The following is a 57195-nucleotide window of genomic DNA, read 5'->3' on the forward strand; positions in this document are numbered from 1 at the left end:
CGGCCGAGTCCTGCTCGGCCGCGCCCCGCCCGTCCCGCTCTCAAGCTCCCGGCGGCGTACGGGGACGCCCGCGCGGCGGGATCGGACCCGCCCCGCCGGGCAGCCGGCCCGCCTCGGCCAGCGCCCTCCGCAGGAGGAACTCGATCTGCGCGTTCGCGCTGCGAAGCTCCTCGCCCGCCCAGCGGGTGAGGGCGTCGTGGACCTGGGGGTCGAGCCGCAGCAGCACCTGCTTGCGGGCCTGCCGGCCCGCCGCCCGGGCCCCGGCCCGGGGTTCGGGCTCGGGCGCGGGGCCGGACGGGGGCGGCGCGCCGGGCGGGGTCACTGGTAGAGGGTGCCCGTGTTGAGCACCGGCTGCGCGGCGCGGTCACCGCAGAGGACCACCATGAGGTTGGAGACCATGGCGGCCTTGCGCTCCGAGTCCAGTTCCACGATCTCCTCCTCCGCCAGGCGGGTCAGGGCCAGCTCGACCATACCGACCGCGCCCTCGACGATCTGCTTGCGCGCCGCCACGACCGCGCCGGCCTGCTGGCGCTGGAGCATCGCGGAGGCGATCTCGGGGGCGTACGCGAGGTGGGTGAAGCGGGACTCGATGATGTGGACGCCGGCCGCTTCCACCCGCGTGCTCAGCTCGACGGCCAGCTTCTCGGTGATCTCCTCGGCGTTGCCGCGGAGCGACAGGCCGCCCTCCTCGTGGGCGTCGTACGGGTACTCGATCGCGATGTGCCGTACGGCCGCCTCGGTCTGCGTCTCGACGAACTCGGTGAAGTCCTCGACCTCGAAGGAGGCCCGCGCGGTGTCCTCGACCTTCCACACCACGACCGCCGCGAGCTCGATCGGGTTGCCGTACGCGTCGTTGACCTTCAGGACGGCCGTCTCGTGGTTGCGGACCCTCGTGGAGATCTTCTCCCGGGTGGTCAGCGGGTTGACCCAGTGCAGCCCGTCCGTGCGGAGCGTCCCCCGGTAGCGGCCGAAGAGCTGGACCACCCGGGCCTCGCCCGGCGCCACCATGTTCAGTCCCGTCGTCGCGACGAACGCCGCGGTGGCCAGGAGGCAGCCGGCCGTGATCAGGAGCGTCACGAGGGCGGCTCCCGACGCCATCGCTCCGACCACGATCAGGCCCGCCCCCGCCGCGATGCCCGCCAGACCGAGCAGCAGGGCGATGCCGCCGCCGGTGCTGCGTGCCGGGAATTCCCGTACCCCATCCACCGTGGTGACCGAGTTCGTCATCTTTTGCCCCGTTTCCCTGAGTCGCGGCCGATCGGGCCGTCTAGCAAAGTGATATCACTTTTTTGCGTAGATGGCACGGGTCGGCAACTCTTAGGCGTTCACGTGCGTCGGTTCCACTGGTGTGGGTGCTGATTCTCACGTCCGAATTGACCGTTATTGGCCTTGGTTGGCCAACCTTTGTCACAGCCTGCGGTGTTAGCTTTCTGAGCTGACGTCGGGGGGTAATCGAGCGGAGCGGGAGCGATGGGCCGAGCAGAAGCGCGTAAGGCGCAGCAGCAGCGCGGTGCGCGGCGGGCGCCGACCGGACGCACCAAGGGCGAGGGGAGCGGCGCCAAGCGCAGCGGCATACGCCGGTTCTTCACCTGGAAGACGATCCTCGGGACCTTCCTCGGGGGGATCCTGGTCCTCATGGCCGCGGCGGTCATCCTCTACTTCTCCGTGGACGAGCCCACCGACCCGAACCTGCAGGCCACCCAGCAGAGCAACACGTACAAGTGGGCCGACGGCTCGATCATGGCCCAGGTCGGCAAGACGAACCGCTCGAACGTGCCGATCGACAAGATCCCGCCCGAGGTCCGCACCGCGTTCATCGCCATCGAGAACAAGTCCTTCTACCAGGACCAGGGCATCGACCTGATGGGTGTGGCCCGCGGCCTGTACAACACGGTCCGCGGCAAGGGCACCGCCGGCGGCTCGACCATCACCCAGCAGTACGTGAAGAACTACTACCTGACGCAGGACCAGTCCCCGACCCGCAAGGTCCGTGAGCTGGTGATCGCCCTCAAGGTCGACCAGCGCATGGAGAAGGACGACATCCTCGAGGGGTACCTGAACACCAACTTCTACGGACGCAACGCGTACGGGATCCAGTCCGCGGCCCAGGCCTTCTACGGCGTCGACGCGGACAAGCTGACCCTGGAGCAGGGCGCGTACCTCGCCGCCGTCATCCAGGCACCCAGCCAGTACGACTGGGCCACCGCCGGCCCGAACGGCAAGTCGCTGGTCATGATCCGCTTCAACGCCGTCCTCGACAACATGGTCGAGATGGGCGAGCTGGACGCGGCCAAGCGCAAGGAACTGAAGTTCCAGGAGCCCATCAAGCCCAAGCCCACCCCGGGCATGGACGGCCAGAAGGGCTACCTGGTCCAGGCCGCCAACGAAGAGATGAACCGGCAGGACGTCACCGACGCCGAGATCGCGGCCGGCGGCTGGGAGATCACGCTCAACGTCGACAAGAAGAAGCAGGAAGCGCTGGAGAAGGCCGTCCAGGACGAGCTGGAGTCCAAGCTCGACCGCAAGGACACCAAGAACCGCCCCCAGGACCAGAGCGTCCAGGCCGGCGCCACCTCGGTGGACCCCAAGACCGGCGCGATCGTCGCCATGTACGGCGGCCAGGGCCTGGCGGAGAAGTCCGCGAGCAACGCCCTGCGCACCGACTACCAGCCGGGCTCGACCTTCAAGCCGATCGTGCTCGCCGCCGCCCTGGAGACCGGAGCGACCACCCAGGACGGCAAGCCGATCAACCCGAACACGCTCTACGACGGCACCAGCAAGCGCCAGGTGGTCGGCAGCAAGATCCCGTTCAACCCGCAGAACCAGGACGACAAGGACTTCGGCAAGGAGATCTCCGTCCAGGAGGCCACCAACTACTCGGTGAACTCCGTCTACGCGCAGATGATCGTGGACGTGAAGCCGCCCGCCGTGAAGAAGACGGCGCTCGCGCTCGGCATGAAGGACCGCAAGGGCTGGCCCGAGGACAAGCCGGCCATGTCGCTGGGCACCATGAGCGCCAACACCGTCGAGATGGCCGCCGTCTACGCCACCTTCGACCACCACGGCAAGAAGGTCACGCCGACCATCATCAAGAGCGCCGAGCACCGGGACCGCGAGTACACGCCGGCCCCCGCCGTCGGCGCGCAGGCCATCAGCCGCCAGACCGCCGACACCGTGACCAAGGTGCTCACGGGCGTGGTCGACGAAGGCTCCGGCAACAAGGTCCAGAGCAGCGCTTACCAGGCCGCCGGCAAAACCGGTACCACCGAGTCCAACGTCGCGGGCTGGTTCACCGGGTACACGCCCGAACTGGTCACCGTCGTCGCGATGTTCGGCGAGGAGCCGGGCACGCACAAGCAGGTCACCCTGACCGGCACCGCCGGCGGAGGCCGGGCCGGCGGCTCCAGCTTCCCCGCGGAGATCTGGAAGGCGTACACGCTGGCCGTGCTGAAGGGCACGGACACCGACAAGTTCGACCTGTCGGAGGCCGAGATGGGCGTCCCGGTGGCGCCGTCCCGCACCAGCTCGCCGGCGCCGTCGACGAGCCCGTCCTCCAACCCGCCGGCGAGCAGCAGCCCGCCGCCGAGCAGCCCGGACCCGACGAAGAGCACCACCCGGTCGCCGGACCCGAGCAACACCCCGCCGAAGTCGCCGTCGCCGACGCCCACGCCGACGCCGACCCCGACGCCGACCAAGAGCGGCCCCAAGCCGCCGGACCCGCCGCTGTTCCCGCAGCCGGAGGACCGCTGACCTCCGGGTGAGACGACGGACGCCGCCCCGCAGCCTTCGGGCTGCGGGGCGGCGTCCGTCGTGCGGGGGCTCCGCTCCGTCGCGGCTGCCCGGTCAGCGCCGCTCGAGCGGCAGCGGGAGCTCGAACCAGACCACCTTGCCGCTGCTCAGCCGGGTGGCGCCCCAGCGGCGGGCCATCCGGTTCACCAGGAACAGGCCGCGGCCGCCCTCGTCGGTGTCCCGGGCCCGGCGCTGGCGCGGCAGCTGCGGGGAGTCGTCGCCGACCTCGCAGCGCAGCACGTCCGTCCGCAGCAGACGCAGGGTCACCGGCCGTTCCGCGTACCGGACGGCATTGGTGACCACCTCACTCACCAGGAGCTCCAGGGAGTCCTGGAGCTCCTCCAGGCCCCACCGGGTCAGGGCGCGGCGGGCGAACCGCCGGGCCCGGCCCGGAGCGGTCTCCTCCGGGTCCAGGAACCAGTACGCGACGTCGCTGGGCGCGATCCCGTCGAAGCGGGCCGCGAGCAGCGCGATGTCGTCGTCCCGGTCGCCCGGGCCGAGCATGTCCAGCACGTCGTCGCACAGGGCCTCCAGCGGCGGCGGATGGTCCAGCCCGGTCAGCTGCGCCGTGGTGGCCAGGCGCTCGCGGAGCTGCTCGATGCCGGTCCACACGTCCCGCAGCCGCGACTCCACCAGTCCGTCGGTGTACAGCAGCAGGGTGGCCCCGGCGGGCGCGTCCAGCTCCACCGCTTCGAAGTCCACGCCGCCCACCCCGATGGGGGCGCCGGGCGGCACCCGCAGCACCTCGGCCCGGCCGCCCAGGTGCAGCAGCACCGGCGGCGGGTGCCCGGCGTTGGCGATGGTGATCCGGTGCGAGACCGGGTCGTAGACCGCGTACAGGCAGGTGGCCATCCGGTCGGAGCCCAGCCGCTGGGCCTGCTCGTCCAGGTGGTGCAGGACCTCGGCCGGCGGCAGGTCCAGCTGGGCCAGGGTCTGCGCGGTGGTGCGCAGCTGCCCCATGATGGCGGCGGAGGTCATCGAGTGGCCCATGACGTCGCCGACGACGAGCGCGACCCGGCTGCCGGGCAGCGGTATCGCGTCGTACCAGTCGCCGCCGACCCGCGCCGTCTCGGCCGCGGGCAGGTAGCGGGAGGCGAGCCGCACCCCGGTGGGCTGCGGCAGGCTGTCGGGCAGCATGGTGCGCTGGAGCTCGTCGGCGATGTACGCCTCGCGGCCGTACAGCACGGCCTTGTCGATGCCGAGCGCCGTGTGGGTGGCCAGCTGGGCGGCGACCAGGAGGTCGTTCTGCTCGAAGGCGGGCCGTTCGGGGCTGCGCAGGAAGACGGCCGCGCCGATCACCCGGCGGCGGCCCCGCAGCGGAGCGAGGACGGCCCGGTTGCCGCGCGGCAGCGGGTGGTCCAGGCCCAGCAGCTCGGGCAGGGCGGCCTTCGCGGCGGCGGAGGACCCGAACACGGGCCGTACGCCGCGCAGCACCTCGGCGAGGGCGCCGCCGGTCTTGATCTCGCACAGCTCGGCAGCGGGCAGGTCGCCCTGCGGGCCGACGAGCGGCAGCTGGCTGAAGTCGAGCTCGCCGGTGGCCCCCGCGGCCCCGGCGAGGTCCATCCCCGCGCCGATGGTGCTGCCGATGTCGGTGAGGTCGTCGATCGGCCGGAGCCGGTCGGTGCGCCGGAGCCTTAACACGACGGGGCCGACGGGACGCTCGTCCCCGACCGGGAGCGGGTCGCGGAGGTAGACGAGGATCGCGTCGGAGAAGGTCGGCACGGTGGCCCGGCACAGGCCGAGCACGATCTCGTCGAGGTCGATGCCGCGGGCGATCCGCCGGGTGGCGGCGCCGACGAAGCGCAGCCGGTCCCCCTCGCGGCGGGCCACGGTGTCACCGGCCGGCGTGCCGCGGGCGGGCTCGGCGGCCTCCGCGGCCTCCGGTCCGGCGGCCGCGCTGCGGGCGGCGTCGACGTCGCGCCGCGCGGCCTCGTCCCCGGCCGCTCCGCCCGCCGGACCGGAGGCGGCGGCATCCGAGGTGCCGGAGCCGGCCGCCCCTATCGCGGCGCCGGCGTCGAGCGGGCCGCCGTCACCCTCGCTCCGGGTGCGGGCCGCCGGGATCTCCGGGCGGGTGGCCTCGACGGCCGGGACGGGTGCCTTGCCGTGGCCGGGCTCGTCCGTACCCGCACCGGCGGCGGCCGCGGCGGCCGCGGCATGGTCGAGCTCGCGGTGCGAGCGGTGCGCCGCGCCGGAGGCGAAGGGCAGGCCGGAACCGCCCGGGGCCGTGGCCGCGGTGGCCGCGGCAGGCTGCGGGCCCTCCTGGGAGGTGGGGTACTCCGTCACGCGTGGAATTCCGTCCGTTTGCGCTCGATGTGCGCTGCACTCAACTCGGTCAGTCGCGGTATACCCGCTCAGCGGCCGGGGCACCATCACCCCGCCAATCCTCCCCCAAACTCCGTCCGGGGGGAGCCCCGCCCACATTCCGTCCGCGGGGACTGCGCCCCTCGTCAGCTCTGGCCCTGCGTTGACCTCCGGTCAAGTTCCGCGTACGGCACGGCACTTACGGATGTACTGCCCGAGCGCACCGCTCCGCGCGCGCGGTCTTGCGGAGGACGATCCTACGTTTGAACCCCCGGGGCGCATCAAGGGTCTCATGAGGTCATATGCGCCGGGGTGCGGTCCCAGTCCTCGGGCAGGACCGGAACCCCCCAGGCCGGATCCGGCCGCCAGTCCTGCCAGCCGTCGGCGAACGGAGCCCCCCACCGCGTGATCACCTCGACGGCCGCGCGCCCGGCGTCCCGGACCCGCCGCGCCTGCTCGCGGTCCATCAGGCCCGAACGCTGCGCCTGGGCGAACTCGTCCTCGTCCAGCCACTTCCAGCTGCGGTCCGGGTAGACGGCGATGTCCAGGAAATGGTCCTCGGAGTCCACCCCGCCGGACCAGCGGGACAGCGGCTCCTCCAGGTTCACGTACCAGTTCTTGAACCGCCAGCCGTTCCCCCAGAACAGCCACACCGACCAGGGGTCCCCGGGCCGGGCCAGCTTCAGCACGCCCCCGCCGAACCAGCGCGAGCGCACGGTGGTGCGCGGCGCGGTGTAGCGGGTGACGAGCGGCTCCTCGTGGACGGGGGTGCCGTCGGCGAGGACCGGTTTGACGCACTCGGTGCCGGGCGCCATCCACACGGCGAGCAGCTCGTCGGTGTCCTGCACCACGGTCACCGGGCGGCAGATGTGCACCGGGCCCTTCAGCCCCGGGGCGTGGTCGCGGTAGCGCCACAGGATCTGCTCCCCGGGAGCCCAGCGCGCGTCCTGCGGGCCGTCGTGCTCGGCGCCGCCCCCGGGCCGGAAGGTACCTGTCATGCGCAGATCTTAGGGCTGGGGCCCCCGCGCCCGCTGCGGTGCAGGTCACGGAGGGGGCCGGGGACGGTAATCGACCGAATCCGGCCCCTCCGGAGGTCCGGTCAGGGGTGCGTCATCCGCAGGACGTCCAGGGCCTCGTCGAGCTGCTCCAGGGTGAGGTCGCCGCGGTCCACGTAGCCGGACTCCAGCACGACCTCCCTGATCGTCTTGCGCTCGGCGAGGGCCTTCTTGGCGACCTTGGCGGCCTCCTCGTAGCCGATCCAGCGGTTCAGCGGGGTCACCACCGAGGGCGAGGACTCCGCGTACTCCCTGGCCCGCGCCACGTTGGCGGTGATTCCGTCGACCGTGCGGTCCGCCAGCAGGCGGCTCGCGCTGCCGAGCAGCCGGATCGACTCGAGGAGGTTCCTGGCCATCACCGGGAGCATCACGTTCAGCTCGAAGTTGCCCGAGGCGCCGGCCACGGTGACCGCCGCGTCGTTCCCCATCACCTGGGCACAGACCATCAGGACCGCTTCCGGGACGACCGGATTGACCTTCCCCGGCATGATCGAGGAGCCCGGCTGCAGATCCGGGAGATTGATTTCGGCCAATCCCGTGCGCGGTCCGGAGGCCATCCAGCGGAGATCGTTGGAAATCTTCGTGAGCGAGACGGCGACCGTGCGGAGCATCCCCGAGGTCTCCACCAGTGCGTCCCGCGCCCCCTGGGCCTCGAAGTGGTTGCGGGCCTCGGTCAGCGGCAGGCCGGTGGCGGCGGCCACCTCCGCGATCACCGCTGCGGAGAAGCCGGGCGGGGTGTTGATCCCGGTGCCGACCGCGGTACCGCCGAGGGGGAGTTCGGCGAGGCGCGGCAGGGCAGCGCGCAGCCGTTCGACGCCGTAGCCGATCTGGACGGCGTACCCGCCGAACTCCTGGCCCAGGGTGACCGGGGTGGCGTCCATCAGGTGGGTCCGGCCGGCCTTGACGACCTGCGCGAACTCGGCGGCCTTGTGCTCCATCGCCGCGGCCAGGTGCTCCAGGGCCGGGATCAGTTCGCCGGTGACGGCCGCGGTGGCGGCGATGTGGATGGAGGAGGGGAACACGTCGTTGGAGCTCTGCGAGGCGTTGACGTGGTCGTTGGGGTGGACATCGCGGCCCAGGCGCTCGGTGGCCAGGGTGGCGATCACCTCGTTGGCGTTCATGTTGGACGAGGTTCCGGAGCCGGTCTGGAAGACGTCCACCGGGAAGTGCTCGTCCCAGCGGCCGTCCGCGACCTCGTTCGCGGCGGAGACGATTGCGTCGGCGACGTCCTGGTCCACCACGCCGAGCCGCGCGTTCACCGCGGCCGCGGCGGCCTTGATCCGGGCGAGGGCCTCGATGTGGGCGCGCTCCAGACGCAGCCCCGAGATGGGGAAGTTCTCCACCGCCCGCTGCGTCTGGGCCCGCCATTTGGCGTCCCGCGGCACCTGTACGTCACCCATGGAGTCGTGCTCGGTCCGGAACGCATCGGCCTGCTGATCTTCTGTCATGTTCGTGGCCTCCTCAAAAAGTTGAGCAATTGTCTTGTTCGGAGTGTTCCCATCTCCCCTACCGACCAGTAAATACCGGGGGTAACACCGGCATTCGGGGAGGCGTTCATGGCACGCGCACAGATGAAACCCAGGCTCAGATCTACCCTCGCCGCCATCGCGGCGGCCGCGGCCGCCCTCGGGGGCGTCACCGCCATCACCCCCATGGCCCAGGCGGCCCCCACCGCGGGGGCGGCCCCCCGGGCCACCCCCCTCCCACCCGAGCTGGAGGCCGTACGCGCCGCGGAGGCCACCAGGATCTACGGGGACCCGGCGGTCCGGCCGATGGGCGAGCGCAGGACCGGGCTCATCTCCCTCGGCGACAGCGAGATCTCGGGCGAGGGCATCGGCACCTACGACCCCGCCACCAACACCCCGGCCAACCAGTGCCACCGCTCGCCCGACGCGGCGATCCACCGCACCGGCATCCCGGCCGACCTCACCTTCAACGTGGCCTGCTCCGGCGGGTACACCGGCAACATCAGGATCGGTGGCAGCAAGCAGTACGCCGACGAGCTGGTGCAGAGCGACAGCCTGGCCGTCAAGGCACGCAATACGAAGATCAAGATGGTGCTGCTCGTCGCCGGCGCCAACGACGACCTCCAGTTCGGCCCGGTCATGACCGACTGCGTCACCCGGTGGGTGCTCAGCCAGGGTACCTGCGAGCCCAAGTACGCGCCGGGCTGGCAGGCGCGCGTCGACGGACTGCGGCCCAAGGTCGAGTCCACCGTCGCCGACCTCAAGACCGTCATGCGCGACGCCGGCTACGCCGACTCCGACTACAAGCTGGTCGTGATGGGCTACCCCAGCCCCATCGGCCCCGACTTCGGCGACAACCCGAACTTCCCCGGCAAGCTCCCCGGAGGCTGCGCCGGCTACGACTCCGACGCCACCTGGGGCCGCAACCACGCGGTGCCCGCCTTCGAGAAGGGGATGCGCGAGGCCGCCCGCAACTCCGGCGCCGTCTACCTGGACAACTCGCGGCTCTTCCACGGGCACGAGGTGTGCATGGAGGACACCTGGGCCCGGGGCCTCTACCTGGACCTCGGCGACCACTTCCCGTGGGACGAGAACACCGCCCGGCAGTCCTTCCACCCCAACTACCGCGGTCACGGCGCCTTCGCGTCCTGCCTGACCCAGCTGTACGGCTCGGGCCTGCGCGAGGCCTCCTGCGCCGACCCCGCGAGCACCGGCACCCCGGTCCTCCAAGCCGGCGCCTGGGACGACAAGTTCAAGCCCCTGAAGAACGAGGCGAACGGCAACTGCCTCGACGCGAAGGCGGCTTCCAGCGCCAACGGCACGCCCGTCACGGGCTGGGACTGCCACGGCGGCCGCAACCAGGGTTGGTGGTACGACACCGCCCGTAAGTCCGTCCACGTCGAACTGACCCAGGACCGCTGCCTCGACGTGCCCGGCGCGGCCTACGGCAACGGCACCGCCCTGGTCCTCTGGAACTGCCACGGCGGCGCGAACCAGCAGTTCGTCCGTGACGGCGCCACCCTCCGCCCCGCGGCTGCCCCCGGCACCTGCCTGACGGTCTCCGCGGCCCGTGAACCGCTGCGCCTGCAGACCTGCAACGGTTCCGCGGCCCAGCGCTTCGTGTAGGACACCGCCCCGCTCCACCGAAGACCCCCCACACCCGGCCGGCGCATCCCGGCCGGGTGTTCACATGTCCGCGAGCAGCTTGCGCACCTCCCGCGGCCGGTTGGTGATGATCGTGTCCACCCCGAGCCGGACGCACAGCTCCACGTCCTCGGGGTCGTCCACGGTCCACACCCGCACCGACAGCCCCCTGGCCCTCAGCCGCGCCACCAGCGCCGGGTCCTGCCGGACCAGGTCGATGCCGGGGCCCGCATGGGTCGCGTACGGGGGCCGCGGCGGGCGGATCCTGCGCTCGACGAGGTACACGGCCGGCAGCCCGGGCGCGAGCCGGTGCAGCCGGGTCAGCGCGGTCCGCGAGAAGCTCATCACCTCGACGAGGCCCGAGGCCCCGTCCGCCAGCCCGTACGCCCGGAGCATTCGCACCAGCTCGGCCTCCAGCCGGCCGCCCGCGCGCGTCGGGTGCTTGGTCTCCACGGCGAGGCCGACCGGCCGGGGTGCGGCCAGTGCCTCCCGCAGCAGGTCCTCGAAGAGCAGGACCCGTGCCCCGGCGTGCTCCTCGCCCTTCCACGCCCCGAAGTCGAGGGCGCGGAGTTCCGCGTACGTCATCCCGGAGACGGCGCCCCGCCCGTCGGAGGTCCGCTCGACCCGCCGGTCGTGCACGCAGACCAGCTGGTGGTCCGCGGTGAGCCGTACGTCGCATTCGAGCGCGTCGGCCCCGTCCGCGACGGCCTGCCGGTACGCGGCCAGCGTGTGCTCGGGGTGCTCGTGGGAGGCCCCGCGGTGGGCGACCACGCGCGTCGCGCGGGCGGTGCGGGGGGAGGACGTGACAGCCATGCGGGAGATCCTTGCGAACCGGGATGAACGGGCGGGCGCGTGCCCGTGTCCCCGACGTTAACCGCAGGGCGGCGCCCGCCCGGACAGGTCGGCGCCGCCGCCGTGCCGCTACGGCTTCGGGCGCGGTGCTAGCGGGGCCGGGGTGACCTCGAACCCGGCCCGGGTCACCGCCTGCCCACCGAGCCGGCGTTCGGCCTGGTGACCACGGCGCTGACCGTCGCGGTCCTGCCGCCCGTGACCGGGCAGTCCACCTCAGCCTCGGACGTGCCGGTGACGTCGTGCTCGGGCGAGCAGTGGTACACGGTCACCTCGCCCCGGGCGTGGCGTCGGCATGCCGCTCTTCCCCTCGGGGTCCGGCATCGTGAACTCCCGGTGCGAGGTCTGCTGTTCGGTACGGGAACAGCCTCGCCGGGACCCCACCGGTGATCCGTCTGCCGACCGGCCGACAGGGAGGGAGCCTCTCCGCCGAACGGGGGAGGAGCCCGCGCCCGCGTCCGGCCCTTCGATGCGCTCCACCGGCCGATGCCGGATTCCTCGACCGTGACGGTGACACAGCGGTCCTCGTGGCCGGCCTCGCGCACGGGGAGGTACTCCCGGCGGTTGCGTGCCCGGAGCCGCTACCGGTCGCCGCCGTGCCTCCTGCGCAGGGCGCGCCCCCGGTGGGCGGCTCCCCCCGGGGACAGCGGGGCCACGGTGATCTGGCCCCGCTCCGGGGACTTCCCCTGCCGGCCGGCCGGGGCCCGCGTTACAGGCCCGGGCCGCGTACCGGGATGTGGGTGAACGTCGGTTCCGGGGCCGGGTTCTGGAAGAAGTCGTTGCCCTTGTCGTCCACGACGATGAAGGCCGGGAAGTTCTCGACCTCGATCTTCCAGACCGCCTCCATGCCGAGCTCCTCGTACTCCAGGACCTCGACCTTCTTGATGCAGTCCTGGGCGAGCCGCGCCGCCGGGCCGCCGATCGAGCCCAGGTAGAAGCCGCCGTGCGTGCCGCACGCGTTCGTCACCTGCTGCGAGCGGTTGCCCTTGGCCAGCATGACCTTGGAGCCGCCCGCCGCCTGGAACTGCTCGACGTAGCTGTCCATGCGCCCGGCCGTGGTCGGGCCGAAGGAACCGGAGGCGTAGCCCTCGGGGGTCTTCGCGGGGCCGGCGTAGTAGACCGGGTGGTCCTTCAGGTACTGCGGCATCGGTGCGCCCGAGTCCAGCAGTTCCTTGATCTTGGCGTGCGCGATGTCGCGCGCCACGACCAGCGGACCGGTCAGGGACAGGCGGGTCTTCACCGGGTGCTTGGTGAGGGTCGCCAGGATGTCGTCCATCGGCTGGTTCAGGTCGATGGAGACCACGTCGGCGGAGTCGTTCAGGTGCTCGTCGGTGGTGTCCGGCAGGAATCGCGCCGGGTCCGTCTCCAGCTGCTCCAGGAAGACGCCCTCGGCGGTGATCTTCGCGGTCGCCTGGCGGTCGGCCGAGCAGGACACGGCGATCGCGACGGGCAGCGAGGCGCCGTGGCGAGGGAGGCGGACGACGCGGACGTCGTGGCAGAAGTACTTGCCGCCGAACTGCGCGCCGATGCCGATCTTCTGCGTGAGTTCGAAGACCTGCTGCTCCAGCGCCTCGTCGCGGAAGCCGTGGCCCAGCGGCGAGCCTTCGCGCGGCAGTTCGTCCAGGTAGTGCGCCGAGGCGTACTTCGCGGTCTTGAGCGCGTGCTCGGCGGAGGTGCCGCCGACGACGATCGCCAGGTGGTAGGGCGGGCAGGCCGCCGTACCGAGCGAGCGGATCTTCTCCTCCAGGAACTTCATCATGGAGGCCTCGTTGAGGACCGCCTTCGTCTCCTGGTAGAGGAAGGACTTGTTGGCCGAGCCGCCGCCCTTGGCCATGAAGAGGAACTTGTACGCGCCGCCGTCGGTCGCGTACAGCTCGATCTGCGCGGGCAGGTTCGAGCCGGTGTTCTTCTCCTCCCACATGGTGATCGGGGCCATCTGCGAGTAGCGCAGGTTCAGCCGCGTGTAGGCGTCGTAGATGCCGCGCGAGAGGGCCGCCTCGTCGCCGCCTTCGGTGAGCACGTTCTGGCCGCGCTTGCCCATCACGATGGCCGTGCCGGTGTCCTGGCACATCGGGAGCACGCCGGCCGCCGCGATGTTCGCGTTCTTCAGCAGGTCCAGGGCCACGAACTTGTCGTTCGAGGAGGCCTCGGGGTCGTCGATGATGCGGCGCAGCTGCGCGAGGTGTGCCGGGCGCAGGAAGTGCTGGATGTCGTGGACGGCCTCTTCGGCGAGCTTGCGCAGCGCCTCCGGCTCGACCTTGAGGAACGTACGGCCGTCCGCCTCGAAGGTGGACACGCCCTCGGCGGTCACCAGCCGGTACGGGGTGGTGTCCTCGCCCAGGGGCAGCAGGTCGGTGTACGCAAACTCTGGCATGACGGCAGTCATTCCTCACTCGGCAGACAGCACTGACGACCAATTGGCAGCGCAGTCCACCAGCGTAGGACCTCCCGACGGGGCCGTGTCTGTGAGGTAAGGCTCATTCGGCAGTATCGCGATCTATCGTGTCTCGCTATGCTGGTGGCGTGGACCTGGAAAAGCACCCCGCCGCCCCTGCCCCCGCCGAGCTGCGCGCCTCCGACGCCGACCGGGACCGGATCGCGGAGATCCTGGCCGACGCCCTCGCCGAAGGCCGGCTGGACGCGGACGAGCACTCCGAGCGCCTCGACTCGCTCTACGCCGTCAAGACGGTGGGCGAACTGGAGGTGCTCGTACGGGATCTGCCCGTGCCCGGCACGGACCACACCCCCGCGGCCCACCCGGTGCCCGCCGCGGCCGCCCCGGCCGCCACCGAGACCGTCGTGGCGGTGTGCAGCAGCTCCGCCCGCAGGGGCCGCTGGCGGCCCGGCCCGCACACCCGGGCGGTCTCGGTCATGGGCGACATCACCATCGACCTGACCGAGGCGGTCTTCGCCCAGCAGGTCACCGAGATCAACGTGGTCAGCGTGCTCGGGAACGTCGAGATCCTGGTCCCGGAGAACGTCGCCCTGCGCGGATACGGCAGCGGCTTCCTCGGCAATTTCGAGGTGCGCGGCCAGGGCCGCGCGGAGACCGACCCGCAGGCGCCCGTCGTGATCGTCCGCGGCTTCTCCCTGCTCGGCAACATCGAGGCGCGGCCCAAGCTCGGCGCCCGCCTGGTGGACCTGGCGCGCAAGCTGCGCAAGCGGACGGACGGCTGACCCGGGGCACGGCGTGGTCCGTCCGCTGAGGGGGTGCGCGGGCGTCGCGTTTCGGACGATCCTCCGGCCCTCGGCGGCACCCAGTGCATAGGGGCGCGCACAGCGGGTAGGGACAGGTGCATCGTCTCTCGCTCGCGTATCCGTCGTCAGGAGTAGACCGTGCCGCATCCGCCGCATCAGTCCCTGCAGGTTGCCGCCGTCCAGAGCTTCCAGGGGCGCCAGGCCGCCGTGCCGAAGCCGCGGGTGCCGGCCAGGGTGGAGGACGGCCCGTGGCACGCGGAGGCGGTGTGCCGCCGCGACGAGGCGGGACTCTTCTTCGCCCCCTCCAAGGAGCCGACCGCGGCCCGGCTGTCCCGCGAGGAGGCCGCCAAGCGCGTCTGCGCCCGCTGCCCCGTGATGGTCGCCTGCCGTGAGCACGCCCTGCTCCAGCCCGAGCCGTACGGGGTCTGGGGCGGGCTGACGGCCGCCGAGCGCCGTGTGGTCCTGGCGCGGATGCGCCGCCGGGCTGCGGAGCTGCGCCAGACGCCCGGCGCCGGACCGATCGCCGCCGCGGGCTGAGCCCGCACCCCCGCCCGTACCCCGCCCGCATCTCCCGACCCCTGATCCCCGTACGCCCGCACGCCGTACCAGCCGTGCCCGGACCTCCGGGCGCGGGTGCGCGAGAGGGGCGGTCCCCCGCACGGGGCCGCCCCTCTCGCGTGCGGCGCCGACTGGGGCGCCGCCCGTTCCTACTGCGCGCGGTCGAAGTCGATCGCGCTGTACGCGCGCAGCTTCGACAGGCGGTGCGTGGAGTCGATCTGCCGGATCGTGCCCGACTTCGAGCGCATGACCAGCGAGGACGTGGTCGCGGTCTCCGAGCGGTAGTGGACGCCGCGCAGCAGCTCGCCGTCCGTGATGCCGGTGGCGACGAAGAAGACGTTCTCGCCGGACACCAGGTCGTTGGTGTGCAGGACCCGGTCCAGGTCGTGGCCCGCGTCGATGGCCTTCTGGCGCTCGGCCTCGTCCTTCGGCCACAGCTTGCCCTGGATGGTGCCGCCGAGGCACTTGATGGCGCAGGCCGAGATGATGCCCTCGGGGGTGCCGCCGATGCCGAGGAGCAGGTCCACGCCGGTGCCCTCGCGCACCGCCATGACCGAGCCCGCGACGTCGCCGTCCGAGATGAACTTGATCCGCGCGCCGGTCTCGCGGATCTCCTTGACGATGCCCTCGTGCCGCGGGCGGTCGAGGATGACCACGGTGACGTCTTCGACGGCCATGTTCTTGGCCTTGGCGACCCGGCGGATGTTCACCGAGACGGGGGCGTTGATGTCGACGAAGTCGGCGGCCTCCGGGCCGGTGACCAGCTTCTCCATGTAGAAGACCGCGGACGGGTCGAACATGGTGCCGCGGTCGGCGGCGGCCAGGACGGCGATCGCGTTCGGCATGCCCTTGGCGTTCAGGGTGGTGCCGTCGATCGGGTCCACGGCGATGTCGACCTCGGCGCCGGTGCCGTCGCCGACCCGCTCGCCGTTGAACAGCATCGGGGCTTCGTCCTTCTCGCCCTCGCCGATGACGACGACGCCGTTCATCGAGACGGTGGAGATCAGGGTCCGCATCGCGTTGACCGCGGCGCCGTCGGCGCCGAGCTTGTCGCCGCGCCCGACCCACCGGCCCGCGGCCATGGCGGCGGCCTCGGTCACTCGGACGAGTTCCAGGGCGAGATTGCGGTCGGGGGCCTCCGGAGAGACTTCGAGCTGGGGCGGCAGGTTGTGCTCGGTCATCGGAGCGCACCTTTCTGTACGACGACGGCCGGGATGTGAGGGTGCTGGAACTCTATCGGTAGGTCGACATATTGAGCAGAGCGGGTCACGTATGAGCGGAATATCGGTCAGCGGTTTGGCCTGAGCGGACATCTTGCCCTCGTCCGGGCGGGCTGCCGGGGGGACCCCGGCGGTGATCGCTCCCGGTGATGCGGGACGATGGTGCCGTGGCGAACATGAGGGGCAAGCAGACGGTTCTGGACATGATCCGCTCGCTGGCGGTGATCGGGCTCGTCGTGGCGGGTATCTACATCTTCATCCCGCACGACGAGAAGGCCGACCCGACGCGTCCGGTCGACTACCGGGTGGAGTCGAGCACGGCCCGGCGCGCGGCGCCGTATCCCGTCGCCGTGCCCGTGGGGCTCGCGCCGGAGTGGCGGGCGACCTCGGTCTCGTACGACCGCAAGGACGCCGACGGCTGGCACCTGGGCTTCCTCGACCCGGAGAAGGAGTACGCCGCGGTGGAGCAGTCCAGCGACCCCTCGGCCAAGACCATCGCCAAGCTCACCCGCAAGGCGGAGGCCACCGGCCAGACGCAGCAGGTCGGCGACCGGACCTGGGAGCGCTGGGAGGGCGAGAAGTACGACGCCCTGGTGCGCCGGGAGCAGGGCTACGTCACGGTGGTCACCGGCACCGCACCCTTCGAGCAGCTCGGCGTGCTCGCGGCGTCCCTGGAGTTCAAGCAGGGCGCGTAGCGGCGGCGGTACGTACGCAGACGGAAGGCCGCGCACCCCGGTCCGGGGGTGCGCGGCCTTCCGTCTGCCCACGTACGGCCTCGCGCCGCCCGCCGGGCTCAGACGGTGGTGACGACCTGGTCGAAGGCCAGGCGCGGCGAGCGGTCGAACCAGGCGTCCTCGCCGGGCTTGCCGATGTTGACGACCATCAGCGGGGTGTGGTCGGCGTCCAGGAACTCCTTCTGGATGCCGGCGAAGTCGGCGCCGGTCATCGGGCCCGCGGCCAGGCCGGCGGCGCGGACGCCGACGATGAAGTAGGCGGCCTGCAGGGCGGCGTTCAGCTGTGCGGACTGCTCGCGGACCGGGCGCTCGGAGAAGAAGGCGTCCTTCGCCTGGGGGAAGTGCGGCAGCAGCGCCGGCAGTTCCTCGTGGAACTCGTTGTCCGCGGAGAGGATCGCGACCAGCGGAGCGGCGGCGGTCTTGGCCTGGTTGCCGGCGGCCATGTGCTGCACGAGGCGCTCGCGGGCCTCGGGGGACCGGACCAGGGTGATGCGCAGCGGGGTCGCGTTGAAGGCGGTGGGGCCGTACTTCACCAGCTCGTAGATGGCCTGGACCTGCTCCTCGGTCACCGGCTCGTCGGAGAACGAGTTGGCGGTGCGGGCCTCGCGGAACAGCAGGTCCTGGGTCGCGGAGTCAAGAACGAGAGACATCGGGAAAGCCTTCTTCCATGCGTGTGGTGAAGCGATGTCCCCGACTGTACGGCGAAAGTAGATGAATTTTCAACTAAATGGCCGGGGCGGGTGACCGGACTCACTCCCGGCCGCCCCGGCCGGGACACCCCGGCCCCGTCTCACCCCGGTACGGCCCGGCTCGTCCCCGGCCGCCCCGGCTCACTCCCGGCCGGACTCCGCCTCACCGTCACGGGCCGCCAGCGCCGAGTCCAGCCGGGCCCGGGCCCCCTCCAGCCAGTGCCGGCAGACCTTGGCCAGCTCCTCGCCGCGCTCCCAGAGCGCGAGGGAGTCCTCCAGGGAGGTACCGCCCGCCTCCAGCTTGCGGACCACCTCGATGAGCTCGTCCCTGGCCTGCTCGTACCCCAGCGCCGTATCCGTCTCAGCCATTCCCGTTTCCCACCTCATGTGTGCAGTGCGGCGAACATGTTGCGTGCGTGTACCGGCTTCCCGGCATCATCCGGAACCGTCGTCCCCGCCGCCGGAGGACTCCGCGGCCTCCTCGGCGCGGACCTCCACGGAGAAGGCGCCCTGCGCCACCCGTGCGTGCAGCACCTCGCCCGCCGCGACCTCCTCCGACGAGCGCACCACGTGCCCGTCGGCCCGCTGGAGCACCGCGTAACCCCGCTCCAGCGTCGCCGCGGGGGACAGCGCCACCACCCGGGCCAGGGTGTGCCTCAGCTCCGAATCCGCCCGGTCCAGAAGGTGCCCCAGTGTCCTGCGGCTGCGGGCCAGCAGCGCCTCCAGCTCGTCCTCCCGGGTCTCCACCATCCGCTGCGGATGGACGAAGACGGGCCGGCCGAGGGCGTGCGCGAGGCCCCGCTCCTCCCGGTCGAGCAGCCCGCGCACGGCACGCAGCCCCCGCTCGCGCAGCTGCCGTACGCGCTCCAGCTCCTCGCCGACGTCCGGGACCACCTTCTTCGCCGCGTCCGTGGGCGTCGAGGCGCGCAGGTCCGCGACCAGATCGAGCAGCGGGGAGTCCGGCTCGTGGCCGATGGCCGAGACCACCGGGGTGCGGGCCGCGGCGACGGCCCGTACGACCTCCTCGTCGGAGAACGGCAGCAGGTCCTCCACGCTGCCGCCGCCGCGCGCCACGATGATCACGTCGACCTCGTCCAGCGCGTCGAGCTCCTTGACCGCCTGGATCACCTGGGGCACCGCGTGGACGCCCTGGACGGCCACGTTGCGCACCTCGAAGCGGACCGCCGGCCAGCGGCGCCGGGCGTTCTCCAGCACGTCGCGCTCGGCCGCCGAGGCCCGGCCGACCACCAGGCCCACCAGCTGCGGCAGGAAGGGCAGCGGCTTCTTGCGGTCCAGCGCGAACAGCCCCTCCGACGCGAGGGACCGTTTCAGCCGCTCCAGCCGGGCCAGCAGCTCACCGATGCCGACGGGCCGTATCTCCGTGGCCCGCAGGGACAGCTGTCCGCGCGGCGCGTACCACTCCGGCTTCGCCAGTACGACGACGCGCGCGCCCTCCGACACCGCGTCCGCGACCTCGTCGTAGACCTGGCGGAAGCAGGTCACGCTGACCGAGATGTCGTGCGACGGATCGCGCAGGGTCAGGAAGACCACCCCCGCCCCCGGCCGCCGCGAGAGCTGGGTGATCTGCCCCTCCACCCACACCTGACCGAGGCGCTCGATCCAGCCCCCGATGAGCCGGGACACCTGGCCAACCGGCAGCGGCGCCTCGGCCGACGTATTCAGACCCATGCACGCAGGCTAACCGGCCCGGCTGACAGCGTCTCAGGCTCCGGCCCCGGTGTCGGGCCCGCGCAGCCGCGCCGGAACCCCTCCGGGGCCGCCCGCCGGGCCCTCCCCGGACGCCCCGCCGGACCTCTCGCCGGGGCCGCGCCGCCCGCGCTGGGCGAAGAGCACCCCCAGTCCCGCCGCCAGCCAGACGGCCCCCACCAGCTGTGCCTCCCACGAGGCCCCGACGATCACCGCGAGCGTCACCGCCGCACCCAGCACCGGCACCACCAGGTGCTTCCACCAGGTGGGCGCGCCCTCCCGCCGCTGCACCACGAACCAGCCCACCACCGAGGCGTGCAGCAGGGTGAAGGCCACCAGCGCCCCGACGTCCACCACCGACACCAGGTGCCCCAGCCCGTCGTCGCGCCGCGCCGCCCACACCGCCGCGACCAGCGTGATCGCGGCCGCCACCAGCAGTGCGGGCCGCGGGGTCCCGGCCGAGGTGCGCGCCAGTACCCGCGGCAGCCGCCGCTCCCGGGCCATCGCGAACAGCAGCCGCCCGGCCGCGGCCTGTCCGGCCAGCGCCGCGAACGCCGCCCCGACGGCCTTGCTCACCGCGACCAGGTCGTGCATCCAGGCGCCGACCGAGGACTCCACCGCGGTGTAGAAGGCCGGCCCCTGCTGCGCCGGATCCGCGGCCAGCTCCGCTGCCGACACGGGCATGAGCAGCGCGGCCAGGTAGCTCTGGGCCACGAACAGCAGCCCGGCCAGCGCCAGGCAGGACAGCACCGCCCGGGCCACCCGCTCCGAGCCCCCCGTCACCTCCTCCGCGAAGGAGGCGATCGCGTCGAAGCCGAGGTAGGACAGGACCGCGACGGACACCGCGCCGAGCACGGCCGCCACCGAGAAGCCGAGCGAACCGTCCCCGGTCAGCGGCGAGAGCCAGCCGCGCCGCGGCCCGTCCTGGACCAGTACGGTCACCGCGGCGGCCACGAAGACCAGCAGGACCAGGATCTCCATCACCAGCACGGCGAAGCCCACCCGCGCGGCCGCCCGTACGCCCCACAGGTTCAGCAGGGTCGTGACCACCACGGCCAGGGCCGTCCAGACCCACCGGGAGACCTCCGGGACCAGGGCGTTCATGGCGATCCCCGAGAAGAGGTACGCCACCGCCGGGATCAGCAGGTAGTCGAGCATCGCCATCCACCCGGCGATCAGCCCCGGCGCCTCGCCGAGGCCCTTGCGGGCGTAGGTGAAGACCGAGCCGGCCTGCGGGGCGACCCGCACCATCTGCGCGTACGAGAAGGCCGTGAAGGCCATCGCCACGGTCGCGGCCAGGTACACGAGGGCGACGGCGCCGTGCGAGAGGGCGTCCAGGGTCCCGAAGACCCCCACCGGGGCCATGGGCGCGATGAAGAGCAGTCCGTAGACCACCAGGTCACGGAAGCCGAGGCTCCGGCGCAGCGCGGAGGGCGCCGCCTTGCCGGAATCCGTAGCGGACGCCATCCGTCCTCCGGGGGACAGTCGGGACAGGGTTTCGGGCCAGTGTGTGCCGTACGGGGGACGTAGGGCCTGCTGGAGACCCCCGTACGATGGAGCACATGACTGCTTCCGCCCCTGCTGCCGCTACTCGCCGTGTCCTGCTCGCCGCGCCCCGCGGCTACTGCGCGGGCGTGGACCGTGCCGTGATCGCCGTCGAGAAGGCGCTCGAGCAGTACGGTGCGCCGGTCTACGTGCGCCACGAGATCGTGCACAACAAGTACGTCGTCCAGACCCTGGAGAAGAAGGGCGCCGTCTTCGTCGAGCGGACGGAGGAGGTCCCCGAGGGCTCCATCGTGATGTTCTCCGCGCACGGCGTGGCGCCGGTGGTCCACGAGGAGGCGGCGCGCGGCAAGCTCGCGACGATCGACGCGACCTGCCCGCTGGTCACCAAGGTGCACAAGGAAGCCATCCGCTACGCGAACGAGGACTTCGACATCCTCCTCATCGGCCACGAGGGCCACGAGGAGGTCATCGGCACCTCCGGCGAGGCCCCGGACCACATCACCATCGTGGACGGCCCCGACGACGTGGCGAACGTCGAGGTGCGCGACGAGTCCAAGGTCGTCTGGCTCTCCCAGACCACCCTCTCCGTCGACGAGACGATGGAGACGGTCGACGCGCTGAAGACGAAGTTCCCGCTGCTGGTCTCCCCGCCGAGCGACGACATCTGCTACGCCACCTCGAACCGGCAGGCCGCGGTGAAGGTCATGGGAGCCGACTCCGACCTGGTCATCGTCGTCGGGTCGAAGAACTCCTCGAACTCCATCCGCCTCGTCGAGGTCGCCCTCGACGCGGGCGCGCGCGCCGCCCACCTGGTCGACTTCGCGAGCGAGATCGACGAGGCCTGGCTGGAGGGCGTCACCACCGTCGGCCTGACCTCGGGAGCCTCCGTGCCGGAGGTGCTGGTCGAGGAGGTCCTGGAGTGGCTGGCGGAGCGCGGCTACGCCGACGTGGAGCTGGTCAAGACCGCCGAGGAGTCCATCGTCTTCTCGCTGCCGAAGGAGCTCCGCCGGGACCTGCGTGCCGAGGCCGCGGAACTGGTCGCCGATAAGTAACTCGTTTCGTACCGTATGTCCATGGAGATCTTCGGTGTGGACATCGGCGGTTCAGGGATCAAGGGCGCTCCCGTGGACCTGGAGCGCGGCGACCTGGCGCAGGAACGCCACAAAGTACTGACACCACAGCCGGCCACCCCCGACGGGGTGGCCGGCTGCGTCGTCGAGGTGGTGCGGAACTTCGACTGGGACGGCCCGGTCGGAGTCACCTTCCCCGGGGTGGTCACCGGCGGCACCACGCGTACGGCGGCCAACATGGACAAGGCGTGGATCGGCGTGGACACGGCCGCGCTGCTCTCGCGCCATCTGGACGGGCAGCCCGTCACGGTCCTCAACGACGCGGACGCCGCGGGCGTCGCGGAGATGACGTACGGGGCCGGGCGCGGGCGGGCCGGCACGGTCATCCTGCTCACCCTGGGCACGGGCATCGGGTCAGCCCTGTTCACGGACGGGCACCTGGTCCCCAACACGGAGCTGGGCCACCTGGAGCTGAACGGCCACGACGCGGAGACGCGGGCCTCCGTCAAGGCCAAGGAGGACGGGGAGCTCACCTGGGAGCGCTGGGCGCACCGGGTGCACAAGTACCTCGCCCACGTGGAGATGCTCTTCTCCCCGGACCTCTTCATCATCGGCGGCGGCGTCAGCCGCAAACCGGAGAAGTTCCTCCCGCTGATCCAGGGCATCCGGGCCGAGATCGTCCCGGCGGAGCTGCAGAACAACGCGGGCATCGTGGGAGCGGCGATGGCGGCGCGGAACAGCCTGCCGCACTAGCGCTCCCGGCGCGGATCAGGAGGCCGAGGCGGTCCTGCGGGGCTGCCGGCGCCTGCTGATCAGCGCGGCCTTGCGTACGACGACGATCAGCGCGGCGACCAGCGTGCCCGCGTACAGCCAGCCGGCGTGCAGGGACAGGGCCGACACCAGGCCCATCAGCTGCCCGCCGAAGCCGCCGGAGCCGCCGGAGATCGGCCACACTCCGGCGGCGAAGGCGATGGGCACGCTGATCGGCGCGGTGACCAGGTCGGCGGGCCGGATCCAGAGCGCGGTGGCGGCGGCGACGGGCACGAAGAGCAGCCCGTAGACGAAGAGCGAGGCCCCGAAGAGCAGCCAGGCGATCCCGGCCGCCACCACCATGGCGGCGCACGCGAACAGTCCGCCGCCCAGACCCGTCAGCCGGGGCCGGGGCGGCCGGCGCGCGACCGCGGGCCGGGGCCCGCCCTGGACCGGCACGGGCACGGCGGCGTCCGTCCGCCCCCGGCGCTGCACCGGAGGTCGCCGGGGGTGAGGGGCCGGTCGCGTCCTGTATTGCTCCACCTCTCCAAAGTAGGCGGGGGGAGCGCCGGATCCGGGTGCGGACACGCGTACATCCACCGCCACTCATCGGAAAGTAAACTGTCCGACGGCCCACCTCCGGGCCGCCGCCCCCTCCAGCTACGGGAAGTCGCCAACGTGTCGCTCACGATCGGAATCGTCGGCCTGCCGAATGTCGGCAAGTCGACCCTGTTCAACGCCCTGACCAAGAACGACGTGCTGGCGGCCAACTACCCGTTCGCCACCATCGAGCCGAACGTCGGCGTCGTCGGCGTCCCGGACCCCCGCCTCGCGGTCCTCGCGGGAATCTTCAGCTCGCAGAAGGTCCTCCCGGCCACCGTCGACTTCGTCGACATCGCCGGCATCGTGCGCGGCGCGTCGGAGGGCGAGGGCCTCGGCAACAAGTTCCTCGCGAACATCCGCGAGTCGGACGCGATCTGCCAGGTCATCCGTGCCTTCAAGGACGAGAACGTCGTGCACGTCGACGGCAAGGTCTCGCCGAAGGACGACATCGAGACCATCAACACCGAGCTGATCCTCGCCGACCTCCAGTCGATCGAGAAGGCGGTGCCGCGCCTGACGAAGGAGTCCCGCCTCCAGAAGGAGAAGGTCGCCGTCCTCGCGGCGGTCGTCGAGGCCCAGAAGATCCTCGAAGCCGGGGACACGCTCTTCTCGAAGGGCATCACCAAGGGCACGGAGCAGGGCGACCTCCTCCACGAGCTGCACCTGCTGACCACGAAGCCCTTCCTCTACGTCTTCAACGTGGACGAGGACGAGCTGACGGACGACGCCTTCAAGGCCGAGCAGTCGGCGCTGGTCGCCCCGGCCGAGGCGATCTTCCTGAACGCGAAGCTGGAGCAGGACCTCTCCGAGCTGGACGACGACGAGGCCCTCGAACTCCTCCAGTCGGTCGGCCAGGAGGAGCCCGGCCTGGCCACCCTCGGCCGCGTCGGCTTCGCGACCCTGGGCCTCCAGACCTACCTGACGGCAGGCCCGAAGGAGACCCGCGCCTGGACCATCAAGCAGGGCGCGACGGCGCCCGAGGCGGCCGGCGTCATCCACACCGACTTCCAGCGCGGCTTCATCAAGGCCGAGGTCATCTCCTTCGCCGACCTGGTCGAGTGCGGCTCGGTGACGGAGGCCCGCGCGAAGGGCAAGGCCCGCATGGAGGGCAAGGACTACGTCATGCAGGACGGCGACGTGGTCGAGTTCCGCTTCAACGTGTAGTTCCTTCGTTACTGCACGTGAGATAATTTCGTCAAACGGGCAGGTCAGAAGGGGTCGGACTCTGGTGAGTCCGACCCCTTCTGCATTCCCGTGCTGACTTGGTGCTGACTTTTCAGCTGCTTCGGGGCGGCGTGAGCTTGTCGAGGTCCAGGCTGACCGCGAAGGGTACGGGGCGCTGGAGGGTGCCACGGAAGATCCCGGCGGGCGCGTATGCGCCGGTGGGTTCGTCGAGCTCGTAGACGTGGACGACGGGTGCACCTCCCTCGTCCTCGATGCACCAGTAGTGCGGGATGCCGGCCTCCGCGTATTTGCGGAGCTTCACTGTGCGATCGCGATGGGCGGACTCGGGCGATACCGCCTCCACGACGAGCTTCACGTCCTCCGGGGCGTACCAGGTGCGGTCGGGGTCATAGGGCAGGTCTGTCAGCAGGAGGTCCGGCTCGGGGCGGTTGCGGGCATCCAGGCGGATCGTCATTTCGCGCTCGACCTCGAAGCCGGCCGGTGCCTGCGCCATGAGCGTGGTGGTCAGGGCGGTGACGAGGCGGCCATGCCAGGACCGCTGGGGGGACATCATGAAGACGAGAGCTCCGTCGATCAGCTCGGTGTGGCGGGGTGCCTCGGGGAGGCGGTCGAGGTCCTCCGCGAACCAGCCTTCCGCGCGCGGCGGGCGCATCCAGTCGGGCAGTGCGGTCATGGCTTCACGGTAGCGGCCCGCAGCGCAAGCTGGAGAGCCGACGATCCCGGCCGGAGGGTTCTCGGCAATGGGCCGCGCCATAACCGGCCACCCATCCAGCAGCCGGCCATGAGCGACTCGTCGGTCCAGATCGCCACGGTGGTCATCTCCGTGGCGGCTCTCCTCTTTTCGACGACGGCCGCGTTCTGGGCTCTCGTCTACAACCGACGTCAGGCGAGAGCGGTCGCGCAAGCCGACGCCCTCACGGAGAAGGCGCAACGCGAGCAGGCGGAGCCGTACGTCATCGTCGACATCAGGCCTCGTGTCCCTGGGTCATCGCTGCTCGTGCTGGCTGTCGAGACCGAATCGACGGAGTGGAGCGCGCACCAGATCGCCAACCATCTCAAGAGAAGTGCGGATGCGCAGGAGGGGCAGTCGCGCTCCGTCGAAGCGCTGAGTCGTCAGATTTAAGAGGGCACTGGAACGTCAGAACCCGGAACACGGGCCGGACATTGAGGGCGCTGGCTCAGTGGAGTCCGCCGTCCAGCAGATCCCCATGAGCCGCTGGGCGAAGGCGGTGCTCCCGCACGATGGAGCCCGCCCAGAATCACGTTTGCGCAGGTCAAAGCTCTACGCGACACGTTCCGCTTCAACGTGTGAGCGGATGAGGTGACACCACGTCGCTGACGTGGCAAACATGCAGGTCAGGAGGGGGGCGGGCTCAGTCGAGTCCGACCCCTCCGTCATCACCGTGCTGGATGGGTGCTGGATATTCTGACGTGGGGTCAGCGGCAATCAGGTCTCGTAAACGGTGGACCGGTGTCCCACGTGAACGACCCAGACCACCAACTCTCCGTTGTCGATCGTGTAGACGACGCGATGGTCGCCGACGCGCAGACGGCGTCGCTCGGGCTGGGACACGAGTGCGGTGGTGTTGAAGCCGAGGGGGTCGGTCTCCAGCTCGGTCAGCTTGGCCAGGATGCGCAGTGCCGTGTCGCGAGGGATCTTCCGAAGCTCGGCCTGCGCCTCGGGGCGGAAGACGTTTCGGTACTCACTCACCGCGCGCCAGCGTCTCCCTCATGATGTCCTCGATCGGGATGCCGGGCGCGGGATTCGCCATACGCTCGTCGATGATCCGGTTGATCTCGCGCTCTTCCCATTCCTGGTACTTGCGCAGGACCTCGATGGAGACGACGGCGGCGACTTCCTTGCCGCGGCGTGTGATCACCGTGGGTACGTCGTCGCGGTCCGCGCGCTCCACGACTTCCGCCAGATGGGCGCGCACATCACGGATGGACTCTATGGGCAGCGGCTGCGTCATGCGCACAAGCGTACCGAGTGTCCCAGATGTACACCATGCGCTGCGGGTCTCTGGCGCTCTATCGCTCGTGCTGGATGTGCTGGATGGATTCGCACCCTGCTGGATCGGTGCTGGATGGATCACCGAGAACCGCATTATCACAGGTGAGAGCGTTGTGCCTGACGTTCCGCTTCAACGTCTAGTCGTCTCCAGGCCGACCCCGAAGGGCACCGGGCGCCGGAGGGTGCCCCGGAAGATCCCGGCGGGCGCGTAGGCGCCGGTGGGTTCATCGAGCTCGGGGCGGTTGCGGGCGTCGAGGCGGATCGTCATCTCGCGCTCGACCGCGAGGCCGGCCGGCGCCTGTGCCCGGGTCATGGCTCAACGGCAGGGGCAGCGGCTCCGGCGGGGGAGCCGGTCCGCGGAGGGCGCGGACGGGTGGCGGTGCCTGAGATTCCCTTCATGTTTTTGCGCGGTTTCGGAACTGTGCGGCGCATTCGTACATCAGGACTAAGGGATGCCCAGCCGTTCTGCCCACAGGGCAGTCATGACCGTTCGGAGCGAAGTTCGTGCACCAGTACCCGCAGCGCCCGGGGCCCGAGGGCCAGCCGTCGTACGAGGAGCCGTACCAGCGGTCCGAGGACCGGCGCGGCGATCAGTACGGCGACCGGTACGGGGAGTCGTACGGCGATCAGTACGGGGAGCAGTACGCCGGCCGGTCCGGCGGGCAGTACGCCGGCCGGACCGCCGACCAGTCGGGCGACCGGTACGCCGGCCAGTCGGGCGACCCGTACGGCCGCCCGTACGGCGAGCAGCCCCCGGGGCAGCCCCCCGTCCCGCCCCGGCAGGACGACCCCGAGTCCCCGCGGCCCGGGCGCTCCCGGCGCGGGATGTGGATCGGTGCGGTGGTGGCCCTCGCGCTCGTCGCGGGCGGCGGCGGGTTCGCCGCCTGGAAGCTCGACTGGTTCTCCGGCAACGGCGAGGCCGTGAGCTTCGGCAAGACCGCCCCGCCCGCGGCCCCGGAGCCGAAGGCCTCCGGCGGGGCTGCGCCCAAGCCCTCCGGCGACCCGGACGTGCTCATGCCGTCCGGCCCGAAGTCCGACTTCAAGCAGACCACCAAGCTCGACGACGGCACGATCATCGCCAAGACCCGCCTCGCCGGGGCGAAGTCCGGCTTCGAGGGCGACGTGTGGGTGTGGGCGCCCAAGGAGTACGACGACCCGAAGTACGCCAAGAGCGCCTTCCCGGTGCTCATCGCGCTCCCCGGCGGCAACGGCTTCCCGGCCAACTACTGGTCCGACCGCAGCCTCGGCCTCCAGAAGGCGATCAGCGAGGGGGTCCAGGCCGGTACCAGCCTGCCCTTCATCGTGATCATGCCGGTGCTCAACCCGGACAACAAGTTCTACTACGACGGGTCCGACATACCGGGCCAGGCCAAGATGGGCACCTGGATCGCCGAGGACGTCCCGGACTTCACCCGCGCCAACTTCCGTACGTACAAGTCCCGTGACGGCTGGGCCTTCATGGGCTCCTCCTCCGGCGCCTTCGTCGGGATGAAGACCGTCCTGCAGCACCCGGACAAGTTCAAGGCCGTGATCGCCAGCGGCGGCGAGATCGTCCCCGACTCCCCGCTCTGGAAGGGCCACCAGGCGGAGATGGACGCGAACAACCCCGAGAAGCTCGCCAAGAAGCTCATCGACAGCAACGGTCCCGAGGTCTACATCAACTTCCAGATAGGCACCAAGGAGACCGGGAAGGAGCGGATGACGAAGTTCCAGCAGCAGTACGGCAAGGGACCCGTCAAGATGACCATCCGCGACATCCAGAACGGCGAGCACAACGGCTGGCACTACGTCCGGGGCATGAAGGAAGGCTCCCTGGAGTGGATCAGCAAGGTGCTCAAGGCCCCGAAGCCCGCGACGGGCTGACGGGACCCCGCCCGCACCCGCGCGACCCGGGCCCGCGCGGCCCCGCACCCGCGCGGACCCGCACGGCGGCGTGGCGCGCGCCACGCCACACCCGTCCCAGGCAACCCATCGGGTCGTTCACACCTCTGTACAGGTTGTAAGGGGGACCAGTCGGTCCGGCCCGCGCTCCGAGGTGGGCGCCGGAGAAGGAACGGGACAATTCCGTGCAGCATGACCAGCAAGGCGACGGCGGCTCCGCGACCGGGGGCAGCCGTCGCCCCAAGCGCCTGCGCCTCATTCTGATCAGCGGTGGGCTCGCGCTCACCCTCGCCGCCGGCGGCGGCGCGGTCGCCTACAAGTACGGCTTCTTCTCCGACATAGGGGATCCGGTCTCCTTCGGGAAGGTCCAGCAGACGAAAGCCGCCAAGGCCTCCGACGCCCGGCCCGGCGTGCGCATGCCCACCGGCCCGGCCGCCGAGTTCGTCCGCACCCACCGGATGCCGGACGGCACGCAGATCGGCAGGACCACCCTCAAGGGCAAGAAGTCCGGCTTCACGGGTGACGTGTGGGTGTGGGTGCCGAAGGAGTACGACGAGCCGAGGTACGCCAAGAGCGCCTTCCCCGTCCTGATCTCCCTGCCCGGCGGCCGGGGCTATCCGACGAACTACTGGGGGACGGGTCCCGGCCTCGGTCTCCAGCAGGCCGTGAGCGACGGGGCGAAGGCCGGGACGAGCCTGCCGTTCGTCCTCGTCATGCCGGTCACCAACGCCGACACCCAGCACCACTTCGACGGCTCCGACATCCCCGGTCAGCCCAAGATGGGCACCTGGATGGCCGAGGACGTCCCGGATTTCGCGAAGGCCAATTTCCGGACCTTCACCTCCCGCGACGGCTGGGCCTTCATGGGCTCCTCCGCGGGCGGGTTCAACGGCTTCAAGCAGCTCCTGAAGTACCCCGACCGGTTCAAGGCGGCCATCGCGAGCGGCACGGACATCGTCCCCGACTCCCCGCTGTGGCAGGGGAACACGCAGGCCATGGACGCGGACAACCCGGAGAAGCTGGCCGAGAAGCTGATCAGGAAGGGTGGTCCGGAGGTCTACATCAACTTCCAGATCGGCACCGCGGAGACCGGCCGCGAGAAGGCCGAGCAGTTCATGAAGGACTACGGCAAGGGTCCCGTGCACACCCGGCTCCAGGTGATCCAGGATGGTGAGCACAACGGAAAGTCGTACGTACGCGGCATGAGGGAGGGCTCCCTGGAGTGGATCAGCAAGGTGATGTCCGGACCGACCCCCGACCCCGGCGTGCAGTGAGCCCGGTGGTGAAGGGGGCGTCGGCCGCAGCCGTCGCCGGGGTCGCGGCGGTCTTCGCCCTCGTGGCCCTCAAGGCGCCGGCCGACCGGCCGGCGCAGCCCTTCCCCACCGTGGGCGTGCTCATGGCCGACGGGGAGCACTGGTGCACGGCGAGCGTGGTCGACAGCCCCCGGGGCAACGTCGTCGCCACCGCAGCGCACTGCGTGGCCCCGGCCGGTGAGGACGGGAAGCCGGGGGAGCTGGCCCACGACGGCCTGGCCATCGGCGAGCTCGCCTTCGCTCCCGCCTTCTCGGGGGAGGGCTCCGGCAGCCGGCCGCTGGGGGTCTGGAAGGTCCGCTCGGTCCACGTGGACGACCGCTGGACCAAGTGGGGCGAGGACACCGCCGACTTCGCCTTCCTCACGATCGAGCCCGACGGGGACGGGCGGAGCGTCCAGGAGGCGGTGGGCGGAGGCGCGGAGGTCCCGGAACCCGACTGGACCTCCGGCTACGAACGGGACGTGACGGTCGTCGGCTACCCGGAGTCCGAGCACAACCCGCAGAACAAGCCCGTCTCCTGCACGACGCAGACCAGCCACGACGAGGACGACCCCGCCTTGCTCTACATCAGCTGCGCGGGGTTCTGGACGGGCACCAGCGGCAGCCCCTGGGTCGCCGACCGGGGCGGCCCGGACCACCCGGGGCGGCTGATCGGGGTGCTGAGCGGCGGCGACACGGACGTGGACTCCACGGCCGCGCTCTTCGACGAGCGCGCCAAGGCGCTGTACGAGCGGGCCGCACGCGGCTGAGTGCCCGGGCCCGAGGATCCGTACCGGCCGGGGGCTACTTCTTGCGCTCCGTGCTGACGATCACGCCCACGGCCGCCACGACGATCGCCCCGCCGAGCGCGATGGGCCAGGTCAGGGCCTCGTCGAGGATGAGCCAGCCGAGCGCGACGGCCACGACCGGGTTGACGTAGGCGTACGTGGAGACCAGCGACAGCGGCGCCGCCTGGAGGAGCCACACGTACGCCGTGAAGCCCACCAGCGAGCCGAACAGCACCAGGTAGCCGAGGGCCAGCCAGGACGCGGTGGAGAAGGCCGCCGGGTCGAGCCCGTGGTGCTCGCCGCGCACCAGCCCGACGAGGACGGCGCCCGCGCCGCCCGCCAGCATCTGGTACGCGCTCCCGGTGAACGGGTTGCCCGGCAGGTTCAGCTTCGACGCGGAGAACGAGCCGAGCGACCACAGGACCGACGCCACCAGGACGAGCAGCACCCCCCACAGCCGCACCGCCCCGCTCACCCCCGGCAGGGTCAGCACCGCCAGCCCGGCGAGGCCCACCAGGACGCCGCCCACGGTGCGCAGCGGCGGGCGGTCCCCGCCGGCCGCCCGCAGCGCGACCATCCACAGCGGGACCGCGGCCACCAGCAGCGCGGCCAGGCCCGACGGCACCGAGGTCTCGGCGAGCACGACCAGGCCGTTGCCGCCGAGGACCAGCAGCAGGCCGACCAGTACCGCCGAGCCGGCCTGGGCCCGGGTGGCCCTGAGCGCGGCCGGCCCGTACCGCCAGGCGACCGCGGCGGCCAGCAGCAGGCCGGCGGCGAGGAAGCGGGCCCCGGCGGACAGGAACGGCGGCATGGTCTGCACGACGATCCGGATCCCGAGGTACGTCGAGCCCCAGACGACGTAGACGAGGACCAGGGCGGTCCAGACGGCGCCGGTGATCTTCCGTGGGGCGACGGGGGCGGTCACGCCCCCGGCCGGGGTTGATGTGCGCATGTCCGGGATCCTAGATGGTTGGCCTATGCAGGCTTCGGTGGAATACCTGGTGTCTCAGCCCTTGAGCAGCGCGTTCAGCTCGCCGTAGGGGAGGGATTCCGTGAGGGAGCCGTACGTGCCTCCGGAGAGCAGCTCCTCGGTGGCGCGGCGGACGACGGCGTACGCAGCCTCCGCGACCCACGAGCCGAGGCTGACGCGGGCGACGCCGAGCGCGCCCAGCTCCGCGACGGTGGGGGCGCCGGGGGCGGCGAGGACGTTCAGCGGGGCGTCGATGCCCTGGGCGAGTTCGGCGACGGTGGCCGGGTCGGTGACCCCGGGCACGAAGATCCCGGTGGCGCCCGCCCGGAGGTAGGCGGCGGCCCGGGCGAGGGTGTCGTCGAGCCGGGCGGAGGCCTCGCCGAGGCCGAAGAGGTACGTGTCGACGCGGGCGTTGATGTACAGCGGGACCCCGGCGGCCTCGGCGGCGGAGCGGGCCGCGGCCAGCCGCTCCGCGTGGTCGGCGGGGGCGCGGCGGCCGTCCTCGATGTTGATGCCGACCGCACCGGCGGCCAGCACCCCCGAGACCGTTTCGGCCACGGCGTCGGGCCCGGCGCCGAAGCCGCCCTCGATGTCGGCCGTGACCGGGACGGAGACGGCGGAGGCCACCCGGGAGACGAGGTCCAGGGCCCGGTCGCGGGCCAGCACGTCCCCGTCGGGAGCTCCGAGGGACCAGGCGACGCCCGCACTGGTGGTGGCGACGGCGGCAGCGCCGGCGGCTTCGACGAGGCGGGCGCCGGCGACGTCCCAGGCGTTGGCGAGGGCCAGGGGGCGCGCGGGGTCGTGCAGGGCGGCGAACGCCCGGGCCCGGCCGGCAGGATCAAGCTGTCGAGTCATGGCCCCAGTTGACCAGACGGCCCCGGACGAGGCTGGCGATTTTCCGACGCCAAGCCCCTGCCGGCCGCCTGCACCCACGGCCCGGCTCCGGCCCGGGCCGGCCCACTCCGGCCCGGCCCGGCCCAGCCAGCCCAGCCCAGCCCGGCCCGCCCCGGCGGCGCCCCGGCCCACCCAGCCCGGCCCGGCGCCCCGGCCCCACCCGGCCCGCTCCGGCCCGGCAGCGGTCCCGCCGGGCCCGGCCCGCCCCGGCGGCGGCCCCGGCCCGTCTCGGTCTCCCGGGCCGGCCGCAGGCGTTCGGGCCTACTGCGCGCCGCAGAGCGGCAGGACCGCAGTGCGCCCCTGCAGGGGGTCGTCGGGGGCGGTGGGTCCCACCGCGGCCCAGCAGGCCGCGGCCGTCGGCTCCACGAAGAGGCCGCGTCGGGCCAGGTCCGCCCGGGCCTCGCGCAGGCGGTCCTCCGACACGGTCAGGAAGGTCCCGCCGGACTTGCGCACCGCGGCCAGGATCTGGCGGGCGCGCGCCGGCGAGGGGATCGCGATCCCCTCGGCCAGGGTCGGGCGCTGCGCCACCGGCCCCGCCTCCTCCGCGCCCGCCGCGAAGGCCTCCGCGAGCGGCGCCACCGCCTCGGCCTGCACCGCGATCAGCGCGGGCGGCCGTACCCCGCGCCGGGCCAGCTCCTCCACGGCCAGCGCGGCCCCCAGCAGCAGGGTCCCGTTGCCCACCGGGACGACGAGGGCCTGCGGGAGCCGGCCGCCCAGCTCCTCCCACACCTCGTACACGTAGGTCTTGGTGCCGTGCAGGAAGTACGGGTTGAAGACGTGGCTAGCGTAGAAGACCCCCGGCCGGTCGGCGGCCCCCCGGGCCGCGTCCGCGGCGGCGTCCCGGCCGCCGGGTACCACCCGTACGGCCGCGCCGTGGTCCCGCAGCCGTCCGGTCTTGCGGTCCGAGGTGCCCTCGGGCACGAAAATTTCACAATTGAGCCCGGCTCGCGCGCAGTACGCCGCCACGGCCGTCCCGGCGTTGCCGCTGCTGTCCGCCACGACCCGTTCCGGGGCCAGCCGCCTCGCCAGCTCCGCGAGCATCACCGCCCCCCGGTCCTTGAAGGACAGGGTCGGCATCATGAAGTCGAGTTTGGCGTGAACCCGCTCCGCCAGCGGCACCAGTGGAGTGTGCCCCTCCGCCATCGACACCGCGAACGCCCCCGGCAGGGGCAGCGCGGGCGCGTACCGCCACAGGGAGTTCGGCCCGGCGGCCGGGTCCAGCGCGGTGGCCGGATCCGGAGTGAAATCGAGGTCCCAGGGGCCGCCGCAGACCGGGCAGCGCCAGGGGGCCGTCCGGACGTCTGCGCAGGTCCCGTCCTCCGGGCAGACGTATCCGGGCAGTGCATGCGTCATGTGCGGATCGCCTTTGCTCGATCATGGCCGCCGTATGGCACGGATGTTACGGCTGCGCGGTCCTCTTGTGGAGGCGGCATGGCTGGGTCAACCTTTCGGAAGCGACAGCCTGTTGGGCCATCTGCCTTGTCATGACCCCGCCAAAGTCATGCCCGGGAGGACCCTGCGGCTGCACGTAACCCCCCGCAACGCACCACCTATGAGGAGGACACCTCACATGTCCGTGATGCGTCACAACCGCCGGAAGATCGCCGGCATCAGCGCGACCGCCGTCGTGGCCCTCGCGCTCGGCGCGGCCGCCGCGCTACCCGCCTCCGCGGCCGACCAGGGAGCACTCGGCGTCATCGAGAACGCGGGCGCCGCAGGCTCCATCTCCGGCAGCTACATCGTGACCCTGAACGACTCCGCGCGCTCCACCGCCGACAGCGGCAAGGCCGTTGCCAAGCGGTACGGCGCGAAGATCGACCGGACCTACAGCGCGGCCCTCAACGGCTACTCCGTCGAGGTCTCCGAGGCCCAGGCCCGGAAGCTCGCCGCCGACCCGGCCGTGAAGTCGGTCGTGCAGAACCGGACCTTCACCGTCGACGCCACCCAGCCCAACCCGCCGTCCTGGGGCCTGGACCGCATCGACCAGCGCGCCCTGCCGCTGAACCAGAGCTACACCTATCCGGACAAGGCCGGTGAGGGCGTCACCGCCTACATCATCGACACCGGCGTCCGCAAGACGCACCAGGACTTCGGCGGCCGCGCCTCCGACGGCTACGACGCCATCGACAACGACAACACCGCCCAGGACGGCCACGGCCACGGCACCCACGTGGCCGGCACCGTCGGCGGCGGCGCGTACGGCGTGGCCAAGAAGGTCAAGATCGTCGGCGTCCGCGTCCTCAACAACCAGGGCTCGGGCACCACCGCCCAGGTCGTCGCCGGCATCGACTGGGTGACCCGGAACGCCGTCAAGCCGGCCGTGGCCAACATGTCGCTCGGCGGCGGTGCGGACTCCGCGCTCGACACCGCCGTCCGCAACTCCATAGCCTCCGGCATCACCTACGCCGTCGCGGCGGGCAACGAGTCGACGGACGCCTCCACGAAGTCCCCGGCGCGCGTCGCCGAGGCCATCACCGTCGGCGCCACCACCAACACCGACGCGAAGGCGAGCTACTCCAACTACGGCTCCATCCTGGACATCTTCGCGCCGGGCTCCTCCATCACCTCCACGTGGGGTACGGGCGACACCGCCACCAACACGATCTCCGGCACCTCGATGGCCTCGCCGCACGTCGCGGGCGCGGCCGCGGTCTACCTCTCGCAGAACCCGGGCAGCACCCCCGCCCAGATCTCCGCGGGCCTGGTCGCCGCCTCCACGCCGAACGTCGTGACCGGACCCGGCACCGGTTCCCCGAACCGCCTGCTCAACATCGGCGGCGGCGGCACCGTCCCGCCCGGCCCGCGCTTCGAGAACGCCGCGGACTACGCCATCAACGACAACTCCACCGTCGAGTCGCCGATCACCGTCAGCGGGGTCTCGGGCAACGCCCCGGCGGCGCTGAGCGTCCCGGTCGACATCAAGCACACGTACACCGGTGACCTCAAGGTCGACCTGGTCGCCCCCGACGGCACCGTCTACGTCCTGCACAACCGGGCCGGCGGCAGCACGGACAACATCATCCGGACCTTCACGGTCAACGCCTCCTCCGAGACGGCGAACGGTGTCTGGAAGCTCCGGGTGAACGACAACGCGAACGTCGACACCGGCAAGATCGACTCCTGGGCCCTGCAGTTCTGAGAACTGACCGTGGGGCGCTGAACCGGAGAGGCTGAACCGGCGGCGCCGAGCCAGGGCACCGCGTACGGCCGCGCGCACGGGACGGCGCACGGCAGCACCGCGTACGCCGCGATGAACAGGCGGGGGCGACCGGCATGCCGGTCGCCCCCGCTGCGTACTATTCGCGCATTCGTACGCTCCCTCTGTGTTGGAGTCCCCGCCCCGTGAGCATGCCGCCGAGTCCGCCCTCCGGACCGGGCCACCCCTGGCCGCCGCACTCCCCCCGGCCGGGGTGGGGGCCGCCACCGGACCACGGACGGCCGCCCGCGCTCAACGGCTTCGCGCTGGCCTCCCTGCTCGTCGGGCTGCTGTGCCTGCCGCCGCTCGGCATCGTGTTCGGGATCGTGGCCCTCGTCCAGATCGCGGGGAAGGGGGAGCGGGGCAAGGCGCTCGCGATCGTCGGACTGGTGGTCTCCGTGGTGACGACGGGGGCACTGGTCCTGACCGCGGACCGGGTCGCGACGGCGGTCCGCGACCGCTTCGACGCGGCCGGCCCCCACGAGGAGGTGGCCGGACGGTTCACGGACCTGGAGGACCTGCGGACGGGCGACTGCTTCAACGTCCCCGGCGGCAACCTGATGGGTGACCGGCCCCCGATGTACACCGTGGACTGTGCCGAGGAGCACCACGGCGAGGTCAGTTCGTCGGGGCCCTTCGACCCGGCGGGCCTGCCGGGGTCGGAGCAGGCCGAGCGCGACGCGGAGGAGGCGTGCTGGAAGGCGCAGGACGCCTACGCGATGGACACCTGGGCCCTGCCCGAGCGGGCGGAGATGTACTTCTACGCGCCCTCGCGCGAGTCCTGGCGCCGGGGCGACCGGCAGCTGCTCTGCGTGATCGGCACCACCGAGGAGGAGCAGCGCGGCAGCCTGCGCCGGGACGAGGGCATGCTCACGCCGGCGCAGGTGTCCTTCCTGAAGGCGGCGAACGAGGTCGACCTGGTCCTGGGCCGGTCCCCGGAGGCGGAGCCGGCGAGCGCGCTGCCGGAGCACCGGTCCTGGGCACGGGAGGTGTACACGGCGCTGGGCAAGGAGGTGACGGCGCTGGAGGGGGCACGGACCGCACCGGGGATGGAAAAGGCCGTCGAGGCCCGGCTCAAGGAGGTCGGCGCGGCGCGGGCGGCGTGGCTGCGGGCCTCGCAGGCGCCGACGCCGAACGAGTTCGACAAGCAGTGGGACCGGGCGGCGTCCGCGATGTCGGTGAGGACGGAGCAGGCCCTGCGCGGCGCGTACGGGCTGTCGACGAGGATCCCCCCGTGGCTGGAGGGGTATCCGGCGGCACCGGACGGGAGTTCCGGACGCGGACCTGCGTCCGAGCGCGTCTGAGGTGGTCCCGGTGTCGTCCTCCGCGTCGTCCGGGTAACGCACGGTAACGGGTTTGAGTGACCTGGCTTCATCACTTCGGGTGAAACTCTGGCCCTTGCTTGCGGTCTGCAACCGTGGGTTGCCAGGGTGTAGCTGTCTGTCAACCTGATGGGAGTGGCCCGTGACGTTCGGTGAGCAGCCGGCATACCTGCGCGTGGCCGGGGATCTGCGGCGGAAGATCGTCGACGGTTCCCTGCCCCCGCATGCCCGGCTCCCCTCGCAGGCCCGGATCCGCGAGGAGTACGGGGTCTCGGACACTGTGGCGCTGGAAGCGCGCAAGGTCCTCATGGCGGAGGGGCTCGTCGAGGGGCGCTCCGGGTCGGGGACGTACGTCCGGGAGCAGCCCGTGCCCCGGCGCGTGGTGCGCTCCGGCTACCGCACGGGAGGCGCTTCGACGCCGTTCCGGCAGGAGCAGGCGGATGCGGGCGCCCGCGGCACGTGGGAGTCGAGCAGCGAGCAGCGCAACGCCCCGGCGGAGATCGCCCACCGGCTCGGCATCGAGCCCGGCGAGCGCGTGATGCGCACGCGGTACGTCTTCCGCGACGCCGGGGAGGCGATGATGCTGTCGACCTCCTGGGAACCGCTGGTCGTGACGGGCCGCACGCCCGTGATGCTGCCCGAGGAGGGTCCGCTGGGCGGCTCCGGGGTCGTCGACCGGATGGCCGCGATCGACGTCGTCGTGGACAACGTGGTGGAGGAGGTCGGCGCCCGTCCGGGCCTGGCGGAGGAGAACCTCCTCCTCGGCGGAGTCCCCGGCCACGTCGTGCTCGTGATCGGCCGCACCTACTTCGCGTCCGGCCGCGCCGTGGAGACGGCCGACGTGGTGGTCCCCGCGGACCGCTACCGCCTGGCGTACCACCTCCCGGTGAAGTAACCCCAGGCGCCGGCCGCCGCCCCGGTGGGGGCAGGGGGCAGGGGCCCGGGGAGACGGGGCTGCGCGAGGCCACCGGTGCCCTCGCGGTCGACGCCGGACCGGAAGCCGGAGCCGCGCCCGCCTGCCGGCGGCCCGCCTGTCGACGGCCCGCCCGCGGGGCGGCCCGCCCGCTCCCGGCCCGTGCGCCGCCGGCCCCGCCCGCCGCCTGCGGGTGCGGTCCGCACACCCTTGCCCCACCACCGCCGGCCTCCACCCCCGCCGGCCCGCCCCCTCCAAGCCCGCCCGCCGACCCCGCCCGCTGTGGCCCCCATGCTGTGGCCTGCACGTTGCCGCCCCGCCCGCGGCCGAACCGGCCCGTCGTCGGCCGCGCTTGTCGGCGCCGCGCCAGGCCCCCAGGCCACGGACGTACCTGCTGGCGACCGACAGGCGGTCCATCCGCCCGCCGTCGTTCTGCAGGTTGCTGCCCCAGCCGCGACCAGCCCGCCGGCTCGCCGACCCCGCCCGCTGTGGTCCCGCCCGCTGTGGCCTGCACGTTGCCGCCCCGCCCGCCGCCGACCCGCCCGCCGTTGACCGATCCGGTCGGCCCTGACGTCGGCCACCCTGGCGGCTGCCGACCCGCGCCCTGTCGGCCCGGCGGCTGTCCCTCCGTGCGCCGGCGACCCGGCGTGTTTCGGCGCGATGGTGATCGCCTTCGCCGTGTCGGTGCCGGGCTTCTCGGGGCGGCTGTGCCTGTGTACCGGGGGCCGCCGGCCCTGCCTCGTGGCCCGGGCCGCCGCACCCCGGGGGCGCCCGCGGCCGGCTGACCGGGGGGAAGCGTCGGCCCGGCCGGGCACGCCCGGGCCGAGGGGCGCCCCGGCGCAGCGGGCTCCGTCCGCGGAAGTGCGTACGGAGTCCGCGGCGTTGCCGGCCGCCCGGTCCGGGCCGGCCCGCATCTTTCCCCGGGCGCCCTGTGCCCCTCCCGCGACCCCACCTGCGGGGGGCGCCCGCCGGTGCCGCGCGAGCGCCCGGTCCGCACCGGCGCGCGCGGCTCACTCGTACGCATGGCCGGATGCATACGCCCGCGAGGTACCTCTTGGTGAAAAACCGTATCCGCTGAGTGAAGGTCGGGCGTAGGCTCGGGCATATGCGCAATGCGGTTTCCCGGGCAGGTACGTCGGCGGAGGGTGAGACGCGATGAACGACAGCGGTGCCCTGCTCCCGTGGCTGGTCATACGTCAGGACGACAACGGCAACCGCTACCGGGTGGGCCGGTACCCCACCCGGGCCGAGGCCCAGAAGGTCGTCGACAGCCTCGACGACCGCGGACACAAGCAGCTGTACTGGGTCGAGCGGATCGGCCAGACCGCCACGACGAACTGAGCATCCAGCGTTGACATAGGCTCCGCCCATGACCGTGCGAGTAGTCGTGGGCGGAGCCCTTTGTCATGAGGGGCGCCTGTTGGCCGCCCGCCGCAGTGCACCCCCGGAGCTGGCCGGACGGTGGGAGCTGCCGGGCGGCAAGGCCGAGCCCGGGGAGTCGGTGCCCGACGCGCTGGTGCGCGAGCTGCGCGAGGAGCTGGGCGTCGAGACCGAGGCGTTGGAGCGGATCCCGGGGGAGTGGCCGCTGAAGCCGGGCATGGTCCTGCACGTGTGGACGGCGCGCCTGCTCTCGGGGGTGCCCGCGCCGCTGGAGGACCACGACGAGCTGCGCTGGCTCGGACCGGAGGAGCTGGAATCGGTGGACTGGCTCGACCAGGACCGGCCGGCGGTCGCCGAGGCGGGACGCCGGCTGCGCGGCTGACCGCGGAACCGGGCAGGACGCGGCAGGCCACGAGGCGCAGGACACGACGCGCAGGACATGACGCGGCGCGACACGGCAGGACGCGACAGGTCGGGCCGCCGGCCGAGGTGGGGAACGGAGCCGGCCCGGCCCGGGGCCGCGCGGGACGCGACGGCATGGTGCGGGAGCGGGCGGGCAGGTGCGCGGGACGGCGCGCGGCCCGGCCGGCGGGGCGGCCCCGTCGCACGCCCGGGTCACGGGGGCGCGTGGCGCTCGCGCTCTAGGCCGTCTGCGCCACAGTGCGCCGGTGGGTGGCGGGTCGAGTGGTACGACGCCCTGAATATCGGGTATGTCGCTATTAATCCCTATATCGTCCCTCTTTCGTCCCCGACGAACCGGACTGGGGTCACTCATGGCCCGGGAAGTGATCGGCGTGATCGACACAGACGGTGAATGCGCCGAGTGGGCCTTCCCCGCCGAACCAGGTGCCGTCCGCACCGCCCGCCACGCCGTGAGGGGAACCCTGCGCGACTGGGGTCTGGAGTCCGTCGGCGACGTGACCGTCCTGCTGGTCAGCGAGCTCGTCACCAACTCCCTGCGGTACGCCTCCGGTCCCATCGGCGTCCGCCTGGAGTGGCGCAATCCAGCCGCCCGGGGTGTACCGGGGGGTGCCGCGCTGCTCGTGGAAGTTTCCGATCCGCTTCCGGATCCGCCCCGTGAGAAGGTTGCGCAGCCGGACGACGAGGGCGGCCGCGGGCTGCACCTCGTCGCGGTCTCGGCACAGCGCTGGGGGACACGTCACAGGAACTCGGGCAAGACTGTGTGGTTCGAGTTGGCACTTCCTGGTGAGTAACAAGGTGAAGGGTGGCCTGGGGGCACCCCCGGACGAAGTCTGGGGGACGTCACACGACGTGGCTCGAAACTAACGAGACCGTGCTGTGATCGTGAACGCCGTGCCGTCCGGGGCCGTGGTGCTGAATACTTCGGTCATGGCCGGTCCGGTTGCGGTGAGCTGGAGGGGACGGTCGCGTGAGCGAGATACCTGCGCAGGCACATCAGGCCCGTGTGCCCGGGGAGACATGGCACGACTCCCTGTGGCACACCAGCCCGCCTGGCTCGATATATGACTACATAAAGGTCGCATCCTTCTCGATCGGGCCCGACGGGCTCGTCGACCAATGGAGCCTGCGCGCAGAAGAGCTGTTCGGGCTGACGGCCGCACAGGTGGTGGGGCGCGACCCGGTCGACGCCTTCATGCCCCCCGATCTGCGAGCCGGCGGGCACCGCAAGGTCGCGGAGATCCTCGACGGCAAGGAGTGGACGGGTCTGATCCCCTTCCGCATCCCGGGCGGGGACGGCGCGCACGGCGTGGCCGAGATCTATGTGATGCCCACCCAGACCGAGACCTCCGAGCGGGCCGCACTGTGCGTCGTCGTGGACGTGCGCGCGCTCCGGCGCATCGAATCCGATCTGGCGGCTTCACAAGCAATATTCGGCCAATCTCCCTTCGGCTTCCTCCTCTTCGGCACGGACCTCACCGTGCAGCGCGCCAACCGCCGCTTCGCGACCGTCTTCGGGGGCGCCGCCGAGGAGCACCGCGGCCGGACCGTCCACGACTACCTGCCCGCGCACGAGGCCGACCGGATGGCCGAGGCCCTGCGGCGGGTCCTGGAGACCGGGGAGTCCGTCACCGACCTCCGGATCACCGGGGCCACCCCCCGCAGCCGCGACGACCGCCACTGGTCGATCAACCTCTACCGCGTCCACGGCGGGACCGGTCGCCCCGTCGGCGTCGCCGGCATCGGGACCGACGTCACCCGCCGCCACCTCGCCGCCCGCGAGGCCGCCGGGGTGCGGCGCAACCTCGCCCTGCTCAACGAGGCCGGGCACCGCATCGGGAACTCCCTCGACCTGGAGACCACCGCCCGGGAACTCCTCGACGTGACCGTCCCGGGCTTCTGCGACCTGGCCGCCGTCGACCTCTACCAGGGGCTGCTGCTCGGCGACGACGACCGCCCCGCACGACCGCAGGGGCCGGGCGTGCCCAGCCTGCCCGGCCAGGGCCCGGCCAGGACGCCCTCCGCCGCACTGCGCCGGGTGGCCTTCTCCTCCGCCGTCTCGGACGCCCCCCTGTCCGGTCCGGGCGCACTGGTCTCCGTAGGGGACATCCACCGCTACCCGGCGGCGTCCCCCGGCGCGCTCGCGCTGCGCACGGCGCGACCGCGGCTGATCGAGGGCGGGGGGCCGGAGGACCTCGTGCAGTCGACCCTCGTCGTCCCGATGGTCGCCCACGACACGGTCGTCGGCCTCGCACAGTTCTCCCGTACGAAGGGCAGCGAGCCCTTCGGCGAACGGGACCGGGCCGTCGCCGTGGAGCTCGCCGCCCGCGCCGCCGTCTGCATCGACAACGCGCGGCTCTACCGCCGCGAGCACGAGCGGGCGCTGATACTGCAGCGCAGCCTGCTGCCGCCCGGCGACCCGGAGGCGGCCGGCCTGGACATCGCCTGCCGGTACCTGCCGGGCAACGCCGCCACCGAGGTCGGCGGGGACTGGTTCGACGTCATCGAACTGCCCGGCCACCGCACCGCGCTGGTCGTCGGCGACGTGATGGGACGGGGCCTGCGGGCCGCCGTCGCGATGGGGGAGCTGCGGACCGCCGTACGGACCCTCGCACTGCTCGACCTCGAACCGGCGGAGGTGCTGACCGCCCTGGACGAGATCGCCCGGGGCCTCGGGGCGCCCGGCGGCTCCCAGCAGGCCTCCCGGGCCGCCCTGCACTCGCGGGACGCGGACCGCTCCGAGGTGTACCTCGCCACCTGCGTCTACGCGGTGTACGACCCGGTGACCCGCCGCTGCACGATCGCCAACGCCGGCCACATGCCGCCCGTACTGGTCGAACCCCCGGACGAGCGCGGCGCACCGCGCCCCGCACTGCTGCTGGAGGTGCCCCCCGGCATGCCGCTCGGCGTGGGCGGCGAGCCCTTCGAGGAGGTCGAGGTGGACCTCCCCGAGGGCGCCCTGCTCGCGCTGTACACCGACGGGCTCGTCGAATCGCGCGACCATCCCCTGGAGGAGGGCCTGCGCGGGCTGCGCGAGGCGCTCGCCGACCCGGTCCGGCCGCTGGAGGACGTCTGCGACCACGTCCTGAACACCCTCGACACCCGGCACGGGGAGGACGACATCGCCCTCCTCATGGCACGGGTCCAGGGCCTGCCCGTCGACGCCGTCGGCGACTGGCAGCTGCCCCGCGAGGCCCGCTCGGTGGGCCGGGCCCGGGAACTGGCCCGCGCCAAGCTCCCGGCCTGGGGCCTGGAGGGGCTGCTGGACACCACCGAACTGCTGGTGAGCGAACTCGTCACCAACGCCCTGCGCTACGGGGAGGGCGAGATCCGGCTCCGCCTGCTGCTGGACCGGACGCTGGTGTGCGAGGTGTGGGACGCGAACCTGGTCCAGCCGCGCCGCCGCCGGGCCCGCGACACCGACGAGGGCGGCCGGGGCCTCCAGCTGGTGGGCCTGCTCTCGGCGGGCTGGGGCACCCGGCGCACCCACCGGGGCAAGACCGTCTGGTTCGAGCTCCCGCTGCCGGGAGCGGCGGCCGAGGCGGTCGCCGAGCTGTCGGCGGAGCAGCTGCTCAGCATGTACGGGTGACACCGGGGGCGCGCCGACAGCGGGTGGCGGCCGCGCCCCGGCCCCGGCCGGCGCCGGGCTCCGGCCGGGCGGCGCCGCGCCCGGACCCCGCACCCCATGAGGGCTAAGCGGCCCGGCCCTGCTTGAGGGCGGCGAGCCGGGCCTCGATCTCCGAGGTCTTGCCGAGGTCCTCCAGGGATTCGAACTGCGCGTCCAGCGAGGAGGCGGCCAGTTCCTGCTTGCCGAGCGCCATCGCCTCCTCGCGCCGCACCTTCTCCTCGAAGCGGTTCAGGTCGCTCGTCGGGTCCATGACGTCGATGTTCTTCACCGCGTCCATCATCGTGTTCTGCGCCTGCGCCGTCTTCGCCCGGGACACCAGCTCGTCCCGCTTCGCCTGGAGCTCCGTCAGCTTGTTCTTCATCGAGTCCAGGCCCGCCTTGAGCTTGTCCACGACGTCCGTCTGGGCGGCGATCGTCGGCTCCGCCGTCCTCGCCTCCTTCTCCGACTGCAGCTGCCGGCCCAGCGCCACCTTCGCGAGGTTGTCGAACCTGTCGGCGTCGGCCGTCGCTCCCGACGACCGCAGCTCGTCCGCCTTCCTGCTCGCCGCGAGGGCCTTGCCGCCCCACTCGGAGGCGGTCTCCACGTCCTCCTTGTGGTCCGCCTCCAGCAGCCGGAGGTTGCCGATGGTCGTCGCCACGGCCTGCTCCGCCTCCGAGATGTTGTTCGTGTAGTCGCGGATCAGCTGGTCCAGCATCTTCTGCGGGTCCTCGGCCTGGTCCAGCAGCGCATTGATGTTCGCCTTGGCGAGCTGGGTGACGCGGCCGAGGATGGTCTGCTTGCTCATGACGGTTCTCTCCTGCGTGAGGGATGGTCCGGTACCGGCCGCTAAGCGCCCGGCGGTGCGGGGTGACGGGGCTGCGGGGTGGCGGGGTGTCAGAAGCGGCCGCCACCGCCCATGCGGCCGCGCGTGCCGCCGCCGCCGAAGGAGCCGGGGCCGCTGCCCCCTCCTCCGAAACCGCCTCCGAAGCCGCCCCCGCCCGCGCGCCCGCCGAAGCCGCCCCCGCCGCGCAGGATCTCGCCGAGGATGATCCCGCCGAGCACCGCGCCGCCCCGGCCGCCGCCGGACCGGCTTGCGCCGTACGGGTCCTGGTAGCCCCGTACGTCCTGCTCCGCCAGCTGCTGCGCCTGCCGGGCCAGGGCGTCCGCCTGCTGGGCCTCGGCCAGCGCGCCCGCCGGGTCCGGGTCCGTCAGGGCCACCGCCCGCTCCAGGTGCCGGCCCGCCTCCGCCAGCCGGGTGCGGGCCTGGCTGCCGACGGCGCCCCGGCTGGTGGTGACGTAGTCCGTGGCCGCGCCGATCGCACTGCGCGCCGAGAGCAGGGCCTGGTCGAGCAGGGCCACCGCCCGCTGCCGGCCCGACTCCCGCTCGCGCGCCCCGGCCAGGGCCTCGTCGAGGGCGGCGTCGGCCTCCTCGATCCGCCGCAGGGCGTCGATCGGGTCGTACCGCCCGGCCGCCTGCTCCTCCCGTACGTCGGCCAGTACGGCCCGCGCCCGGCTGATCCGGCCGCGCAGGTCCGCCGTGGACGTGCCCTCCACGGTCCCCGTGAGCAGGCCCTCGGCATCCGCGAGGTCGGTGTCCGTCTCGTTCAGCGCGCCCGGCAGCTTCCCGGCCGCCTCCGCCAGTTCCTGCGCCCGCCGCTCGACCGCGTCGACCAGCGTCGCGGCCTGATCCACCGCACTCTCGGCGGCCCGTACGTGCACGGCCGCCCTGCCGTTGTCCCCGGCGTCCACGGCCGCACGGGCCTCGCCGAGGTGGGTCGTCGCGAACAGCAGCCGGTCCTTGGCCTGTTCGGGGTTGGAGGCGACGGGAGCGGCCGCGGAGTCCGCGTACTGCTGCGTCATCGCGGCCAGCGTCGCCCCGGCCGTGGTGGTGCGCCCGGTCAGCGCCCGGAAGTGCGCCTCCACGGTCACCACCGCCTGCGGGGCGTTCTTCTCCAGGTCCCGCAGCCGGTCGAAGTCCGCGGTCTCGGCGTCGAGCCGCCGGTTCGCCTCGGTGCACCGGGCGACGATCTCGTCCAGCATCCGGCGCCGCGTGGGATCGTCCTCCGGATAGGCGTCGTCGAGCTGCTGGCGCAACCGGAAGGCGTGCGTCAGCTCGTCCTTGGCGTACTGCACGGCCTGGACGAAGGGTCCGACCGCCTCGTCGCCGAACTGCGCCGAGGCGAAACCGAGCTCCTCCGTGCTGGTGCGGACCGCGTCGTCCGTCTCCACCAGCAGCGCCCGGGCCTTGGCGTCCAGGTCCGGCAGGTCCAGCTGGGCCGCCCCCTGCGTGCCCCAGCCCGGACCGGTCGTCGTGCCCCGCCCTCCGTCGCCGCCCTTGCGCTTGCGGCGGCTGTACGCGTACGCCCCCAGCGCCCCGGCCGCGCCGACGGCCACCACCGGGAGCACGAAGTCCCCGGCCCCGCTCTCGCCGCCCGCCCTGCCGCCCGGGTCGGCCGGGCCGGGCGTGATCGCCGGCGTCGGGACGGGCAGGCCGCCGAGCACCGCGCCGTAGCCGTTCGCCGCGCCGATCGCGGCGCCCGCCCAGTCGTTCTGCCTCAGGGCCGGCTCGATGGCGGTCCGTGCGACCGTGGCGAGCTGCTCCTCGGTGAATCCGGAGTCGACCGCGGCCGAATAGGCGTACTGCCGGGCCCCGGTCGCGACGGCCAGCAGGACGTCGTTCTGGCCGAGGCCGCTCTTCTCGGCGGTGGCGTCCGCCCAGCTCTGCGCGGACCGGCCGGAGAAGTCGCGGACGTACGCCACGAACAGCTGGATCCGCCGTTCGGCGTACAGCTTCTCCAGCGCCGCGGTGACAGCTCCGGCGCGGTCGCCCAGCGCCCCGACACGGTCGGTGACCTGCCCCTGCTGGGACAGGGTGACCGGGTCCTCGGCCCGCGCGGGCGGCGCCCCGGCCACGCCCCAGCCGCCGAGCGCGAGGAGCGCGGCGGCCAGGGCGAACCCGGCCCGTACGGATATCCCGGCGGTGGCGCGACTCTTCGTCCAGCTCCTCGGCGCAATCACATTTCGGAGGGTATGGGCGGTTCACGGCCCCCGCACCCGGAGTGATCACCGCGTCCGGCGGCGCCCCTCACCCGAGGCCGCGTCGTGGGCCGCCGGCTCCGCCGGGCGCGTACAGAACCGCCCCCGGCCGCTGATCAGCAGGGGGTGCTACGAGGACGGACGGCGCCGGATCCGGCTGCCCAGCCACACCAGCGGGTCGTACTTGCGGTCCACCGCCCTCTCCTTCAGCGGGATCAGGGCGTTGTCCGTGATCTTGATGCCCTCGGGGCAGACCTCCGTACAGCACTTGGTGATGTTGCAGTAGCCCAGTCCGTGCTCCTCCTGCGCGGTGCGCTTGCGGTCCAGGCCGGACTCCGCCGCCGCGTCCAGGGGGTGCATGTCCAGTTCCGCCACCCGCATCAGGAAGCGCGGGCCGGCGAACGCCTCCTTGTTCTCCTCGTGGTCACGCACCACGTGGCAGGTGTCCTGGCACAGGAAGCACTCGATGCACTTGCGGAACTCCTGCGAGCGCTCCACGTCGATCTGCTGCATCCGGTACGCGCCCGGTGCCACCCCCTCCGGCGGTACGAAGGCCGGGATCTCCCTCGCCTTGCGGTAGTTGAAGGAGACGTCCGTGACCAGGTCCCGGACAACGGGGAAGGCCCGCAGCGGGGTGATCGTGATCGTCTCGGCCCGCTCGAAGGTCGACATCCGCGTCATGCACATCAGCCGCGGCCGCCCGTTCACCTCCGCGCTGCACGAACCGCACTTGCCCGCCTTGCAGTTCCAGCGCACCGCGAGGTCCGAGGCCTGGGTGGCCTGGAGCCGGTGGACGATGTCCAGGACCACCTCGCCGTCGTGCACCTCGACGGTGAAGTCCCGGAGTTCCCCGCCCTCGGCGTCGCCCCGCCAGATCCGGAAGCGTGCGTCGTAGGTAGTCACTCGTAGAGCTCCTCTTCGGCGAGGTACTTGACCAGCTCTTCCTTCTCGAACAGGGCGAGCAGGTCAGGACGGATGGGCTCCGTGCGGGTCCGGACCAGGACGATCCGGTCGGCCGCCGGGTCGGAGGGGGCCGGGTCCACCGGCCGGCACAGCAGGTTCACCGGCCGCCAGTCGCGCTCCATGGCCGGGCAGTCCTCGCGCGTGTGCCCGCCCCGGCTCTCGGTGCGCTCCAGGGCCGCGCGCGCCACGCACTCGCTGACCAGCAGCATGTTCCGCAGGTCCAGCGCCAGGTGCCAGCCCGGGTTGAACTGCCGGTGGCCCTCCACCCCGGCCCGCGCGGCCCGGACGCGCAGCCCCGCCAGCCTCTCCAGGGCCTCGGCCATCTCCCCCTCGCGGCGGATGATCCCGACCAGGTCGTTCATGGTCGTCTGGAGCTCCTGGTGGAGCGTGTACGGGTTCTCCGCGCCCTCGGTCGCCCGGAAGGGGGCCAGCGCCTCCGCGGCCGCCGCGTCGACCTCCTCCTGGGACACGGCCGGGCGGCCCGCCGGGGAGGCGGCGTACGCGGCCGCGTGCAGCCCGGCCCGGCGTCCGAAGACCAGCAGGTCGGAGAGGGAGTTGCCGCCGAGGCGGTTCGAGCCGTGCATCCCGCCCGCCACCTCGCCCGCCGCGAACAGGCCCGGCACCCCGACCGTGGCCGCCGTGTCGGAGTCGACCGCGATGCCGCCCATCACGTAGTGGCAGGTCGGGCCGACCTCCATCGGTTCGGCAGTGATGTCCACGTCCGCCAGCTCCCTGAACTGGTGGTACATCGACGGGAGCCGCCGCTTGATCTTCTCCGCGGGCATCCGGGTGGACACGTCCAGGAACACCCCGCCGTGCGGGGAGCCGCGGCCCGCCTTCACCTCGGAGTTGATCGCCCGGGCCACCTCGTCGCGCGGCAGCAGCTCGGGCGGCCGCCGGTTGTGGTCCGGGTCCTCGTACCAGCGGTCGCCCTCCTCCTCCGACTCGGCGTACTTCTCCTTGAAGACGTCGGGGACGTAGTCGAACATGAACCGTTTGCCCTCGCTGTTGCGCAGCACGCCGCCGTCGCCGCGCACCGACTCGGTGACGAGGATGCCCTTCACCGAAGGCGGCCAGACCATGCCGGTCGGGTGGAACTGCACGAACTCCATGTTCAGCAGCGGCGCGCCCGCGAGCAGCGCCAGCGCGTGGCCGTCGCCCGTGTACTCCCAGGAGTTGGAGGTCGTCTTGAAGGACTTGCCGATCCCGCCGGTGGCCAGCACGACCGCCGGGGCCTCCAGGACGAAGAAGCGGCCGGACTCGCGCTCGTAGCAGAAGGCCCCCGAGACCCTCTGCCCCGCGCCGGAGCCGCTGTCGGAATCGGTCGTGAGGACCCGGGTGACGGTGCACTCCTGGAACACCTTGAGCCGGGCCTCGTGGTCCCCGTACTCCTTGAAGTCCTCCTGCTGCAGCTGGACGATCTTCTGCTGGAGGGTGCGGATCAGTTCCAGACCGGTGCGGTCGCCGACGTGGGCGAGGCGGGGGTACTCGTGGCCGCCGAAGTTGCGCTGGGAGATCCTCCCGTCGGGGGTCCGGTCGAAGAGCGCGCCCCAGGTCTCCAGCTCCCAGACCCGGTCCGGGGCCTCCTTGGCGTGCAGCTCCGCCATGCGCCACTGGTTGAGGAACTTGCCCCCGCGCATCGTGTCGCGGAAGTGCACCTGCCAGTTGTCGCCCTCGTTGACGTTGCCCATGGAGGCCGCGATGCCGCCTTCCGCCATCACGGTGTGGGCCTTGCCGAAGAGGGACTTGCAGATCACGGCCGTACGCGCGCCGCGTTCGCGGGCCTCGATCGCGGCGCGCAGCCCGGCGCCGCCCGCGCCGACCACGACCACGTCCCACTGCTGCCGTTCCACTTGAGCCATCTCAGAAGATCCTCGGGTCGGTGAAGGCGCCGCTGGCCAGCAGGTACACGTAGAAGTCGCACAGGGCCACGCTGATCAGGGAAGCCCACGCCAGCTGCATGTGCCGGGTGTTGAGCCGGCTGACCCAGCCCCACAGCCGGTAGCGCACGGGGTGCTGGGAGAAGTGCTTCAGGCGGCCGCCCATGATGTGCCGGCAGGAGTGGCAGGACAGGGTGTACGCCCAGATCAGCGCGATGTTGACCAGGAACAGCACCGTTCCGAGGCCCATGTGGCCCCATGCGTAGTGCTCGTCGCGGAAGGTCAGCACGGTGTCGTACGTGAGGATCCCCGCGACGGGCACCGCGGCGTAGAAGAAGTAGCGGTGCAGGTTCTGGAAGACCAGCGGGAAGCGCGTCTCGCCCGTGTACTTCGTGTGCGGCTCGGCGACGGCGCAGGCCGGGGGCGAGGCCCAGAAGCCCCGGTAGTAGGCCTTGCGGTAGTAGTAGCAGGTCAGCCGGAAGCCGAGCGGGAAGACCAGGATCAGCAGGGCGGGGGACAGGCCCCACCAGCTGCCGAAGAGGTCCCAGTTGGGCCCGCCGCGCATCTCCTGGCAGTTCTCCGCGAGGCACGGGGAGTAGAACGGGGAGACGTACGGGGCCGCGTAGTAGTCGGCGTTGGCGAAGGCCCGCCAGGTCGAGTAGACGATGAAGGCGAGCAGCCCGGCCGCGGTGGCGGCCGGGCTCAGCCACCAGCGGTCGGTCCGCAGGTGCCGGGCGGCGATCGCGGCCCGGGAGGCGTCGTGGACGCCGCCGGGCCGCTGTCGGGGTGGTTGGGTGCCTGTGGCCAAAGGGGACTCCGGGGTGGAGTGATGAGGGGTGGCCCAGGAGGCCCGGCCGCGTACGGCCGGGCCAGATGGGAGAGCGTGCGGGTGTGCGCGCCGGCCTGGAGGACCGGCACCCGGCCGTCACGCGCCGGGTGCCCCGCCCGCCGGGGCCGGGCTGCGCCTTCAGGGGGCGCGACGGTCGCGGGCGCCGAGGCCCTCGTCGTCGGAGTCGGTCCACAGCGCGCTGTCGTACGGGGTGTCCGGGACGGTCACCATCCGGGACGGATCCGGCGGGGCCGACGACCGGGCCTGCGCCGGCTGCTGCCGGCCGGCCTGGCGCTCCAGCTGCTCGACCTTGCGCGTCAGCTCGTCCAGGTTGCGCCGTACGGCGCTGAGATCGTCTTGCAGGGACATGATTTGCCCTCACTTCCGCAGGTGCGGTGGCAACGCTCATGTGCGCCTGCGAGTGTCGCGCTTCCCGACCTCGGTGTGAAGGGACGTGCAGCGATTGCGGGCGCGCAGGCGCGATCGTGCGCCCCTCTCCGCCCCCCATTCTCATCCCTCTTCCGGTGGAACGCCCGTTTGCCGCGCGCGCCCCGTTGGTCCGCACGGGTGGGCTTCGCGGCGTGGCGCGGGGCTGCTGCGAGGGGTCCGGCGGGCCGTCGATTTCAGTGGGTCCCGGCAACCGATGTGATCAGCTCCATATACCGCCGAACGTGATCATGCTTCCCTCACGCCCTGCCCCGGAGGTACCACCCATGTCCCAGAGAAGGCGCAGGTCCTTGGCGCTCCTGACCTCGGGAGTCCTCGCACTGCCGCTGCTCACGGGCTGCGGCGGCGAGGACGAGGGCGGCCCGGCCGCCGCGGGGCAGGACATTGCGAGCACGGTCCGCGACCGGGTCGCCGACGGGGGCGTGCTGCGCTGGGCCGTGGACTCCCTGCCGAACACCCTGAACACCTTCCAGGCCGACGCGGACGCCACCACCGGCCGGATCGCCGGGGCGGTGCTGCCGCAGCTGTTCGTCCTGGACGCCAGGGGGCGGCCGGTGGCGAATCCCGACTACCTGGAGAAGGCGGAGGTCGTCGAGCGGGAGCCCAAGCAGGTCGTCCTGTACAAGCTGAACCAGCAGGCGGTGTGGAGCGACGGCCGCGAGATCGGCGCCGCCGACTTCGTGGCGCAGTGGCGGGCCCTGAACGGCAAGGACTCGGCGTACTGGACGGCCCGGAACGCGGGCTACGAACGGATCGAGAAGATCGAGCGGGGCAAGACGGACCTGGAGGTCCGGGTCACCTTCGCCAAGCCCTACGCGGACTGGCGCTCGCTGTTCACGCCGCTCTACCCCAAGCAGGTCACGGGCACCCCGGACGCCTTCAACGAGGGGGCCCGGGGCGCCCTCAAGGTGACCGCGGGACCCTTCGGCCTCGGGGCCGTCGACAAGAAGACGGGCACCGCCGCCCTGACCCGCAACCCGCGCTGGTGGGGACAGCCGACGAAGCTGGACACCCTCGTCCTGACGGCCGTGCCCCGCTCCGAACGGCCGTCCGCGCTGGCCTCCGGGAAGGTCGACCTGGCGGAGATCGACCGGGCGGGCGCCGAGCGCATCGCCCTGGCCCGCCGGGACGCCAAGGGTGCGGCGGGCGCGGGCAGCGGCGGGGCCCCGGCCCACGGACCGGCAGCCGCGGTGACACCGGCGCAGGCCACGCTGTCGTGGGCGATCGCCTTCGGCTCGGACGAGGAGCTGGCCGAGGCCGAGAAGGAGAACCGGCTGAAGAAGGCCGAGGCGGCGAAACGGTACGCCGCCGAGCAGAAGGCCCTGCGCAGCTTCATCGTGCGCAAGTCCCTGGAGCCCGCCTACACCCAGCTCGCCATGAACGGCGCCTCCGGCCCGCTGGCGGACGAGCGGGTCCGCCGGGCGGTGGCCCGGGCGCTGGACCGCAAGGCGCTGGCCGAGCTCGTCCTGAAGCCCCTCGGCCTCCCCGCGCAGCCGGTCGGCAGCCACCTGGCGCTGGCGGGCCAGCGGGCGTACGCCGACAACAGCGGCACCCTCGGCGGCCAGGACACCCAGGCGGCCCAGGCCCTCCTGGCGGACGCGGGCTGGCGCCGGGGCGGGAAGCTCACCGAGCCCTCAGGGGCCAAGGCGGGGCCGGAGAGCGCGCCGCAGGACGACTCGAAGACCCCCTCCGGACCGGGTACCGGCACCGACGGGCTCTACATCGTCGGCCAGGAGGACGGGCGCAACGGCGAGCTGCGGTCCGCCACCGCCGACCTGGGGGCACCCCCCGCGGCGGGCACCCGGCAGGACGGGCCCTCCCCGGTCCTGGCCCCGGCCCCCTTCGCGGCGCAGCAGGAGGTCTCGCTGCTCGCCCAGGCCGCCGCGCAGGCTGCGGCCGGCGCGGCCGAAGACGGCAAGCGCGCCCCGGCCCGCGACGGCGAGGCCGCCGACCCCGCCAAGCCCTCGCAGGCCCCGGCCAAGCAGGCCCGTACCTCCGGGAACATGCTCGCCAAGGACGGCAAGGCCCTGACCCTGCGCTTCGTCGTCCCCGCGGGTCCGGGCTCGGAGGCCCTGCGCACCGTCGGCGAGCGGATCTCCCGGATGCTCCACAAGCTCGGCGTGCAGACCGAGACGACCAGGGTGGCCGACGAGAGCTTCTTCAAGGACCACATCGCCTCGGGCCAGTACGATCTGGCGCTCTACTCCTGGCCCGCCACGGCCTACCCGGCCACCGACGCCCGGCCCATCTTCGCGAAGCCGGAGCCGGCCGCGGACGGCTCGCTCCTCGTCGAACAGAACTACACCCGGGTCGGCACCGACCACATCGACCAGTTGTTCGACCAGGCGGTCGGTGAGCTGGACGAGGAGCAGTCCCGCGAGCTGATGCGCAAGGCCGACGCCCGCATCTGGGCCGCGGCCGGCTCCATCCCCCTGTACCAGCGCCCCGAGCTGGTGGCCACCAAGCCGGGACTGGTCAACGCGGGCGCCTTCGGCCTCGGCTCCCCCCGCTACCAGGACATCGGCTGGAAGAAGGCGCCGGGCGCCAAGGACAAGAAGAAGAAGTAGCGACAAAATGGTGCCGGGCAGGTGGCCCGGAGGGTCGCAAGCTCAGAAGTGACTCAAGTTACTTGCCCGCCGGATCCCCGGCGGGCAAGGTCGTGCATACCCGTTGACCCGCAGGAATACGGGCTGGACCGGCACCCGGGACCCCCCACCCCGCACCCGGCTGCCTTCATTCGTCCAGCCCCTTGACAGGCCCCCCGGCAGGCGGTTCCCGCCGCGCGACGTACCATGGGGTAAGGCCGTGGCAGGTTTTCGCCCGGCCGAGGCGCGCGTGCCAGGCCGTACGCGACGCCATCCACGATCCCGGGAGAAGCGCCGAAGTGCCCACGCGCCACGACATCCGTAACGTCGCCATCGTCGCCCACGTCGACCATGGCAAGACGACCATCGTCGATGCCATGCTCAAGCAGGCCGGTGCCTTCGCCGCCCACCAGCACCTCGACGACCGCATGATGGACTCGAACGACCTGGAGCGTGAGAAGGGCATCACGATCCTCGCCAAGAACACGGCGGTGAAGTATCACCCCAAGGACGGCGGGGCCCCGATCACGATCAACATCATCGACACCCCCGGCCACGCCGACTTCGGTGGTGAGGTCGAGCGCGGTCTGTCGATGGTGGACGCCGTCGTTCTGCTGGTGGACGCCTCCGAGGGTCCGCTGCCCCAGACCCGCTTCGTCCTGCGCAAGGCTCTGCAGGCGAAAATGCCGGTCATCCTCTGCATCAACAAGACCGACCGCCCGGACTCCCGGATCGACGAGGTCGTCAACGAGACGTACGACCTCTTCCTGGACCTGGACGCGGACGAGGACCAGATCGAGTTCCCGATCGTCTACGCCTGCGGCCGTGACGGCGTCGCCTCGCTGACCAAGCCGGAGGACGGCACCGTCCCCGCGGACAGCGACAGCCTGGAGCCGTTCTTCTCCACCATCCTGGAGCACGTCCCCGCCCCGGTGTACGACGACGAGGCGCCCCTCCAGGCCCACGTCACCAACCTGGACGCCGACAACTTCCTCGGCCGCATCGCGCTCGTCCGCGTCGAGCAGGGCGAGCTGCGCAAGGGCCAGACCGTCGCGTGGATCAAGCGTGACGGTTCCATCTCCAACGTCCGCATCACCGAGCTGATGATGACCGAGGCGCTCACCCGCAAGCCGGCCGAGGTGGCGGGCCCGGGTGACATCTGCGCGGTCGCCGGTTTCCCGGAGATCATGATCGGCGAGACCCTGGCCGACCCGGAGAACCCGATCGCGCTCCCGCTGATCTCGGTGGACGAGCCGGCGATCTCCATGACCATCGGTACGAACACCTCCCCGATGGTCGGCCGCGGCGGCAGCGGCAAGGGCGCGGACGCCAAGTCCGCGGTCAAGGACCGCAAGGTCACCGCCCGCCAGGTCAAGGACCGTCTGGACCGCGAGCTGGTCGGTAACGTCTCGCTCCGCGTCCTCGACACCGAGCGTCCCGACGCCTGGGAGGTCCAGGGCCGCGGTGAGCTGGCGCTCGCCATCCTGGTCGAGCAGATGCGCCGCGAGGGCTTCGAGCTGACCATCGGCAAGCCCCAGGTGGTCACGCAGGAGATCGACGGCAAGGTGCACGAGCCGGTCGAGCGCATGACGATCGACGTCCCCGAGGAGCACATGGGCGCGGTCACGCAGCTCATGGGCGTCCGCAAGGGCCGCATGGACAACATGTCGAACCACGGCTCCGGCTGGGTCCGCATGGAGTTCGTCGTCCCGTCCCGCGGCCTGATCGGCTTCCGTACGGAGTTCCTGACGAACACCCGCGGCACCGGCATCGCCCACTCCATCCACGAGGGCCACGAGCCGTGGTTCGGCCCGCTGGTGACCCGCAACAACGGTTCGCTGGTCGCGGACCGCGCGGGTTCGGTCACGCCGTTCGCGATGATCAACCTGCAGGAGCGCGGCGTCCTGTTCACCGACCCCGGCACCGAGGTGTACGAGGGCATGATCGTCGGTGAGAACTCGCGCTCCGACGACATGGACGTGAACATCACCAAGGAGAAGAAGCTCACCAACATGCGTGCGGCTTCCGCGGACAACACGGAGAACGTGATCCCGCCGCGCAAGCTCTCCCTGGAGCAGTCCCTGGAGTTCTGCCGCGACGACGAGTGCGTCGAGGTGACCCCGGAGGCCGTCCGCATCCGCAAGGTCGTCCTGGACCAGAAGGAGCGCTCGCGCACTGCGTCGCGCGCCAAGTCCGCGAAGTAGTACCCGAGTAGGCCACCGCACGGGCGGTGGCCGGACACCGGGCGAACGGGCAGCCCCTCCCGTCATGGAGACCATGACGGGAGGGGCTGTTCGCGTTTGTCAACCGAAAATTTGCGCTCAGGTGTCCGCATACCGACCGTGACACTCCGGAAGACGTCATAACCGTCCGTTTCGCGGGTGTCTGTCTCTGATCCCTTTGTCCGGATATCGGGTTTCTGACGTGGATCGATGTTGTGAAAACGAGACCACTTAAGTGTGGTTTACGGCCTACGGGTCGCCGAGGATGGCTCCATTGAGCTCGGGTCAATGGGTCACGCGCTGTGGGGAGCGCCGACTCACGAGCACACTATGGGCAGGAAATCACTCGCCGTCAGGGGTGTCGGCGACGTTTTTTTGCCCCTCAAGCCAATCAGTGGACTCATGAGGAGGAAACCCATGCGTGGTGCCAAGAGCGCCAAGTGGGTCGTGGGCACGATTGTCGTTGCCCTGGCAGCGACCGCCTGTGGCAGCGGTGACGACAAGGACAGCAAGGGCGATGGCGGCGTCGCCGGCGGTGTGTTCCGCATGGGCAACACGGAGCCCGACACGATCGACCCGGGCCGTGCGCACGAGTCCACGGGCATCCTGGTCTCCAACGCCCTGTTCACGGGCCTGTACGCCAACACGCCGGACGGCAAGGCCGAGCCCGCGCTCGCCGAGTCGGCCACCCCGAACGACAACTGCACCTCCTGGACCTTCAAGGTCAAGCAGGGCACCAAGTTCTCCAACGGCGAGGAGGTGAACGCCGAGGCGTTCGCCCGCGGTTGGGCTCGTGCCGCGCACAAGGCCGCCGCCTCCGACGTCGCGTACCACTTCGCCGACATCCAGGGCTACAAGGAACTGAAGGACGGCGCTGCCAAGACCTTCAGCGGTGTCACCACTCCGGACGCTTCGACCATCAAGGTCGATCTGTCCCAGGCCGACTGCGAGTTCGTCCTCAAGACGGCGCACGGCGCGTACAGCCCGGTCCCCACGGCCGCCAAGGTCGGCGAAGAGGACAAGGCGTTCGGCGAGTCCCCGATCGGCAACGGCCCCTTCAAGATGAAGGGCGCGTGGGAGCACAACAAGCAGATCACCCTCGTCCGCAACGACGACTACGGTCTCGAGAAGGCCTCGCTCGGCGAGGTCCAGATCAAGCTCCTGAACGACAAGACCGCTCACCAGCTCGAGTTCGAGCAGTTCCAGGCGGGTGCGCTGGACTACGCGCACATCCCGGTCCCGCAGCTCAAGCAGGCCGAGGCCAAGTTCAAGCCGCAGAACAAGTGGCTGGCCAAGGACACCATGGGCATGAACTGGATCCTGCCGATCGGTGACACCGCGCCGCTGAACAACAAGGACGCCCGTCTGGCGATCTCCTACGCGATCGACCGCGAGGCCGTCGCGAAGGGTGTCTTCCAGGGCTTCCAGACCCCGTCGACGACCATCGTGCCGCCGGCCATCCCGTCGGCGTACCAGAAGGACCTGTGCACCTCCTGCATCAAGCAGGACCCCGCCAAGGCCAAGGAGCACGCCGAGAAGGGCGGCCTGAAGCCGGGCACGGAGATCAAGTTCCTCTTCAACACCGGTGCGGGCCACGAAGAGTGGGTCCAGGCCTTCGCCAAGCAGATCGAGGACGTCCTCGGCGTCAAGGTCAAGCTGGACGGCAAGGACTTCCCGGGTCTGCTCGAGGAGCAGAAGACCCCGCAGGCGACCGGCATGTACCGCTTCGCCTGGGGTGCGGACTACCCGACCCCGGACAACTTCCTCTTCCCGCTGCTGCACTCGACCTCGATGGCCAAGGACGAGAACGGCAAGGTCACCGGTGACAACCGCGCCCGCTACAACAACCCCGAGTTCGACAAGCTGATCGACCAGGCCCGTGCCACCAAGGACGACGCCGCCCGCATTGCCCTCTACAAGCAGGCTGAGAAGATGGCCATGGACGACATGGCGCTGATCCCGACCTTCAACCGTTCCCAGTTCCGCCTGATGGCGACTGACCGGTTCACGGGTCTGGAAGACATCAACTTCCACGAGGACCCGATCCTCGAGAAGATCCAGCTCAAGAAGTAGCCGGTCCGGCGGTAGATCCGCCAGGAGCGACAGCGCCGCGGCCCCCGGAAACCCGGTGGGCCGCGGCCCCGCTCAGGAAGCCGTTCTTACTTCGGCACCCCTCATATTCGCGGGCTCCGCACGCCCGCCGAGAGCCGGTCCGTAGTACGGGCCGGAGGC

At 71.9% G+C, this 57195-nt stretch carries 48 protein-coding genes; 22 read left to right on the forward strand and 26 right to left on the reverse strand.

The window, feature by feature from the left end; all coding sequences use genetic code 11:
* Positions 1 to 40: 40 nt before the first annotated feature.
* Positions 41 to 322, reverse strand: coding sequence for a hypothetical protein (locus tag ACFWUZ_RS14215; RefSeq protein ID WP_384371813.1), 282 nt, complete (start codon positions 320 to 322; stop codon positions 41 to 43).
* Positions 319 to 1227: an SPFH domain-containing protein gene (locus ACFWUZ_RS14220; protein ID WP_384371815.1), complete on the reverse strand. Its 909-nt coding sequence runs from the start codon at positions 1225 to 1227 to the stop codon at positions 319 to 321. Before ACFWUZ_RS14220 ends, ACFWUZ_RS14215 begins: the two co-directional genes overlap by 4 nt.
* A gap of 243 nt (positions 1228 to 1470) precedes the next feature.
* On the opposite strand from ACFWUZ_RS14220, the gene ACFWUZ_RS14225 reads away from it, so the two are divergent.
* A complete protein-coding gene (locus tag ACFWUZ_RS14225) occupies positions 1471 to 3750 on the forward strand; it encodes a transglycosylase domain-containing protein (protein WP_384371817.1) in 2280 nt (759 codons plus the stop codon).
* A gap of 93 nt (positions 3751 to 3843) precedes the next feature.
* Here ACFWUZ_RS14225 and ACFWUZ_RS14230 read toward each other — a convergent pair whose 3' ends face one another.
* The 3 genes from ACFWUZ_RS14230 to ACFWUZ_RS14240 form a co-directional block, all read right to left on the reverse strand.
* Positions 3844 to 6072: a SpoIIE family protein phosphatase gene (locus ACFWUZ_RS14230; RefSeq protein ID WP_384371819.1), complete on the reverse strand. Its 2229-nt coding sequence runs from the start codon at positions 6070 to 6072 to the stop codon at positions 3844 to 3846.
* Positions 6073 to 6380: 308 nt separating this feature from the next.
* The gene (locus ACFWUZ_RS14235) at positions 6381 to 7088 is read right to left on the reverse strand and encodes a DUF402 domain-containing protein (protein ID WP_384371821.1); all 708 of its coding nucleotides are present in this window, start codon (positions 7086 to 7088) and stop codon (positions 6381 to 6383) included.
* A 101-nt stretch (positions 7089 to 7189) separates the two neighbouring features.
* Complete coding sequence (locus ACFWUZ_RS14240; protein ID WP_384371823.1) at positions 7190 to 8593, reverse strand: class II fumarate hydratase; 1404 nt, start codon at positions 8591 to 8593, stop codon at positions 7190 to 7192.
* Between the two features lie 108 nt (positions 8594 to 8701).
* On the opposite strand from ACFWUZ_RS14240, the gene ACFWUZ_RS14245 reads away from it, so the two are divergent.
* Positions 8702 to 10237: a ricin-type beta-trefoil lectin domain protein gene (locus ACFWUZ_RS14245; RefSeq protein ID WP_384371825.1), complete on the forward strand. Its 1536-nt coding sequence runs from the start codon at positions 8702 to 8704 to the stop codon at positions 10235 to 10237.
* Positions 10238 to 10297: 60 nt separating this feature from the next.
* Here ACFWUZ_RS14245 and ACFWUZ_RS14250 read toward each other — a convergent pair whose 3' ends face one another.
* Together ACFWUZ_RS14250 and ACFWUZ_RS14255 are read right to left on the reverse strand one after the other, a co-directional pair.
* Positions 10298 to 11068, reverse strand: coding sequence for a glycerophosphodiester phosphodiesterase (locus tag ACFWUZ_RS14250; protein ID WP_384371827.1), 771 nt, complete (start codon positions 11066 to 11068; stop codon positions 10298 to 10300).
* Positions 11069 to 11813: 745 nt separating this feature from the next.
* A complete protein-coding gene (locus ACFWUZ_RS14255; protein WP_384371829.1) occupies positions 11814 to 13478 on the reverse strand; it encodes a fumarate hydratase in 1665 nt (554 codons plus the stop codon).
* A gap of 149 nt (positions 13479 to 13627) precedes the next feature.
* On the opposite strand from ACFWUZ_RS14255, the gene ACFWUZ_RS14260 reads away from it, so the two are divergent.
* Both ACFWUZ_RS14260 and ACFWUZ_RS14265 read left to right on the forward strand, forming a co-directional pair.
* Positions 13628 to 14281, forward strand: coding sequence for a DUF1707 domain-containing protein (locus ACFWUZ_RS14260; protein WP_384371831.1), 654 nt, complete (start codon positions 13628 to 13630; stop codon positions 14279 to 14281).
* 159 nt (positions 14282 to 14440) lie between these two features.
* Positions 14441 to 14839, forward strand: coding sequence for a WhiB family transcriptional regulator (locus ACFWUZ_RS14265; RefSeq protein ID WP_384371833.1), 399 nt, complete (start codon positions 14441 to 14443; stop codon positions 14837 to 14839).
* 170 nt (positions 14840 to 15009) lie between these two features.
* Here the strand turns inward: ACFWUZ_RS14265 and glpX are convergent, their stop codons facing one another.
* Positions 15010 to 16041, reverse strand: coding sequence for a class II fructose-bisphosphatase (gene glpX, locus ACFWUZ_RS14270; RefSeq protein ID WP_054221849.1), 1032 nt, complete (start codon positions 16039 to 16041; stop codon positions 15010 to 15012).
* Between the two features lie 215 nt (positions 16042 to 16256).
* Here glpX and ACFWUZ_RS14275 point away from each other — a divergent pair, with 215 nt between their 5' ends.
* On the forward strand, positions 16257 to 16775 hold the full coding sequence (locus ACFWUZ_RS14275) for a DUF4245 domain-containing protein (RefSeq protein WP_384372210.1): 519 nt from the start codon (positions 16257 to 16259) through the stop codon (positions 16773 to 16775).
* Positions 16776 to 16873: 98 nt separating this feature from the next.
* On the opposite strand, the gene ACFWUZ_RS14280 is transcribed toward ACFWUZ_RS14275, so the two are convergent.
* The 4 genes from ACFWUZ_RS14280 to ACFWUZ_RS14295 all read right to left on the reverse strand — a co-directional run bounded on the left by ACFWUZ_RS14280 (position 16874) and on the right by ACFWUZ_RS14295 (position 20677).
* On the reverse strand, positions 16874 to 17464 hold the full coding sequence (locus ACFWUZ_RS14280; protein WP_384371836.1) for a malonic semialdehyde reductase: 591 nt from the start codon (positions 17462 to 17464) through the stop codon (positions 16874 to 16876).
* 180 nt (positions 17465 to 17644) lie between these two features.
* A complete protein-coding gene (locus tag ACFWUZ_RS14285; protein WP_384371838.1) occupies positions 17645 to 17872 on the reverse strand; it encodes an exodeoxyribonuclease VII small subunit in 228 nt (75 codons plus the stop codon).
* A gap of 66 nt (positions 17873 to 17938) precedes the next feature.
* A complete protein-coding gene (gene xseA, locus ACFWUZ_RS14290) occupies positions 17939 to 19192 on the reverse strand; it encodes an exodeoxyribonuclease VII large subunit (RefSeq protein WP_384371840.1) in 1254 nt (417 codons plus the stop codon).
* Positions 19193 to 19225: 33 nt separating this feature from the next.
* A complete protein-coding gene (locus ACFWUZ_RS14295) occupies positions 19226 to 20677 on the reverse strand; it encodes an APC family permease (protein ID WP_384371842.1) in 1452 nt (483 codons plus the stop codon).
* Positions 20678 to 20763: 86 nt separating this feature from the next.
* On the opposite strand from ACFWUZ_RS14295, the gene ACFWUZ_RS14300 reads away from it, so the two are divergent.
* Positions 20764 to 21768, forward strand: a complete 1005-nt coding sequence (locus ACFWUZ_RS14300) for a 4-hydroxy-3-methylbut-2-enyl diphosphate reductase (RefSeq protein WP_384371844.1) — start codon at positions 20764 to 20766, stop codon at positions 21766 to 21768.
* Between the two features lie 21 nt (positions 21769 to 21789).
* On the forward strand, positions 21790 to 22539 hold the full coding sequence (gene ppgK / locus ACFWUZ_RS14305) for a polyphosphate--glucose phosphotransferase (protein WP_384371846.1): 750 nt from the start codon (positions 21790 to 21792) through the stop codon (positions 22537 to 22539).
* Between the two features lie 15 nt (positions 22540 to 22554).
* Here the strand turns inward: ppgK and ACFWUZ_RS14310 are convergent, their stop codons facing one another.
* Entirely contained in the window at positions 22555 to 23001 is a 447-nt protein-coding gene (locus ACFWUZ_RS14310; RefSeq protein WP_384371848.1) for a DUF6542 domain-containing protein, read from the reverse strand.
* A 213-nt stretch (positions 23002 to 23214) separates the two neighbouring features.
* Between ACFWUZ_RS14310 and ychF the strand changes: the two genes are divergently transcribed.
* A complete protein-coding gene (ychF, locus tag ACFWUZ_RS14315) occupies positions 23215 to 24303 on the forward strand; it encodes a redox-regulated ATPase YchF (RefSeq protein ID WP_384371850.1) in 1089 nt (362 codons plus the stop codon).
* A 112-nt stretch (positions 24304 to 24415) separates the two neighbouring features.
* Here ychF and ACFWUZ_RS14320 read toward each other — a convergent pair whose 3' ends face one another.
* A complete protein-coding gene (locus ACFWUZ_RS14320; protein ID WP_384371852.1) occupies positions 24416 to 24997 on the reverse strand; it encodes a Uma2 family endonuclease in 582 nt (193 codons plus the stop codon).
* A 108-nt stretch (positions 24998 to 25105) separates the two neighbouring features.
* On the opposite strand from ACFWUZ_RS14320, the gene ACFWUZ_RS14325 reads away from it, so the two are divergent.
* On the forward strand, positions 25106 to 25447 hold the full coding sequence (locus ACFWUZ_RS14325) for a hypothetical protein (protein ID WP_384371854.1): 342 nt from the start codon (positions 25106 to 25108) through the stop codon (positions 25445 to 25447).
* Positions 25448 to 25771: 324 nt separating this feature from the next.
* On the opposite strand, the gene ACFWUZ_RS14330 is transcribed toward ACFWUZ_RS14325, so the two are convergent.
* From ACFWUZ_RS14330 to ACFWUZ_RS14340, 3 genes are all read right to left on the reverse strand, one after another.
* A complete protein-coding gene (locus ACFWUZ_RS14330; RefSeq protein ID WP_384371856.1) occupies positions 25772 to 26035 on the reverse strand; it encodes a type II toxin-antitoxin system RelE/ParE family toxin in 264 nt (87 codons plus the stop codon).
* Positions 26028 to 26297: a type II toxin-antitoxin system Phd/YefM family antitoxin gene (locus ACFWUZ_RS14335; protein WP_019434848.1), complete on the reverse strand. Its 270-nt coding sequence runs from the start codon at positions 26295 to 26297 to the stop codon at positions 26028 to 26030. The genes ACFWUZ_RS14330 and ACFWUZ_RS14335 overlap by 8 nt, the downstream gene beginning before the upstream one ends.
* A gap of 171 nt (positions 26298 to 26468) precedes the next feature.
* On the reverse strand, positions 26469 to 26651 hold the full coding sequence (locus ACFWUZ_RS14340; protein WP_384372233.1) for a hypothetical protein: 183 nt from the start codon (positions 26649 to 26651) through the stop codon (positions 26469 to 26471).
* A 191-nt stretch (positions 26652 to 26842) separates the two neighbouring features.
* On the opposite strand from ACFWUZ_RS14340, the gene ACFWUZ_RS14345 reads away from it, so the two are divergent.
* From ACFWUZ_RS14345 to ACFWUZ_RS14355, 3 genes are all read left to right on the forward strand, one after another.
* Positions 26843 to 28201: an alpha/beta hydrolase-fold protein gene (locus tag ACFWUZ_RS14345; RefSeq protein ID WP_384371858.1), complete on the forward strand. Its 1359-nt coding sequence runs from the start codon at positions 26843 to 26845 to the stop codon at positions 28199 to 28201.
* Positions 28202 to 28404: 203 nt separating this feature from the next.
* Positions 28405 to 29493 (forward strand): alpha/beta hydrolase, encoded by a 1089-nt coding sequence (locus ACFWUZ_RS14350; RefSeq protein ID WP_384371860.1) that lies wholly within the window; start codon positions 28405 to 28407, stop codon positions 29491 to 29493.
* A gap of 5 nt (positions 29494 to 29498) precedes the next feature.
* On the forward strand, positions 29499 to 30281 hold the full coding sequence (locus ACFWUZ_RS14355) for a trypsin-like serine peptidase (RefSeq protein WP_384371862.1): 783 nt from the start codon (positions 29499 to 29501) through the stop codon (positions 30279 to 30281).
* Positions 30282 to 30315: 34 nt separating this feature from the next.
* On the opposite strand, the gene ACFWUZ_RS14360 is transcribed toward ACFWUZ_RS14355, so the two are convergent.
* From ACFWUZ_RS14360 to ACFWUZ_RS14370, 3 genes are all read right to left on the reverse strand, one after another.
* Positions 30316 to 31251 (reverse strand): EamA family transporter, encoded by a 936-nt coding sequence (locus tag ACFWUZ_RS14360; protein ID WP_384371864.1) that lies wholly within the window; start codon positions 31249 to 31251, stop codon positions 30316 to 30318.
* 54 nt (positions 31252 to 31305) lie between these two features.
* Complete coding sequence (locus ACFWUZ_RS14365) at positions 31306 to 32124, reverse strand: isocitrate lyase/phosphoenolpyruvate mutase family protein (RefSeq protein WP_384371866.1); 819 nt, start codon at positions 32122 to 32124, stop codon at positions 31306 to 31308.
* A 300-nt stretch (positions 32125 to 32424) separates the two neighbouring features.
* Positions 32425 to 33516: a pyridoxal-phosphate dependent enzyme gene (locus ACFWUZ_RS14370; RefSeq protein WP_384371868.1), complete on the reverse strand. Its 1092-nt coding sequence runs from the start codon at positions 33514 to 33516 to the stop codon at positions 32425 to 32427.
* A gap of 217 nt (positions 33517 to 33733) precedes the next feature.
* Between ACFWUZ_RS14370 and ACFWUZ_RS14375 the strand changes: the two genes are divergently transcribed.
* The 7 genes from ACFWUZ_RS14375 (at position 33734) to ACFWUZ_RS14405 (ending at position 42983) form a co-directional block, all read left to right on the forward strand.
* Entirely contained in the window at positions 33734 to 35302 is a 1569-nt protein-coding gene (locus ACFWUZ_RS14375; protein ID WP_384371870.1) for a S8 family serine peptidase, read from the forward strand.
* 209 nt (positions 35303 to 35511) lie between these two features.
* On the forward strand, positions 35512 to 36663 hold the full coding sequence (locus tag ACFWUZ_RS14380; RefSeq protein ID WP_384372212.1) for a DUF4190 domain-containing protein: 1152 nt from the start codon (positions 35512 to 35514) through the stop codon (positions 36661 to 36663).
* Positions 36664 to 36823: 160 nt separating this feature from the next.
* Positions 36824 to 37576, forward strand: a complete 753-nt coding sequence (locus ACFWUZ_RS14385; protein ID WP_384371873.1) for a GntR family transcriptional regulator — start codon at positions 36824 to 36826, stop codon at positions 37574 to 37576.
* Between the two features lie 1173 nt (positions 37577 to 38749).
* On the forward strand, positions 38750 to 38935 hold the full coding sequence (locus ACFWUZ_RS14390; RefSeq protein WP_214943524.1) for an SPOR domain-containing protein: 186 nt from the start codon (positions 38750 to 38752) through the stop codon (positions 38933 to 38935).
* Between the two features lie 28 nt (positions 38936 to 38963).
* Entirely contained in the window at positions 38964 to 39356 is a 393-nt protein-coding gene (locus ACFWUZ_RS14395) for a (deoxy)nucleoside triphosphate pyrophosphohydrolase (protein WP_384371875.1), read from the forward strand.
* 403 nt (positions 39357 to 39759) lie between these two features.
* Entirely contained in the window at positions 39760 to 40188 is a 429-nt protein-coding gene (locus ACFWUZ_RS14400; RefSeq protein WP_384372214.1) for an ATP-binding protein, read from the forward strand.
* 185 nt (positions 40189 to 40373) lie between these two features.
* Positions 40374 to 42983 (forward strand): SpoIIE family protein phosphatase, encoded by a 2610-nt coding sequence (locus ACFWUZ_RS14405; protein ID WP_384372216.1) that lies wholly within the window; start codon positions 40374 to 40376, stop codon positions 42981 to 42983.
* 103 nt (positions 42984 to 43086) lie between these two features.
* On the opposite strand, the gene ACFWUZ_RS14410 is transcribed toward ACFWUZ_RS14405, so the two are convergent.
* The 6 genes from ACFWUZ_RS14410 to ACFWUZ_RS14435 all read right to left on the reverse strand — a co-directional run bounded on the left by ACFWUZ_RS14410 (position 43087) and on the right by ACFWUZ_RS14435 (position 50078).
* Entirely contained in the window at positions 43087 to 43806 is a 720-nt protein-coding gene (locus ACFWUZ_RS14410; protein ID WP_384371877.1) for a PspA/IM30 family protein, read from the reverse strand.
* 89 nt (positions 43807 to 43895) lie between these two features.
* A complete protein-coding gene (locus ACFWUZ_RS14415) occupies positions 43896 to 45974 on the reverse strand; it encodes a TPM domain-containing protein (protein ID WP_384372218.1) in 2079 nt (692 codons plus the stop codon).
* A 192-nt stretch (positions 45975 to 46166) separates the two neighbouring features.
* The gene (locus ACFWUZ_RS14420; protein WP_384371879.1) at positions 46167 to 46940 is read right to left on the reverse strand and encodes a succinate dehydrogenase/fumarate reductase iron-sulfur subunit; all 774 of its coding nucleotides are present in this window, start codon (positions 46938 to 46940) and stop codon (positions 46167 to 46169) included.
* A complete protein-coding gene (locus ACFWUZ_RS14425) occupies positions 46937 to 48862 on the reverse strand; it encodes a fumarate reductase/succinate dehydrogenase flavoprotein subunit (RefSeq protein ID WP_384371881.1) in 1926 nt (641 codons plus the stop codon). The genes ACFWUZ_RS14420 and ACFWUZ_RS14425 overlap by 4 nt, the downstream gene beginning before the upstream one ends.
* A gap of 1 nt (position 48863) precedes the next feature.
* Positions 48864 to 49688, reverse strand: a complete 825-nt coding sequence (locus tag ACFWUZ_RS14430; RefSeq protein WP_384371883.1) for a hypothetical protein — start codon at positions 49686 to 49688, stop codon at positions 48864 to 48866.
* Between the two features lie 159 nt (positions 49689 to 49847).
* Positions 49848 to 50078 (reverse strand): hypothetical protein, encoded by a 231-nt coding sequence (locus ACFWUZ_RS14435; protein WP_384371885.1) that lies wholly within the window; start codon positions 50076 to 50078, stop codon positions 49848 to 49850.
* Positions 50079 to 50422: 344 nt separating this feature from the next.
* On the opposite strand from ACFWUZ_RS14435, the gene ACFWUZ_RS14440 reads away from it, so the two are divergent.
* The 3 genes from ACFWUZ_RS14440 to ACFWUZ_RS14450 all read left to right on the forward strand — a co-directional run bounded on the left by ACFWUZ_RS14440 (position 50423) and on the right by ACFWUZ_RS14450 (position 57036).
* Complete coding sequence (locus tag ACFWUZ_RS14440) at positions 50423 to 52723, forward strand: ABC transporter family substrate-binding protein (RefSeq protein ID WP_384371887.1); 2301 nt, start codon at positions 50423 to 50425, stop codon at positions 52721 to 52723.
* A gap of 317 nt (positions 52724 to 53040) precedes the next feature.
* A complete protein-coding gene (gene typA, locus ACFWUZ_RS14445) occupies positions 53041 to 54945 on the forward strand; it encodes a translational GTPase TypA (RefSeq protein WP_384371889.1) in 1905 nt (634 codons plus the stop codon).
* A gap of 435 nt (positions 54946 to 55380) precedes the next feature.
* Positions 55381 to 57036, forward strand: a complete 1656-nt coding sequence (locus ACFWUZ_RS14450) for an ABC transporter substrate-binding protein (RefSeq protein WP_384371891.1) — start codon at positions 55381 to 55383, stop codon at positions 57034 to 57036.
* Positions 57037 to 57195 lie beyond the last annotated feature (159 nt).

Source organism: Streptomyces sp. NPDC058646, from assembly GCF_042716875.1.
GTDB lineage: Bacteria > Actinomycetota > Actinomycetes > Streptomycetales > Streptomycetaceae > Streptomyces.

Excerpts from the sequence above, each read along its gene's own strand:
- ACFWUZ_RS14425 (WP_384371881.1), bottom strand. The coding sequence starts at position 48,862 with ATGGCTCAAGTGGAACGGCAGCAGTGGGACGTGGTCGTGGTCGGCGCG.
- ACFWUZ_RS14440 (WP_384371887.1), top strand. The coding sequence starts at position 50,423 with ATGTCCCAGAGAAGGCGCAGGTCCTTGGCGCTCCTGACCTCGGGAGTC.
- ACFWUZ_RS14300 (WP_384371844.1), top strand. The coding sequence starts at position 20,764 with ATGGAGCACATGACTGCTTCCGCCCCTGCTGCCGCTACTCGCCGTGTC.
- ACFWUZ_RS14275 (WP_384372210.1), top strand. The coding sequence starts at position 16,257 with ATGAGGGGCAAGCAGACGGTTCTGGACATGATCCGCTCGCTGGCGGTG.
- ACFWUZ_RS14340 (WP_384372233.1), bottom strand. The coding sequence starts at position 26,651 with ATGACCCGGGCACAGGCGCCGGCCGGCCTCGCGGTCGAGCGCGAGATG.
- ACFWUZ_RS14295 (WP_384371842.1), bottom strand. The coding sequence starts at position 20,677 with ATGGCGTCCGCTACGGATTCCGGCAAGGCGGCGCCCTCCGCGCTGCGC.
- ACFWUZ_RS14280 (WP_384371836.1), bottom strand. The coding sequence starts at position 17,464 with ATGTCTCTCGTTCTTGACTCCGCGACCCAGGACCTGCTGTTCCGCGAG.
- ACFWUZ_RS14240 (WP_384371823.1), bottom strand. The coding sequence starts at position 8,593 with ATGACAGAAGATCAGCAGGCCGATGCGTTCCGGACCGAGCACGACTCC.
- ACFWUZ_RS14435 (WP_384371885.1), bottom strand. The coding sequence starts at position 50,078 with ATGTCCCTGCAAGACGATCTCAGCGCCGTACGGCGCAACCTGGACGAG.
- xseA (WP_384371840.1), bottom strand. The coding sequence starts at position 19,192 with ATGGGTCTGAATACGTCGGCCGAGGCGCCGCTGCCGGTTGGCCAGGTG.
- ACFWUZ_RS14220 (WP_384371815.1), bottom strand. The coding sequence starts at position 1,227 with ATGACGAACTCGGTCACCACGGTGGATGGGGTACGGGAATTCCCGGCA.
- ACFWUZ_RS14390 (WP_214943524.1), top strand. The coding sequence starts at position 38,750 with ATGAACGACAGCGGTGCCCTGCTCCCGTGGCTGGTCATACGTCAGGAC.
- glpX (WP_054221849.1), bottom strand. The coding sequence starts at position 16,041 with ATGACCGAGCACAACCTGCCGCCCCAGCTCGAAGTCTCTCCGGAGGCC.
- ACFWUZ_RS14450 (WP_384371891.1), top strand. The coding sequence starts at position 55,381 with ATGCGTGGTGCCAAGAGCGCCAAGTGGGTCGTGGGCACGATTGTCGTT.
- ACFWUZ_RS14370 (WP_384371868.1), bottom strand. The coding sequence starts at position 33,516 with ATGACGCATGCACTGCCCGGATACGTCTGCCCGGAGGACGGGACCTGC.
- ACFWUZ_RS14250 (WP_384371827.1), bottom strand. The coding sequence starts at position 11,068 with ATGGCTGTCACGTCCTCCCCCCGCACCGCCCGCGCGACGCGCGTGGTC.
- ACFWUZ_RS14225 (WP_384371817.1), top strand. The coding sequence starts at position 1,471 with ATGGGCCGAGCAGAAGCGCGTAAGGCGCAGCAGCAGCGCGGTGCGCGG.
- ACFWUZ_RS14410 (WP_384371877.1), bottom strand. The coding sequence starts at position 43,806 with ATGAGCAAGCAGACCATCCTCGGCCGCGTCACCCAGCTCGCCAAGGCG.
- ACFWUZ_RS14285 (WP_384371838.1), bottom strand. The coding sequence starts at position 17,872 with ATGGCTGAGACGGATACGGCGCTGGGGTACGAGCAGGCCAGGGACGAG.
- ACFWUZ_RS14320 (WP_384371852.1), bottom strand. The coding sequence starts at position 24,997 with ATGACCGCACTGCCCGACTGGATGCGCCCGCCGCGCGCGGAAGGCTGG.
- ACFWUZ_RS14365 (WP_384371866.1), bottom strand. The coding sequence starts at position 32,124 with ATGACTCGACAGCTTGATCCTGCCGGCCGGGCCCGGGCGTTCGCCGCC.
- ACFWUZ_RS14380 (WP_384372212.1), top strand. The coding sequence starts at position 35,512 with ATGCCGCCGAGTCCGCCCTCCGGACCGGGCCACCCCTGGCCGCCGCAC.
- ACFWUZ_RS14245 (WP_384371825.1), top strand. The coding sequence starts at position 8,702 with ATGGCACGCGCACAGATGAAACCCAGGCTCAGATCTACCCTCGCCGCC.
- ACFWUZ_RS14255 (WP_384371829.1), bottom strand. The coding sequence starts at position 13,478 with ATGCCAGAGTTTGCGTACACCGACCTGCTGCCCCTGGGCGAGGACACC.
- ACFWUZ_RS14235 (WP_384371821.1), bottom strand. The coding sequence starts at position 7,088 with ATGACAGGTACCTTCCGGCCCGGGGGCGGCGCCGAGCACGACGGCCCG.
- ACFWUZ_RS14395 (WP_384371875.1), top strand. The coding sequence starts at position 38,964 with ATGACCGTGCGAGTAGTCGTGGGCGGAGCCCTTTGTCATGAGGGGCGC.
- ppgK (WP_384371846.1), top strand. The coding sequence starts at position 21,790 with ATGGAGATCTTCGGTGTGGACATCGGCGGTTCAGGGATCAAGGGCGCT.
- ACFWUZ_RS14360 (WP_384371864.1), bottom strand. The coding sequence starts at position 31,251 with ATGCGCACATCAACCCCGGCCGGGGGCGTGACCGCCCCCGTCGCCCCA.
- ACFWUZ_RS14335 (WP_019434848.1), bottom strand. The coding sequence starts at position 26,297 with ATGACGCAGCCGCTGCCCATAGAGTCCATCCGTGATGTGCGCGCCCAT.
- ACFWUZ_RS14375 (WP_384371870.1), top strand. The coding sequence starts at position 33,734 with ATGTCCGTGATGCGTCACAACCGCCGGAAGATCGCCGGCATCAGCGCG.
- ACFWUZ_RS14325 (WP_384371854.1), top strand. The coding sequence starts at position 25,106 with ATGAGCGACTCGTCGGTCCAGATCGCCACGGTGGTCATCTCCGTGGCG.